The 55,460-nt window shown below is 68.3% G+C and carries 53 protein-coding genes and 2 tRNA genes (1 of these 55 cut by a window edge); 29 read left to right on the top strand and 26 right to left on the bottom strand.

Going from position 1 to position 55,460, the window contains the following annotated elements; genetic code table 11:
• The 13 genes from CG50_RS02545 to CG50_RS02605 form a co-directional block, all read left to right on the top strand.
• Window positions 1-10, top strand: partial view of an RsmB/NOP family class I SAM-dependent RNA methyltransferase gene (locus CG50_RS02545; protein WP_036634874.1) — the end only. The gene continues 1,256 nt to the left of window position 1, outside the view; only the last 10 of its 1,266 coding nucleotides appear in the window; the start codon falls outside the window, past its left edge; the stop codon is at window positions 8-10.
• A gap of 96 nt (window positions 11-106) precedes the next feature.
• Window positions 107-1,834: a heparinase II/III family protein gene (locus tag CG50_RS02550; RefSeq protein ID WP_036634877.1), complete on the top strand. Its 1,728-nt coding sequence runs from the start codon at window positions 107-109 to the stop codon at window positions 1,832-1,834.
• 45 nt (window positions 1,835-1,879) lie between these two features.
• Window positions 1,880-3,466: a bifunctional phosphoribosylaminoimidazolecarboxamide formyltransferase/IMP cyclohydrolase gene (gene purH / locus CG50_RS02555; protein WP_036634879.1), complete on the top strand. Its 1,587-nt coding sequence runs from the start codon at window positions 1,880-1,882 to the stop codon at window positions 3,464-3,466.
• A gap of 26 nt (window positions 3,467-3,492) precedes the next feature.
• Window positions 3,493-4,002, top strand: coding sequence for a signal peptidase II (gene lspA / locus CG50_RS02560; RefSeq protein WP_036634881.1), 510 nt, complete (start codon window positions 3,493-3,495; stop codon window positions 4,000-4,002).
• 71 nt (window positions 4,003-4,073) lie between these two features.
• Window positions 4,074-4,628, top strand: coding sequence for a DUF3035 domain-containing protein (locus CG50_RS02565; protein ID WP_036634883.1), 555 nt, complete (start codon window positions 4,074-4,076; stop codon window positions 4,626-4,628).
• 121 nt (window positions 4,629-4,749) lie between these two features.
• Window positions 4,750-6,162 carry a M16 family metallopeptidase gene (locus CG50_RS02570; protein WP_081880245.1) on the top strand — a complete coding sequence of 471 codons (1,413 nt, stop codon included), beginning with the start codon at window positions 4,750-4,752 and terminating at the stop codon, window positions 6,160-6,162.
• Window positions 6,159-7,478 carry a M16 family metallopeptidase gene (locus CG50_RS02575; RefSeq protein WP_036634884.1) on the top strand — a complete coding sequence of 440 codons (1,320 nt, stop codon included), beginning with the start codon at window positions 6,159-6,161 and terminating at the stop codon, window positions 7,476-7,478. Before CG50_RS02570 ends, CG50_RS02575 begins: the two co-directional genes overlap by 4 nt.
• A 65-nt stretch (window positions 7,479-7,543) precedes the next feature.
• On the top strand, window positions 7,544-9,460 hold the full coding sequence (gene mutL / locus CG50_RS02580; RefSeq protein ID WP_036634886.1) for a DNA mismatch repair endonuclease MutL: 1,917 nt from the start codon (window positions 7,544-7,546) through the stop codon (window positions 9,458-9,460).
• 2 nt (window positions 9,461-9,462) lie between these two features.
• The gene (locus tag CG50_RS02585) at window positions 9,463-10,608 is read left to right on the top strand and encodes a DNA recombination protein RmuC (protein ID WP_036634890.1); all 1,146 of its coding nucleotides are present in this window, start codon (window positions 9,463-9,465) and stop codon (window positions 10,606-10,608) included.
• A 61-nt stretch (window positions 10,609-10,669) separates the two neighbouring features.
• Window positions 10,670-11,017, top strand: coding sequence for a DUF3775 domain-containing protein (locus CG50_RS02590; protein WP_036634898.1), 348 nt, complete (start codon window positions 10,670-10,672; stop codon window positions 11,015-11,017).
• 133 nt (window positions 11,018-11,150) lie between these two features.
• Window positions 11,151-11,513 (top strand): helix-turn-helix domain-containing protein, encoded by a 363-nt coding sequence (locus CG50_RS02595; protein ID WP_036634900.1) that lies wholly within the window; start codon window positions 11,151-11,153, stop codon window positions 11,511-11,513.
• A gap of 101 nt (window positions 11,514-11,614) precedes the next feature.
• Window positions 11,615-12,436 carry an inositol monophosphatase family protein gene (locus CG50_RS02600; RefSeq protein WP_036634907.1) on the top strand — a complete coding sequence of 274 codons (822 nt, stop codon included), beginning with the start codon at window positions 11,615-11,617 and terminating at the stop codon, window positions 12,434-12,436.
• A gap of 26 nt (window positions 12,437-12,462) precedes the next feature.
• Complete coding sequence (locus CG50_RS02605) at window positions 12,463-13,806, top strand: 8-oxoguanine deaminase (RefSeq protein WP_036634909.1); 1,344 nt, start codon at window positions 12,463-12,465, stop codon at window positions 13,804-13,806.
• A 34-nt stretch (window positions 13,807-13,840) separates the two neighbouring features.
• On the opposite strand, the gene betA is transcribed toward CG50_RS02605, so the two are convergent.
• The 3 genes from betA to betI form a co-directional block, all read right to left on the bottom strand.
• Window positions 13,841-15,496: a choline dehydrogenase gene (betA, locus tag CG50_RS02610; RefSeq protein WP_036634911.1), complete on the bottom strand. Its 1,656-nt coding sequence runs from the start codon at window positions 15,494-15,496 to the stop codon at window positions 13,841-13,843.
• Between the two features lie 77 nt (window positions 15,497-15,573).
• On the bottom strand, window positions 15,574-17,025 hold the full coding sequence (gene betB, locus CG50_RS02615; RefSeq protein WP_036634913.1) for a betaine-aldehyde dehydrogenase: 1,452 nt from the start codon (window positions 17,023-17,025) through the stop codon (window positions 15,574-15,576).
• The gene (gene betI, locus CG50_RS02620) at window positions 17,022-17,603 is read right to left on the bottom strand and encodes a choline-binding transcriptional repressor BetI (RefSeq protein ID WP_036634916.1); all 582 of its coding nucleotides are present in this window, start codon (window positions 17,601-17,603) and stop codon (window positions 17,022-17,024) included. The genes betB and betI overlap by 4 nt, the downstream gene beginning before the upstream one ends.
• 119 nt (window positions 17,604-17,722) lie before the next feature.
• Here betI and CG50_RS02625 point away from each other — a divergent pair, with 119 nt between their 5' ends.
• The 3 genes from CG50_RS02625 (at window position 17,723) to choV (ending at window position 20,587) form a co-directional block, all read left to right on the top strand.
• Window positions 17,723-18,652 (top strand): choline ABC transporter substrate-binding protein, encoded by a 930-nt coding sequence (locus CG50_RS02625; RefSeq protein WP_051909394.1) that lies wholly within the window; start codon window positions 17,723-17,725, stop codon window positions 18,650-18,652.
• Window positions 18,653-18,728: 76 nt separating this feature from the next.
• The gene (gene choW / locus CG50_RS02630) at window positions 18,729-19,565 is read left to right on the top strand and encodes a choline ABC transporter permease subunit (protein ID WP_036634917.1); all 837 of its coding nucleotides are present in this window, start codon (window positions 18,729-18,731) and stop codon (window positions 19,563-19,565) included.
• On the top strand, window positions 19,562-20,587 hold the full coding sequence (gene choV, locus CG50_RS02635) for a choline ABC transporter ATP-binding protein (protein WP_036634919.1): 1,026 nt from the start codon (window positions 19,562-19,564) through the stop codon (window positions 20,585-20,587). The genes choW and choV overlap by 4 nt, the downstream gene beginning before the upstream one ends.
• 45 nt (window positions 20,588-20,632) lie before the next feature.
• Here the strand turns inward: choV and CG50_RS02640 are convergent, their stop codons facing one another.
• From CG50_RS02640 to CG50_RS02655, 4 genes are all read right to left on the bottom strand, one after another.
• Window positions 20,633-21,544 carry a DMT family transporter gene (locus CG50_RS02640; protein ID WP_036634921.1) on the bottom strand — a complete coding sequence of 304 codons (912 nt, stop codon included), beginning with the start codon at window positions 21,542-21,544 and terminating at the stop codon, window positions 20,633-20,635.
• 1 nt (window position 21,545) lies between these two features.
• Window positions 21,546-21,722 carry a hypothetical protein gene (locus tag CG50_RS17190; protein ID WP_036634922.1) on the bottom strand — a complete coding sequence of 59 codons (177 nt, stop codon included), beginning with the start codon at window positions 21,720-21,722 and terminating at the stop codon, window positions 21,546-21,548.
• A 69-nt stretch (window positions 21,723-21,791) separates the two neighbouring features.
• The gene (locus CG50_RS02650; RefSeq protein WP_036634925.1) at window positions 21,792-22,532 is read right to left on the bottom strand and encodes a YebC/PmpR family DNA-binding transcriptional regulator; all 741 of its coding nucleotides are present in this window, start codon (window positions 22,530-22,532) and stop codon (window positions 21,792-21,794) included.
• Between the two features lie 112 nt (window positions 22,533-22,644).
• A complete protein-coding gene (locus CG50_RS02655) occupies window positions 22,645-23,088 on the bottom strand; it encodes a hypothetical protein (protein ID WP_036634927.1) in 444 nt (147 codons plus the stop codon).
• A 202-nt stretch (window positions 23,089-23,290) separates the two neighbouring features.
• Here CG50_RS02655 and CG50_RS02660 point away from each other — a divergent pair, with 202 nt between their 5' ends.
• Both CG50_RS02660 and CG50_RS02665 read left to right on the top strand, forming a co-directional pair.
• The gene (locus tag CG50_RS02660) at window positions 23,291-23,953 is read left to right on the top strand and encodes a response regulator (protein ID WP_036634929.1); all 663 of its coding nucleotides are present in this window, start codon (window positions 23,291-23,293) and stop codon (window positions 23,951-23,953) included.
• Window positions 23,950-25,347 (top strand): ATP-binding protein, encoded by a 1,398-nt coding sequence (locus CG50_RS02665; protein ID WP_036634931.1) that lies wholly within the window; start codon window positions 23,950-23,952, stop codon window positions 25,345-25,347. Before CG50_RS02660 ends, CG50_RS02665 begins: the two co-directional genes overlap by 4 nt.
• Before the next feature lie 6 nt (window positions 25,348-25,353).
• On the opposite strand, the gene CG50_RS02670 is transcribed toward CG50_RS02665, so the two are convergent.
• The gene (locus CG50_RS02670) at window positions 25,354-25,968 is read right to left on the bottom strand and encodes a L,D-transpeptidase (RefSeq protein ID WP_036634932.1); all 615 of its coding nucleotides are present in this window, start codon (window positions 25,966-25,968) and stop codon (window positions 25,354-25,356) included.
• A 96-nt stretch (window positions 25,969-26,064) separates the two neighbouring features.
• A complete protein-coding gene (locus CG50_RS02675) occupies window positions 26,065-27,084 on the bottom strand; it encodes a YeiH family protein (RefSeq protein ID WP_081880246.1) in 1,020 nt (339 codons plus the stop codon).
• 114 nt (window positions 27,085-27,198) lie between these two features.
• Here CG50_RS02675 and CG50_RS02680 point away from each other — a divergent pair, with 114 nt between their 5' ends.
• Complete coding sequence (locus CG50_RS02680; protein WP_036635049.1) at window positions 27,199-28,113, top strand: LysR family transcriptional regulator; 915 nt, start codon at window positions 27,199-27,201, stop codon at window positions 28,111-28,113.
• On the opposite strand, the gene CG50_RS02685 is transcribed toward CG50_RS02680, so the two are convergent.
• From CG50_RS02685 to CG50_RS02705, 5 genes are all read right to left on the bottom strand, one after another.
• Window positions 28,092-28,793 (bottom strand): ABC transporter ATP-binding protein, encoded by a 702-nt coding sequence (locus tag CG50_RS02685; protein ID WP_211248565.1) that lies wholly within the window; start codon window positions 28,791-28,793, stop codon window positions 28,092-28,094. The genes CG50_RS02680 and CG50_RS02685 overlap by 22 nt on opposite strands.
• A 26-nt stretch (window positions 28,794-28,819) precedes the next feature.
• The gene (locus CG50_RS02690; RefSeq protein ID WP_211248566.1) at window positions 28,820-29,539 is read right to left on the bottom strand and encodes an ABC transporter ATP-binding protein; all 720 of its coding nucleotides are present in this window, start codon (window positions 29,537-29,539) and stop codon (window positions 28,820-28,822) included.
• Window positions 29,536-30,489, bottom strand: coding sequence for a branched-chain amino acid ABC transporter permease (locus CG50_RS02695; protein WP_036634937.1), 954 nt, complete (start codon window positions 30,487-30,489; stop codon window positions 29,536-29,538). The genes CG50_RS02690 and CG50_RS02695 overlap by 4 nt, the downstream gene beginning before the upstream one ends.
• Window positions 30,486-31,373 (bottom strand): branched-chain amino acid ABC transporter permease, encoded by an 888-nt coding sequence (locus tag CG50_RS02700; protein ID WP_036634939.1) that lies wholly within the window; start codon window positions 31,371-31,373, stop codon window positions 30,486-30,488. Before CG50_RS02700 ends, CG50_RS02695 begins: the two co-directional genes overlap by 4 nt.
• 180 nt (window positions 31,374-31,553) lie before the next feature.
• Window positions 31,554-32,678 carry an AbrB family transcriptional regulator gene (locus tag CG50_RS02705; protein ID WP_081880247.1) on the bottom strand — a complete coding sequence of 375 codons (1,125 nt, stop codon included), beginning with the start codon at window positions 32,676-32,678 and terminating at the stop codon, window positions 31,554-31,556.
• 248 nt (window positions 32,679-32,926) lie between these two features.
• Between CG50_RS02705 and CG50_RS02710 the strand changes: the two genes are divergently transcribed.
• The gene (locus CG50_RS02710; protein WP_036634940.1) at window positions 32,927-33,736 is read left to right on the top strand and encodes a division plane positioning ATPase MipZ; all 810 of its coding nucleotides are present in this window, start codon (window positions 32,927-32,929) and stop codon (window positions 33,734-33,736) included.
• A gap of 43 nt (window positions 33,737-33,779) precedes the next feature.
• On the opposite strand, the gene CG50_RS02715 is transcribed toward CG50_RS02710, so the two are convergent.
• The 3 genes from CG50_RS02715 to CG50_RS02725 all read right to left on the bottom strand — a co-directional run bounded on the left by CG50_RS02715 (window position 33,780) and on the right by CG50_RS02725 (window position 36,884).
• Window positions 33,780-33,983 (bottom strand): hypothetical protein, encoded by a 204-nt coding sequence (locus CG50_RS02715; RefSeq protein WP_036634941.1) that lies wholly within the window; start codon window positions 33,981-33,983, stop codon window positions 33,780-33,782.
• A 95-nt stretch (window positions 33,984-34,078) separates the two neighbouring features.
• Window positions 34,079-34,516, bottom strand: a complete 438-nt coding sequence (aroQ, locus tag CG50_RS02720) for a type II 3-dehydroquinate dehydratase (protein WP_036634942.1) — start codon at window positions 34,514-34,516, stop codon at window positions 34,079-34,081.
• Window positions 34,517-34,544: 28 nt separating this feature from the next.
• On the bottom strand, window positions 34,545-36,884 hold the full coding sequence (locus CG50_RS02725; RefSeq protein ID WP_036634944.1) for a Tex family protein: 2,340 nt from the start codon (window positions 36,882-36,884) through the stop codon (window positions 34,545-34,547).
• Between the two features lie 123 nt (window positions 36,885-37,007).
• Here CG50_RS02725 and pepT point away from each other — a divergent pair, with 123 nt between their 5' ends.
• The 3 genes from pepT (at window position 37,008) to CG50_RS02740 (ending at window position 39,266) form a co-directional block, all read left to right on the top strand.
• Window positions 37,008-38,237: a peptidase T gene (gene pepT, locus CG50_RS02730; RefSeq protein ID WP_036634946.1), complete on the top strand. Its 1,230-nt coding sequence runs from the start codon at window positions 37,008-37,010 to the stop codon at window positions 38,235-38,237.
• Between the two features lie 102 nt (window positions 38,238-38,339).
• Window positions 38,340-38,414, top strand: a tRNA-Gln gene (locus tag CG50_RS02735).
• 432 nt (window positions 38,415-38,846) lie between these two features.
• A complete protein-coding gene (locus CG50_RS02740; protein WP_036634948.1) occupies window positions 38,847-39,266 on the top strand; it encodes a hypothetical protein in 420 nt (139 codons plus the stop codon).
• Between the two features lie 106 nt (window positions 39,267-39,372).
• Here CG50_RS02740 and CG50_RS02745 read toward each other — a convergent pair.
• The 6 genes from CG50_RS02745 to CG50_RS02770 form a co-directional block, all read right to left on the bottom strand.
• Window positions 39,373-39,449: transfer RNA gene (locus CG50_RS02745), tRNA-Pro, on the bottom strand.
• 116 nt (window positions 39,450-39,565) lie between these two features.
• A complete protein-coding gene (gene leuB, locus CG50_RS02750; RefSeq protein ID WP_036634952.1) occupies window positions 39,566-40,672 on the bottom strand; it encodes a 3-isopropylmalate dehydrogenase in 1,107 nt (368 codons plus the stop codon).
• Window positions 40,673-40,986: 314 nt separating this feature from the next.
• Entirely contained in the window at window positions 40,987-41,607 is a 621-nt protein-coding gene (locus CG50_RS02755) for a queuosine precursor transporter (protein ID WP_036634954.1), read from the bottom strand.
• A 111-nt stretch (window positions 41,608-41,718) separates the two neighbouring features.
• Window positions 41,719-42,657 (bottom strand): esterase-like activity of phytase family protein, encoded by a 939-nt coding sequence (locus CG50_RS02760; protein WP_036634956.1) that lies wholly within the window; start codon window positions 42,655-42,657, stop codon window positions 41,719-41,721.
• Window positions 42,630-43,532, bottom strand: coding sequence for a penicillin-insensitive murein endopeptidase (gene mepA, locus CG50_RS02765; RefSeq protein ID WP_152559405.1), 903 nt, complete (start codon window positions 43,530-43,532; stop codon window positions 42,630-42,632). The genes CG50_RS02760 and mepA overlap by 28 nt, the downstream gene beginning before the upstream one ends.
• Entirely contained in the window at window positions 43,529-44,890 is a 1,362-nt protein-coding gene (locus CG50_RS02770; RefSeq protein WP_051909396.1) for an MFS transporter, read from the bottom strand. Before CG50_RS02770 ends, mepA begins: the two co-directional genes overlap by 4 nt.
• A 236-nt stretch (window positions 44,891-45,126) precedes the next feature.
• On the opposite strand from CG50_RS02770, the gene CG50_RS02775 reads away from it, so the two are divergent.
• Together CG50_RS02775 and recQ are read left to right on the top strand one after the other, a co-directional pair.
• Complete coding sequence (locus CG50_RS02775; protein WP_036634957.1) at window positions 45,127-45,420, top strand: YggT family protein; 294 nt, start codon at window positions 45,127-45,129, stop codon at window positions 45,418-45,420.
• A complete protein-coding gene (gene recQ, locus CG50_RS02780; protein WP_036634959.1) occupies window positions 45,420-47,483 on the top strand; it encodes a DNA helicase RecQ in 2,064 nt (687 codons plus the stop codon). The genes CG50_RS02775 and recQ overlap by 1 nt, the downstream gene beginning before the upstream one ends.
• A 412-nt stretch (window positions 47,484-47,895) precedes the next feature.
• Here the strand turns inward: recQ and CG50_RS02785 are convergent, their stop codons facing one another.
• Both CG50_RS02785 and CG50_RS02790 read right to left on the bottom strand, forming a co-directional pair.
• The gene (locus CG50_RS02785) at window positions 47,896-49,677 is read right to left on the bottom strand and encodes an ATP-binding protein (RefSeq protein WP_152559406.1); all 1,782 of its coding nucleotides are present in this window, start codon (window positions 49,675-49,677) and stop codon (window positions 47,896-47,898) included.
• A 70-nt stretch (window positions 49,678-49,747) separates the two neighbouring features.
• On the bottom strand, window positions 49,748-50,392 hold the full coding sequence (locus tag CG50_RS02790; RefSeq protein WP_036634961.1) for an HAD family hydrolase: 645 nt from the start codon (window positions 50,390-50,392) through the stop codon (window positions 49,748-49,750).
• 465 nt (window positions 50,393-50,857) lie between these two features.
• Here CG50_RS02790 and exbB point away from each other — a divergent pair, with 465 nt between their 5' ends.
• From exbB to CG50_RS02805, 3 genes are read left to right on the top strand one after another with little or no spacing between them, the layout of a single operon-like run.
• Window positions 50,858-51,586 carry a tonB-system energizer ExbB gene (gene exbB, locus CG50_RS02795; protein WP_245615565.1) on the top strand — a complete coding sequence of 243 codons (729 nt, stop codon included), beginning with the start codon at window positions 50,858-50,860 and terminating at the stop codon, window positions 51,584-51,586.
• A 6-nt stretch (window positions 51,587-51,592) separates the two neighbouring features.
• On the top strand, window positions 51,593-52,039 hold the full coding sequence (gene exbD / locus CG50_RS02800; protein WP_036634963.1) for a TonB system transport protein ExbD: 447 nt from the start codon (window positions 51,593-51,595) through the stop codon (window positions 52,037-52,039).
• Complete coding sequence (locus CG50_RS02805; protein WP_051909400.1) at window positions 52,036-52,875, top strand: energy transducer TonB; 840 nt, start codon at window positions 52,036-52,038, stop codon at window positions 52,873-52,875. The genes exbD and CG50_RS02805 overlap by 4 nt, the downstream gene beginning before the upstream one ends.
• A 7-nt stretch (window positions 52,876-52,882) precedes the next feature.
• Here CG50_RS02805 and CG50_RS02810 read toward each other — a convergent pair whose 3' ends face one another.
• Entirely contained in the window at window positions 52,883-54,181 is a 1,299-nt protein-coding gene (locus CG50_RS02810; RefSeq protein ID WP_036635065.1) for a DUF2793 domain-containing protein, read from the bottom strand.
• A gap of 172 nt (window positions 54,182-54,353) precedes the next feature.
• On the opposite strand from CG50_RS02810, the gene CG50_RS02815 reads away from it, so the two are divergent.
• Window positions 54,354-55,409: a 2,3-butanediol dehydrogenase gene (locus tag CG50_RS02815; protein ID WP_036634965.1), complete on the top strand. Its 1,056-nt coding sequence runs from the start codon at window positions 54,354-54,356 to the stop codon at window positions 55,407-55,409.
• The last annotated feature ends 51 nt before the right edge of the window (window positions 55,410-55,460 follow it).

Genomic DNA, 55,460 nt, shown 5'->3' on the forward strand with positions numbered 1-55,460 from the left:
GCGCCCCTGAGCCGCCCCCCTCTGCCGATCCCAATGGCAGTCCGCGCCGCGCCGGTTTATCCTGCGCGGGCATTTCCCGACGCGATACAGAACGGACCAGGACATCATGTCTGGCAAGATCAGCCCCCTGTCGTCTTCCCCGAGCCGCGGCCGCCTCGACGCCTGGCGCGACCGGCGCGCATTGCGTGCCGCCGCCCCCGTGCCGAGCGGCTTCGTCACCGAACCGGCACCGCGCTCGATCGGGCTGTTCGCGCGCGGCCGGCAGCTGATGGCGGGGCGCTTCCCCTATGAGGGCTGCACCATCGAGGCCCCCGACACCGCCCCCTGGGATCTGAGCGAGACCGATCCGGCCTTCGTCACCGCGATGCAGAGCTTCGTCTGGCTCGACGATCTGGCCGCGGTGGCCGAGCGCCCGGCGCGCGCCCGCGCGCAGGACTGGGCCTTCGACTGGATCGCGCGGCAAGGCACGGGCGAGGGTCCGGGCTGGACGCCCGAGATCACCGGCCGGCGGCTGCTGCGCCAGATCAACCACGGCGCCTTCCTGCTCGCCGGGCGCACCCGCGCCGAGGCGGAGGCGCTCTTCACCACCCTCGGCCGTCAGGTGCAGTTCCTGTCGCGGCGCTGGTCCTCGGTTCCCGCGGGGACCGGACGTCTCGGCGCGCTGTGCGGGATGGTCTGTGCCACCGCGATGCTGCGCGGGCTGGAGGGGCAGACGGACAGCGCCCTCGCCGCGCTCGCCGCGGAGTGCGACACCCTCATCGGCGCCGATGGCGGCATCGCCAGCCGGAACCCCGAGGAGCTGCTGGAAACCCTCGGGCTGCTCGTCGACACCGTGGGCACGCTGAAATCCGTCACCCGCACCCCGGCCGAAGGGATCTCGAACGCCATCGCGCGCATCGTGCCCACGCTGCGGCTGCTCCGGATGCCCGATGGCGGGCTCGCGCGGTTCCATGGCGGCGGTTGCGGCGCGCCCGGGCGGCTCGATGCGGTTCTGACGGCCTCCGAGGTGCGCACCCCCGCGCCCGACGAACCCGCCATGGGCTTCGTGCGGTTGCAGGCCGCGGGCACGGCGCTGGTCGTCGATGCTGCCGCGCCGCCCGCGGGGGCGGCATCGGCCCATGCCCATGCCTCGACGCTCGCCTTCGAGATGACCTCGGGGCGCCGGCCGCTGGTGGTGAACTGCGGCGCGGGCGAAAGTTTCGGACCGGACTGGGCGCTTGCCGGGCGCGCCAGCGCCTGTCAGTCCACGCTGTCGCTCGAAGGGTATTCCTCGTCGCGCTTCGGACGGGCCCACAAGACCGGCGCGGGCCCCGAAAGTCTGCTCACCGAGACCCCGGACGAGGTCTGGACCCGCCCCGAGGACCCACCGCGCCGCCATGCGCTGTTCGGTCATGACGGCTACCGCGCCACCCACGGGCTGACACATCTGCGCGAGCTGTCCCTCACCCCTGATGGCGACGGGCTGCATGGCACCGACTCCATCGGCGCGATGTCGCCCGTGGACACGAAGCTGACCGAGGCGGTGCTCGACCGCGCCGGCATCCGCGGCATCCCCTATCAGCTGCGCTTCCATCTGCACCCCGATGTCGATGCCACGCTCGACATGGGCGGATGGGCGGTGTCGATGGCGCTGAAATCGGGCGAGATCTGGATCTTCCGCTTCGACGGGCAGGTCGATCTGACGCTTGCCCCCTCGGTCTGGCTTGAAAAGGGGCAGCCCGGCCCGCGCGCCACGCGCCAGATCGTGCTTTCGGGGCGCTTGCTCGAACCCAGCCAGCAAATAAGCTGGACGTTCGAGAAAGCACAGGTTACCCCCGCGCCCATACGCGACTAGCGGCGCCAAGCGCGCCCCGACATCTGAGCATAAGGACTGCCAGCCATGACCAGACCCGTCCACATCACCCGCGCCCTGATCTCCGTTTCCGACAAGACCGGGCTGATCGACTTCGCCCGCGCCCTTGCCGCGCGCGGCGTCGAGCTGCTGTCGACCGGCGGCACCGCCAAGGCGCTGCGGGTCGCGGGTCTGACGGTGCGCGACGTGTCCGAGGTGACCGGCTTCCCGGAGATGATGGACGGCCGGGTCAAGACGCTGCATCCGGTGGTGCATGGCGGCCTTCTGGCGCTGCGCGACAACCCCGAGCATGTCGCCGCGATGAAGGATCACGACATCGCGCCGATCGACCTTCTGGTCGTCAACCTCTACCCGTTCGAAGCGACCGTCGCCAAGGGCGCGCCCTATGACGAGTGCATCGAGAACATCGACATCGGCGGCCCGGCGATGATCCGCGCGGCGTCGAAGAACCACGCCTTCGTCACCACCGTGGTCGATGTCGAGGATTACAACGCGGTTCTGGCCGAGCTCGACGCCAACGACGGCGCCACCACCTACAGCTTCCGCCAGAAGATGGCCCAGATCGCCTATGCCCGCACCGCCGCCTATGACGCCGCGGTCAGCACCTGGATGGCCAAGGCGATCGAGGAAGACACGCCGCGCCGCCGCGCCTTCGCCGGCACCCTCGCCCAGACCCTGCGCTATGGCGAGAACCCGCATCAGAAGGCGGCGTTCTACCTCGACGGCTCGAACCGTCCGGGCGTCGCCACCGCGAAGCAGTGGCAGGGCAAGGAACTGTCCTACAACAACATCAACGACACCGATGCCGCCTTCGAGCTGGTCGCCGAATTCCCGACGGAACAGCCCGCCTGCGCCATCATCAAGCACGCCAACCCCTGCGGCGTCGCCACCGGCAAGACCCTGGCCGAGGCCTATGCCCGCGCCTTCGACTGTGACCGGACCTCGGCCTTCGGCGGCATCATCGCGCTGAACGGCACGCTGGACGAAGCGACCGCGAAGGAAATCGTCGGCATCTTCACCGAGGTCGTCATCGCCCCCGACGCGACCGAGGGCGCGAAGGCCGTCTTCGCCGCGAAGAAGAACCTGCGCCTGCTGACCACCGGCACGCTGCCCGACGTCAAGGCACCGATCACCACCTTCCGCCAGGTCTCGGGCGGGTTCCTGGTGCAGGACAAGGACAACGGCATCATCACCGAGCACGATCTGAAGGTCGTCACCGAGCGCGCGCCGACCGATCAGGAGGTCAGGGACCTGCTGTTCGCCTGGACCGTCGCCAAGCACGTGAAGTCGAACGCCATCATCTACGTCAAGGACGGGGCCACCGTGGGCGTCGGTGCCGGTCAGATGAGCCGCGTCGATTCGACCCGCATCGCGGCGCGCAAGTCGCAGGACATGGCCGATGTGCTCGGTCTGGCCGAGGCGCCGGTCAAGGGGTCGGTCGTGGCCTCTGACGCGTTCTTCCCCTTCGCCGACGGTCTCATCACCGCCGCCGAGGCCGGTGCGACCGCGGTGATCCAGCCGGGCGGCTCGATCCGCGATCAGGACGTCATCGACGCCGCGAACGAGCGCGGTCTGGCGATGGTGTTCACCGGTATGCGCCACTTCCGTCACTGATCGTCCATCGCACAGAGAGGCTCCGTATGCGTCTGACCGTCTGGATTGCGGCTGCGGTTTTCCTGATCGACCAGATCAGCAAGTATCTCGTGGTCGAGGTTCTCGATCTGGCGCATTACGGGGCCATTGACGTGTTGCCGCCCTGGCTGAATTTCCGCATGGCGTGGAATCAGGGCGTCAACTTCGGCCTGATGGCCGGCGAGGATCAGCTGACCCGCTGGGGTCTGGTGGTTCTGTCGCTGGTGATCTCGGGCTGGGTCTGGGTCTGGGTGTCGCGCAGCGGACGGCAGTCGCCGCGGATGCTGGCGGCGGCCGGGTTGCTGATCGGCGGCGCACTCGGAAACGTGATCGACCGGGTGATCTATGGCGCGGTCGCCGATTTCCTGAACATGTCGCTGCCGTTCTGGGAAAATCCGTTCTCGTTCAACGTCGCCGATATCGCGATCTTCTTCGGCGCCATCGGGCTGGTGATGTTCAGCGGCGAGGACAAGGCGAAATCCACCCCGAAACCGGACAAGGCAAAAGCCCGCCGCTGAGCCCGCAAGGGGACGTGACGGGCCGGTTGCGATAGGCTAAGACGGATCGCGAAAGAAACAGGGAGTTCTCCATGCGTGCGACGATCGGACGGCTCGGCATCGCGGTTGCGATCGCGGCTCTCGTCGCCGGATGCGGCTCGGACAAGACGCCCGAGCTGATGAACCTGCGCAAGACCGGGCAGGGCCCGGACGAGTTCAGCATCCTGCCGACAAAGTCCTTGCAGATGCCGGAAAATCTGGCCGCGCTGCCGGTGCCCACGCCGGGCGGGACCAATATCACCGACCCGACGCCCGCCGCCGATGCCATCGCGGCGCTCGGTGGCAAGCCGCAGCAGATCACCGGAAAACTGCCGGCGGCAGATTCGGCACTGCTCGCGCGCGCCGACCGCTTTGGCGCCGATCCCGCGATCCGCCAGACCCTCGCGGCCGAGGATCTGACCTGGCGGCAGCATCACAACGGGCGTCTGCTCGAACGGCTGATGCGCAACAGCGTCTACGCCAGTGCCTATGAGCCGATGGCGCTCGACCAGCGGGCCGAGCTGGAACGCTGGCGCAGTGCCGGCGTGCCGACGCCCGGCGCTCCGCCCTCATCGGTGGCGCAAAAGGCCCTTCCGCGGACCAACTGATCCGTCGCGGACGGATCACATCCGCGTCAGCCGGTCACGAGCCGGGGTTGTGGCCGGAGGGATGCCCTGTAGTCTCTGCCCCGGCCCGCGACCGGGCCCGGAACACTGCGGAGGGAACCCGATGTCGCGCGTATTTCTGAAGACGGGCCTGAAAGCGGCCGCGCTGGCAATCGTGCTCGTCCCCCTGGCCGAAGCCCCTGCCGAGGCTGCAGAAATCAGCAATTTCACCCTGAACAACGGCCTTCAGGCCGTGGTGATCGAGGATCACCGCGCCCCGGTCGTGGTGCAGATGGTGTGGTACAAGGCGGGCTCGGCCGATGAGGTCCGCGGCAAGTCGGGGATCGCGCATTTCCTCGAACATCTGATGTTCAAGGGCACGGACACGATGGCCGCGGGCGAGCTGTCGAAGACCGTCTCGGCGAACGGCGGTTCGGACAACGCGTTCACCTCGTATGATTACACGGCCTATTTCCAGCGCATCGCGGCCGACCGGCTGCCTCTGGTGATGCGGATGGAGGCCGACCGGATGGAGCATCTGAAGCTCTCGCCAGACGACTGGCAGACCGAACGTCAGGTGATCCTCGACGAGCGCCGCCAGCGCACCGACAGCAACCCGAATGCGCTTTTCGCCGAGCAGGCCCGCGCGGCGCAGTTCCTCAACAGCCCCTATGGCACGCCGGTGATCGGCTGGAAGCAGGAGATGGAGGGGCTGACCCGCGACGACGCGCTCGCCTGGTATCGTCGCTATTACGCGCCGAACAACGCGGTGCTGGTGGTCGCAGGCGACGTGACGCCCGATCAGGTGAAACAGCTCGCCCAGCAATATTACGGCCCGCTCGTTCCCTCGGAGACGATCCCGCCGCGCATCCGCCCGCAGGAGCCGCCGCAGCTTGCCGCGCGCCACCTCGATTACAAGGACGCCCGCGTCGCCCAGCCCTATCTGACGCGCAGCTATCTGGCCCCGGCCCGCACCCCGGGCGATCAGAAGACCGCCGCGGCGCTGACCATCCTGTCCGAGATCCTCGGTGGCAATCCCCAGACCTCGGTTCTGTCGCGCGATCTGGTCTATGACAGCGGCGATGCGATCTGGGCCACGACGGATTACGACGGCATGTCCATCGACAAGACCACGTTTTCCATCTCGATGATGCCGGCGCCAGACATCGGGCTGCCGGAGGCGGAAAAGGCCCTCGATGCCGCGCTGGCGAAGTTTCTGAAAGACGGCATCGACCCGGCGCAGTTCGAGCGCATCCGCACCCGCATCCGCGCCGGCCAGATCTACGAGCAGGACAGCGCGCAGTCTCTGGCGATGCGTTACGGCGAGGCACTGGCCTCGGGGTTCTCGGTCAGGGATGTGCAGGACTGGCCCGACGTGCTGATGTCGGTGAGCGAAGACGACGTGATGGCGGCGGCACGCGCCGTGCTGGTGCCGGCGGCCTCGGTCACCGGCTATGTGGAACCGGCGCCGAACGACGGCTCGGCGCCTCAGGTGGCGGCCGATCCCGGCGCCATGAACGGAGGCACCACGCGATGATCCGTCTGTCTTTCCGGCGTCTTGTGGCGCCCGTGCTGCTGCTTGGCGCACTGTTCGCCGCCCTGCCCGCGGCGGCGATCGAGGTGAAGGAAGTCACCTCTCCGGGCGGGATCACCGCCTGGCTGGTCGAGGAGCACGACATCCCCTTCACCGCGCTGGAAATCCGGTTCCGCGGCGGCACCTCGCTCGATGCGCCGGGCAAGCGCGGCGCGATCAACCTGATGACCGCGACGCTCGAGGAAGGTTCGGGCGATTACGACAGCCAGGGCTTCGCCGCGGCGCAACAGGCGCTGGCGGCGGGTTTCAGTTTCGACGTGGATGACGATGCGCTGTCGGTCTCGGCGAGGATGCTCAGCGACAACCGCGACAAGGCGGTCGAGCTGCTGCGCGGTGCGCTGACCGATCCGCATTTCGATCAGGCTTCGCTCGACCGGGTGCGCGGCCAGGTGCTGTCGATCCTCGCCGCGAATGCCCGCGACCCGCAGGCCATCGCCGCCGAGGCGTTCCGCAAGGCGGCCTTCGGCACCCATCCCTATGGCAGCGATCCGAACGGCACCGTCGAAAGCGTGAAGGCCCTGACCCGCGAGGACATGTTCGACGCCAGGGCCCGCGTGATGACGCGCGACCGGATGGTGGTCTCGGCGGTGGGCGACATCACCCCCGAGGAGCTGGGCCCGATGCTCGACCGGCTGCTTGGGGCGCTGCCGGCGACCGGCGCGCCGATGCCGCCGAAGGCCGGGGTCGCGCTGAAACCCGGCACCACGGTCATTCCCTTCGAGGGGCCGCAAAGCATCGTGCTGTTCGGTCAGCGCGGGCTGGCGCTCGACGATCCGGATTACTTCCCGGCGATGGTGTTCAACCAGATCCTCGGCGCGGGCGGGTTCTCGTCGCGGCTGATGGACGAGCTGCGCGAGAAGCGCGGGCTGACCTACGGGATATCGACCGCGCTGGTGCCGATGGACCTCGCGGCGACATGGCAGGGCGGCTTCGCCACCTCGAACGAGAATGCGGCCGAGGCCATCGGGCTGGTGAAGCAGGAATGGGCCAGGGCCGCGACCGGCACCGTGACCGATGACGAGCTGAAGAACGCCAAGACCTATCTGACCGGCGCCTATCCGCTGCGCTTCGACGGCAACGGGCGGATCGCGGCGATCCTCGCGGGGATGCAGCTCAATCACCTGCCCATTGACTACATCCGCACCCGAAACGCCCGCATCGAGGCCGTCACCCGCGACGATATCGCGCGCATGGCGAAGCGGGTGATCCAGGCGGACGGGCTCGATTTCATCGTCGTGGGGCAGCCGAAGGGGCTGTAACGGGCCGCGTCCCTCACGGCGGGAAACGGTTTCGGCCGTTCCCGTTCCGTGCTATCTGTAGCGGTATGAACATCCAGCCCCCCAAGATCGGCGCAACCCGCCCGGTGATCCGTCAGCTCGACGATTCCGCCGCCAACCGCATCGCCGCCGGCGAGGTGGTGGAACGCCCCGCCTCGGCGGTGAAAGAGATCGTGGAGAACGCCCTCGACGCCGGCGCGACGCGGATCGAGATCGCCTATGCCGACGGCGGCAAGACCCTGATCCGGGTCAGCGACGACGGCTGCGGCATGACGGCCGAGGATCTGCCGCTCGCGCTGTCGCGCCATGCCACCTCGAAGATCGACGGATCGGATCTGCTGAACATTCACACCTTCGGCTTTCGCGGCGAGGCGCTGCCGTCGCTCGGCGCCGTCGGGCGGCTGAGCATCGCCTCGCGCGCCGAGGGGTTCGAGGCCGCGCAGATGAACGTCGAGGGCGGCCGCCCCGGCCCGGTGAAGCCCGCCGCGCTGAACCGCGGCACCGTGGTCGAACTGCGCGATCTGTTCTACGCCACCCCGGCGCGGCTGAAATTCATGCGCACCGACCGGGCCGAGGCACAGGCGATCCTCGACGCGGTGAAGCGGCTGGCGATGGCCGAACCCTATGTCAGCTTCCGGCTGAACGACATCTCGAACGGCGGCGCGCGCGAGCTGTTCCGCGCCGATGCCGAACAGGGAGAGCTGTTCGGCGCGCTGGCCGGGCGTCTGGCGCGTATCCTCGGCCGCGATTTCACCGATAACGCCATGGTCATCGACGCCGAGCGCGAAGGCATCCGGCTGACCGGATATGCCGCGCTTCCGACCTATTCGCGCGGCGCCGCGGTCGAACAGTTCCTGTTCGTCAACGGCCGCCCGGTGCGCGACAAGATGCTGCTCGGCGCGCTGCGCGCGGGCTACATGGACGTGCTGCCGCGCGACCGCCACCCGGCGGCGGCGCTGTTTCTCAGCTGCGATCCCGAGCGTGTCGACGTCAACGTCCACCCGGCGAAGGCCGAGGTGCGCTTTCGCGAGGCGGGGATCCCGCGCGGGCTGATCGTCACCGCGATCCGCCATGCGCTGGCCGAGGCGGGGCAGCGCGCCTCCTCGACCGTCGGGACCGAGACGCTTGCGGCCTTCCGTCCGGAACCCGTCGAACGGCAGATGACGCTTGGCGAGCCCGCGCCGCAAACCGCCTTCCCGCCGCGCGTCTATCAGATGGATCGCCCCTCGGCGGGGGCGGTGCGCGCAAGCTATGCCGCCCAGGCCCCCTTGCACGATTTCGAGGAAGCCCCGCCGCCCCCCTGGGCGATGCCGGCGGCGCAACCGCTGATCCAGCCCTCGGCCCGCGCCGAGGCGCCCGCCCCCGACGACCGGCAGATGCAGCACGCCCCCCTTGGCGCCGCCCGCGCGCAGGTGCACGAGAATTACATCATCGCCCAGACCGAGACCGGCATGGTGATCGTCGATCAGCACGCCGCGCATGAGCGGCTGAATTACGAGCGGCTGAAACGCCAGATGGCCGAGAAGGGCGTCGCGGCGCAGGCGCTGCTGATCCCCGAGATCGTCGAGCTGTCTGCGGGCGACGCGGCGCTGCTGCTCGATCATGCGGACGACCTCGCCCGCCTCGGCCTCGGGATCGAACCGTTCGGCGGCTCTGCCGTGGCCGTGCGCGAGACCCCGGCGATCCTGGGCGAAATCAACGCCGCCAACCTGCTGCGCGATGTGCTCGACGAACTCTCCGACCTCGGCGGCAGCGATCTGGTGCTGGCGAAGATCGACGCGGTGCTGAGCCGGATGGCCTGCCATGGCTCGATCCGCTCGGGCCGCAGGATGCAGGTCGAGGAGATGAACGCCCTGCTGCGCGAGATGGAAGCGACGCCGTTCTCGGGCCAGTGCAACCACGGCCGGCCGACCTATGTCGAGCTGAAGCTGAGCGATATCGAACGCCTGTTCGGACGGACCTGAGAATGACGATTGCGACGAATGACCCGATGATCTGGCTGGTAGCGGGGGCGGTGGTCCTTGTGGTGGTGCTGCTCGCGCTGGTGCTGAGCGCGGCGGGGCGGTCTGCGCGCGCGGTGGCGCCGCTGACGCAGCAGATGCTGACCTTCGCGCAGACGGTGCAGTCGCTCTCGGACGGGCAGCAACAGCTTGCGGGCGGGCTGCGCCACGTGTCCGAGGCCGCCGCCGCCAGTCAGGCGAAGATGCTGCAGCTGATGGAAACCCGACTGCAACAGGTCAACGCCCAGATGACCGAATCGCTGCAAGGCTCGGCCACGAAGACCGCGCGCAGTCTGGGCGATCTGCAACAGCGGCTGGAGGCCATCGACAAGGCCCAGGCCAATATCGAGAAGCTGTCGGGCAACGTTCTGGGGTTGCAGGACATCTTGTCGAACAAGCAGACCCGCGGCGCGTTCGGGGAAATTCAGCTCAACGACATCGTGGCGAAGGCGCTGCCGGCCGACAGCTACACGATGCAGGCGACGCTTTCGAACGGGAAGCGGGCGGATTGCCTGATCCATCTGCCGAACCCGCCGGGCCCGATCGTGATCGATTCGAAATTCCCGCTGGAAGCCTACGAGGCGCTGCGCCGCGCCGAAAACCAGTCGCAGCTGATCGAGGCGCAACGGATGATGCGCATCGCGGTGCGCGCCCATATCAAGGCGATTTCCGAGAAATACCTGATCGAGGGCGAGACGGCCGACGGCGCGCTGATGTTCCTGCCCTCCGAAGCTGTCTATGCTGAGTTGCACTCGAATTTCCCCGAGCTGGTGCGAGAGGGCTTCGCGGCGAAGGTGTGGATCGTCTCGCCCACCACCTGCATGGCGACGCTGACCACGATGCGCGCGGTGCTGAAGGATGCCCGGATGCGCGAGCAGGCCGGCGCGATCCGCAAGGAGCTGGCCGCGCTTTATGCCGATGTCGACCGGCTCTCGACCCGCGTGGGCAGCCTTGACCGGCATTTCGGGCAGGCGGCGAAGGATATCGAGGACATCAAGATCTCTGCCGAGAAGGCGGGAAAGCGCGCGCACCGGCTGGACAATTTCGACTTCGAGGAACTGGCGCAGGACACCGGCGCCCCAACGTCGCGGGTGGTGCGCCTCGATCTGTGAGGCTTTCCTGTTGCCCCCGCCGCACGCTGTGGCAGGATGGCGCGGAAAAGGGAGACCCGACATGCAACTGCCGATCAGCACCGACAAGGTTGCCACCGTCATCATCCGCGCCCGCAAGTTCGACGCCGACATGCCCGACGCCGGTCAGGGCCGCGAGCTGCGCGCCTTCATCGCCGCGCTGAACGAGGACGAGCAGGCCGCGCTGACCGCAATCCTGTGGATCGGCCGCGAGACCTTCGACGCGAGCGAGTTCGACGAAGCCTTCGCCACCGCGCGCGACGAGGCGACGACGCCGACCGAGGATTACCTTCTGGGAATTCCGCTTCTGGCGGATTACCTCGAAGATGGAATGAATGCACTTGGCATCGACGTCGAGGACGAGGGCGAAGAGGCATTTCCGACCGTCTGAGAGTGCGGGAAGAAGGGGGCTCTGCCCCCGCTGCGGCGTCGCCGCAGCTCCCCCGGGATATTTGGGGCGAACCGAAGACGAGGGCCGGTTCCGGACAGTGTGAGTGGTAGTGATTGCGAATGAGGACGAGTGAATGACACATCCGGTGGACAGCCATGTCGGCAAGCGCATCCGGCAACGTCGCTGGAGCACGGGGGTTACCCAGCAACAGCTGGCCGAAAAGGTCGGCATCAAGTTCCAGCAGATCCAGAAATACGAAACCGGGGCGAACCGGGTCTCGGCGTCGCGGCTGTGGGAAATCGGTCGGGCGCTCGGGGTGCCGGTGGCGTTCTTCTTCGAGGGGTTCGGCGACGTAGCGACGCCCGAGGCGGTCTCTGCCGCCGATCTGATGGGGGATCGCGAGGCTCTGGCACTGGTGCGCTCCTATTACGCGATCCCGGAGACGCAGCGCCGGCGCCTGTTCGAACTGGCGAAAGTGCTGTCGGACGTGGCCTGACGACGCAAGCCCGGGGGCGGGATCCGGAGGCAGCGGTATGCACAGCTGGCTTGCCTCCGTCCCCGCGGCGGGCTACCGCTGGGACAACTCCGGAGGCACCTATGACCGTTCCGACTTCTGCTGCAGAGATCGACGTCCTGTTCGCAACCGCAACCGCGCTCGCCGATGCCGCGCGCGAGGAAACGCTGAAGCTGTTTCGCAGCCCCGGCGGTCTTGCGGCCGACAACAAGCTGGCGGGCGGGTTCGACCCGGTGACCGCGGCCGACAAGGCGACCGAACGGCGGCTGCGCGAGATCCTCGCCGAGCGCCGGCCCGAGGACGGTATCTTCGGCGAGGAATACGACAACCGCACCGGCACCAGCGGGCTGACCTGGGTTCTCGACCCGATCGACGGCACCCGCGGCTACATGTCGGGCACCCCCACCTGGGGCGTGCTGATCGGCCTGTGCGAGGAACTGCCCGACGGCCCCGGCCGGCCGCTGATGGGCATCGTCGATCAGCCCTATGTGGGCGAGCGGTTCATCGGCGGCTTCGGCCGGGCCGAGATGACCGGCCCGATGGGGCGCACGGCACTTGCCACGCGCAAGACCCGCGCCCTCGATCAGGCGACGCTGTTTTCGACCTTCCCCGAGGTCGGCACGCCCGAGGAGGGCGCGGCCTTCGCGCGCCTGTCGCAGCAGGTGCGGCTGACCCGCTACGGGATGGATTGCTATGCCTATGCGCTGATCGCGCTCGGCCAGATCGACCTGGTGGTCGAGGCGGGGCTGCATCCCTATGACGTCGACGGCCCGATCGCGGTGATCGAGGCGGCGGGCGGCATCGTCACCGACTGGCAGGGCGGTCCGGCCTGGCGCGGCGGACGGGTTCTCGCCGCCGCCAACCCCGAGATCCACGCCGCCGCGATGGCGGTGCTGAACGGCTGATCCCGCTCCACGGAAGGGCGACGCCCATGCCTGCAACCCTGATCCGCGGCGCATCGGTTGTCGTCACCATGGACGACACCCGGCGCGAGCTGTCGGGCGCCGACATTCTGATCCGCGACGGCGCGATCGAAGCGGTGGGGCACGGGCTGAGCGTCCCGCCCCCCGTCGAGATCTTCGAGGCCACGGGCTGCGTGGTGACGCCGGGCCTCGTGAACACGCATCATCATCTTTACCAGACGCTGACCCGCGCGGTGCCGGGCGGACAGGACGCGCTGCTGTTCGGCTGGCTGAAGACGCTCTATCCGATCTGGGCGCAGATGGGCCCCGAGGAGATGCGGGTCTCGGCCCTCGTCGGACTGGCGGAACTGGCGCTGTCGGGCTGCACCACCAGCTCGGACCACCTGTATCTGTATCCGAACGGGGCGCGGCTCGACGATACCATCGCCGCAGCGGCCGAAATCGGGCTGCGCTTTCATCCGACGCGCGGTGCCATGTCGATTGGCGAGAGCGCGGGTGGGCTGCCCCCCGACAGTCTGGTCGAGGCCGAGGACGCCATCCTGTCCGACTGCATCCGCGTCATCGACCGCTTCCACGACCCGAAGCCCGGCGCGATGGTGCGGGTGGGGGTGGCGCCGTGCTCGCCCTTCTCGGTCAGCCGCGGGCTGATGCGCGACGCGGCCCTTCTCGCCCGCGACAAGGGCGTGATGCTGCACACCCATCTGGCCGAGAATGATGAGGATGTCGCCTATTCGCTGGCGCAGTTCGGCTGCCGCCCCGGACAATATGCCGAGGATCTGGGCTGGACCGGCGCCGATGTCTGGCACGCGCATTGCGTGAAGCTCGACAGTGCCGAGATCGCGCTCTTCGCGCGCACGGGCACAGGGGTGGCGCATTGCCCCTGCTCGAACTGCCGGCTGGGTTCGGGGATCGCGCCGGTCCGGACGATGCGCGACGCGGGCGTGAAGGTCGCGCTCGGGGTGGATGGATCGGCCTCGAACGACGCGGGCCACCTGATCGGCGAGGCGCGTCAGGCGATGCTGTTGCAGCGGGTGCAAAACGGCGCCGATGCGATGAGCGCGCGCGAGGCGCTGGAGATCGCCACCCGCGGCGGGGCCGAGGTTCTGGGCCGGCCCGATTGCGGCACCATCGCGCCGGGCAAGCGCGCGGATCTGGCGATCTGGGACATGCGCGGGATCGAGGCGGCAGGCGCCTGGGATCCGGTCGCGGCGCTGGTGCTGTGCGGCCCGCGGCAGGTGCGGCACCTGTTCGTCGAGGGGCGCCAGGTGGTGCGCGACGGGCATCTGACCAGCATCGACCTGCCGCGCGTGATCGAGGCGCAAAACCGCCTCGCCCGCGCATTGGCGGGCTGAACGGGGACAGGCCGCCCCCCGCCCCTGACGACGCTCAGCGCTGCGAGCTCTGCCAGTCCGGATTGATCCAGGGCTCGGCATTCGACGACGGCAACCGCCGGCCGAGGATGTGATCCGCGATCTTCTCGCCGGTCATCAGCGACGGCCCGTTCAGGTTGCCGTTGGTGACGCGTGGAAAGATCGAACTGTCGGCGACGCGCAGCGCATCGACGCCGATCACCCGGCCCTCGGGATCGACCACGGCGGTCGGATCGTCGGCGCGCCCCATCCGCGCGGTGCCGCAGGGGTGGAAGGCGCTCTCGGCGTGTTCGCGGATGAAGGCGTCGATCTGCGCGTCGGTTTGCACATCGGCGCCGGGCTGGATCTCGCGCTTCACATGTTCGGCCATCGCGGGTTGGGCGAAGATCTCGCGCGTCAGGCGGATGCAGCGGCGGAACTCTTCCCAGTCGTCGGGATGGCTCATGTAATTGAAGCGGATCACCGGCGATTCGCGCGGATCGGCCGAGCGCAGCGTGACCGTGCCGCGCGATTTCGAGCGCATCGGCCCGACATGCACCTGAAAGCCATGCCCCTCGGCCACGGCCTGACCGTCATAGCGCACCGCGATGGGCAGGAAGTGATACTGGATGTCGGGGTATTTCACCCCGGCGGCCGAGCGGATGAAGCCGCAGCTCTCGAACTGGTTCGAGGCGCCGATGCCGGTCTTGGTGAACAGCCATTGCGCGCCCACCATCGCCTTGCCGAACAGGTTCCAGTATTTGTAGAGCGTGTTCTTGTGGCGCGCGGCGAACTGGAAATAGATCTCCAGATGGTCCTGCAGATTGGCGCCGACGCCGGGACGGTCGGCGATCACCTCGATGCCATGGGCGCGCAGCTCGGCCGCCGGGCCGATGCCCGAGAGCATCAGGATCTTCGGCGTGTTGAGCGAACTTGCCGAGACCACCACCTCGTGACGGGCGCGAATCACCTCGGTCTGGCCGCCGCGCTCGATCTCGACACCGGTGGCGCGGCCGTTCTCGATCACCACGCGGCGCGCGAGGCCGCGCACGATGGACAGGTTGCCGCCCTTCAGCGCCGGGCGCAGATAGGCGTTCGCCGCCGACCAGCGCCGGCCTTTCCAGATCGTCGCCTCCATCGCGCCGAAGCCTTCCTGCTGGCGGCCGTTGTAATCGGCGGTCAGCGGATAGCCCGCCTGATGGCCGGCCTCGACGAAGGCCCGGAACAGCGGGTTGCTGCGCGGCCCGCGGGTGATGTGCATCGGCCCCGAGGTGCCGCGCCACGCCGGATCGCCCCCGTCCGCACCGCCGTGCCAGGTTTCCATGCGCTGATAATAGGGCAGCACATCGGCATAGCCCCAGCCGGTCGCGCCCTGCTCGGCCCAGTGGTCGAAATCGCAGGCGTGGCCGCGGACGTAAACCATGCCGTTGATCGAGGACGAGCCGCCGATCACCTTGCCGCGCGGCGTCACCAGCCGGCGCCCGCCGAGGCCGGGCTCGGGCTCCGACATCAGGCCCCAGTCATAGCGCGGCATGTTCATCGGATAGGAGAGGGCCCCCGGCATCTGGATGAACGGGCCGACGTCGGTGCCGCCGAATTCGACGATGATGACCTTGCGACCGGCCTCGCACAGGCGGTAGGCCAGTGCCGAACCGCCCGAACCGCCGCCGATCACCACATAATCCGCTTCCATCCCGCCCGCTCCTGCTGCCGGTTTCATTGAGTGTCGTCTGGGGGTTGCGGGGGGCCGGACGCCCCGCCGCGAGGCCGTCAATACGGGCAGTCGAGCGGCCCGGTGCCGACGTAGACCGCCTTGATCTGGGTGTAATGCTCAACTGCGGCGCGCGAATTCTCGCGCCCGAGGCCCGAGGCCTTGACCGCGCCGAAGGGCATCTCGACCGGGGTCAGGTTATAGGCGTTGATCCAGCAGGTGCCGGCCTGAAGCTGGCCGATCACCCGGTGCCCGCGGGCGAGATCGCCGGTGAACACCCCCGCCGCCAGCCCGTATTCGGTGCCGTTCGCGCGGGCGATGGCCTCGGCCTCGGTCTCGAAATCGAGGACCGCCATCACCGGGCCGAACACCTCCTCGCGGGCGAGCGTCATGTCGTCGGTGACATCGGCGAAGACGGTGGGCTGGACGAACAGCGGCCCCTGATTGCCGGCGGCCCCGCCGGTGACCAGACGCGCGCCCTCGGCCTTCGCGGTCGCGATGTAGCCCATGACCTTCTCGTGCTGCGCCGCGCTGACCAGCGGGCCGAACTGCGTCGCCTCGTCGAGCGGATCGCCGGCGACGATCGCCTCGGTCCGCGCCTTGAGCTTGGCGAGGAAAGCCTCCTTCACCGGCTTTTCCACGAACACCCGCGTGCCGTTCGAGCAGATCTGCCCCGAGGAGTAGAAATTCCCCAGCATCGCCGCGCCCACCGCCGAATCGAGATCGGCATCGGCGAAGACGATCAGCGGCGACTTGCCGCCAAGCTCCATCGTCACATGTTTCATCCCGGCCGCCGCCGCCTGATAGACGCGCCGCCCCGTCGGAACCGAGCCGGTCAGCGACACCTTGGCCACGCGCGAATCGGTCGCGAGCGCCGCGCCCACCGCGCCATGACCCTGCACGACGTTGAACAGACCGGCGGGCATCCCCGCCTCGATGAAGATCGAGGCCAGCCTCAGCGCGCCGAGCGGCGTGGTCTCGGACGGTTTGAACACCATGGCGTTGCCGGTCGACAGCGCCGGCGCCGCCTTCCAGCAGGCGATCTGGCTGGGATAGTTCCACGCGCCGATCCCGACGCAGACGCCCAGAGGCTCGCGGATCGTATAGGCGAAATCGCCGCCGAGCGGGATCGTCTCGCCGGTCAGCGTGGGCGCGAGGCCGGCGAAATATTCCAGCGCATCCGCCCCCGAGGGCCAGTCCGCCACCCGGGTTTCCTGGATCGGCTTGCCGGTATCGAGGGTTTCGAGAAGCGCGAGTTCCTCCGCCCGGTCGCGAATCAGCGCGACCGCCCGCATCAGGATGCGCGAGCGCTCGATGGGCTTCAGCGCGGCCCAGTCCCGCTGCGCCGTCTGCGCGCCCGAGATTGCCGCCTCGATCACCGCCGGGGTAGCGTCGTGAAGCCGTGCGATCACCTCGCCGGTGCCCGGAAAGATCACGTCAAAGGCATCGCCGGCGCTGTCCTCGCACCAGGTTCCGTTGACGAAATGGCTGCCCTTCGGTTGTGCTCTCATGCCGCCCCCGCGATCTCTTTTTCCAGATATTCCAAAACTATTTCAGCGGCATAGGCCGCATTCGGCTGTCCGTCCGCCAGCGCCGCACGGATATACACGCCGTCGATCAGCGCGCCGAGGCCGCGCGCCACCGCGGGCGCGCGCGCCCCCACCAGCGGGCGCAGCTCGTGCAGCAGATTCGAGTTCAGCCGGCGCTGATAGATCCGCAGCAGACGCCGCGCTTCGGGCTGGGTCTGCGCCAGAACGTAGAAGTTCAGCCAGGCCGAGATCGCCTCGCGCCGGAAGCTGCCGGGCGCGAAAGAGCCGCGCACGATGGCGCGCAGACGCTGTTCCGCCCCCGTCGACATCGCCAGCGCGCCGCGCACCTCGGCCTGATAGAGCGACAGGATCGAGCGCATCGCGGCGAGGAAGATCTGTTCCTTCGAGCCGAAGTAATGATGCGCCAGCGCGGCACTCATCCCCGCCCGGCGCGCGATCTGCGCGACGGTCACTTCGAGCGAGCCGGCCTGACCGACCGTCTCAATCGTGGCTTTAACCAAAGCTGCCCGTCGAATAGGCTCCGCTCCGATTTTGGGCATGGGGCGTGGACCTTTTCTGCGAAAAACTCTTGCCAAATGCAGATAAGGCAAAGTTCATTGACTCGTCAATCAACAAAAACCGGCCACACCAAGATCGGCACGACCAACGGGAGACCCGAATGACACTGCGCACTCTGATCCTCGCCAGCGCCACTGCGCTTGGCCTTGCGCCGGCAGCTCATGCCGCCGGTTGCGATTCCGTGACCTTCTCGGACGTCGGCTGGACCGACATCACCGCCACCACCGCCGTCGCCTCGACGGTGCTGAACGCGCTCGGTTACAAGACCGAGACGAAACTTCTGTCGGTGCCGGTGACCTATCAGGCACTGTCGAAGGGCGACGTCGACGTTTTCCTCGGCAACTGGATGCCGTCGATGGCAGCCGACATCGCGCCCTATGAAAAGGACGGCTCGGTCGAGACGGTCCGCACCAACCTGACCGGCGCGAAATACACGCTGGCGACCAATGCCGCGGGCGCCAAGCTCGGCATCAAGGATTTCGCCGACATCGCCAGGCACAAGGCCGATCTCGACGGCAAGATCTACGGCATCGAGCCGGGCAATGACGGCAACCGGCTGATCCTCGACATGATCTCGAAGGACATGGACGGGATGAAGGGCTTCGAGCTGGTCGAAAGCTCGGAGCAGGGGATGCTCGCGCAGGTCGCGCGCGCTGACAAGGAAGGCAAGCCGGTGATCTTTCTCGGCTGGGAACCCCATCCGATGAACACCAATTTCAAGATGAGCTACCTGACCGGCGGCGATGAGGTGTTCGGGCCGAACTTCGGCGGTGCCGAGGTGAAGACCAACGTCCGCAAGGGCTATGTGGCCGAATGCAAGAACGTCGGCAAGTTCCTCGAAAACCTCGAATTCAGCCTGACCATGGAAAACCAGATCATGGGCAAGATCCTCGACGACGGCGAGGACGGCATGGACGCGGCGAAGGAATGGCTGAAGGCCAACCCGCTGACGCTGAAGCCCTGGCTTGAGGGTGTGACGACGAAGGACGGCGGCGATGCGCTGGCCGCGGTGGAAAAGGCGCTGAAGTAAGCGCCAGCCCCTTCGTGCCCCCCTCTCTCGCGGAGGGGGGCGGACCCTAACCTTCGCGTTCCGGGGAGATCACGCGATGGATTGGCTGACTGCCAACAAGATCCCGGTCGGAAAGACGGCGAAACACGTCTTCGACTGGTTCAAGGACAATGCAAGCGGCTTCTTCGACGCGCTGTCGAACCTGCTGCAACAGATGATCGACGGCATCCTGTGGCTGCTGTCGGCGCCGCATCCGCTGGCGATGGTGGTGCTGGCGGGCGGGCTTGCCTGGTTCCTGCAGCGCAGCGTGAAGACCGTGGCGCTGGTGGTGCTGGGGCTGCTGTTCATCCTCAACCAGGGCTACTGGAAGCCGACCATGGAGAGCCTGACGCTGGTGCTGTCGGCCTGCGTGGTCTGTCTCGCGATCGGCGTGCCGCTCGGCGTCTTCGCGGCGCATCGGCCGCGGTTCTATGCCGCGCTCCAGCCGGTTCTGGACCTGATGCAGACACTGCCGACCTTCGTCTATCTGATCCCGGCGATCGTGTTCTTCGGCATCGGCATGGTGCCCGGGCTGATCGCGACGGTGATCTTCGTGCTGCCGGCGCCGATCCGGCTGACCCATCTGGGCGTCAGCTCCACCCCCGAGGCGCTGCGCGAAGCCGCGACCTCGTTCGGCGCAACGCCGAGGCAACTGCTGTGGAAGGTGGAACTGCCCTGGGCGATGCCGCAGATCATGGCCGGCCTGAACCAGACGATCATGCTGTCGCTGTCGATGGTGGTGATCGCCGCGCTGGTCGGTGCGAACGGCCTCGGCGTGCCGGTGGTGCGGGCGCTGAACTCGGTCAACACCGCGCTCGGTTTCGAATCGGGCTTCGTGATCGTGGTCGTGGCCATCGTGCTCGACCGGATGCTGCGCCGGGGAGGCACGAAATGAGCCGGACCGCTGTCGAATTCGACGCCGTGAACATCGTGTTCGGAGGCCATCCCGAACGCGCCCTGCCGCTGATGGACGCGGGCGTCAGCCGCAGCGACATCAAGGCCCGGACCGGCCAGACGCTCGGCGTGCACGATTGCAGCTTCACCGTGGCCGAGGGCGAGATCCTCGTGCTGATGGGGCTGTCGGGCTCGGGCAAATCGACGCTGCTGCGCGCGGTGAACGGGCTGAACCCGGTGGTGCGCGGCAATGTGCGCATCCTCGACGGGGGCAATCTGACCTCGGTCACCAAGGCGGATCCGGCGACGCTGCGCCGGCTGCGGCTGAACCGCGTCGCCATGGTGTTCCAGCAGTTCGGCCTGCTGCCCTGGCGCACGGTGCGCGACAACGTCGGCCTCGGGCTGGAGCTTGCCGGCCTGCCGCTTACCGAGCGGCGCGAGAAGGTCGACCGTCAGCTCGAACTCGTCGGCCTCGCCGACTGGGCGGAGCGCAAGGTGGGCGAGCTTTCGGGCGGGATGCAGCAGCGCGTCGGCCTCGCCCGCGCCTTCGCCACCGAGGCGCCGATCCTGCTGATGGACGAGCCGTTCTCGGCCCTCGATCCGCTGATCCGCGCGAAGCTGCAAGACGAGCTGCTGGACCTGCAGGCGAAGCTGAAACGCACCATCGTCTTCGTCAGCCATGACCTCGACGAGGCGTTCAAGATCGGCAACCGGATCGCGCTGATGGAAGGCGGGCGGCTGGTGCAGCTCGGCACCGCGCATGAGATCATCGCCAATCCGGTGAACGGCTACGTGTCGGATTTCGTGGCGCATATGAACCCGCTCGGGGTGCTGCGCGCCTCCGAGCTGGCAGAAGACGGACCGGCGTCGGGCCCCGTGGTCGATGCAGGGACGCCGATGCGCGAGGTTCTGGCCGCGCTGTGCACCCACGAGGCGCTGGTGCTGTCGGACGGGCGCCGGATCACCCGGCAAAGCGCGCTGGCGCGGCTGCTCGATCCGCGCGGGTCGGCGCCAAAGGCGTGAAATGAAAGCCGACCGGGGTCACACCCCGGCCGTTTTCGTTCGGGCTCAGCCCCTCGCCGCCGCGCGGCGCTTCAGCGCGGCCTCGCGCAGCGTGACATAGACGACCGAGCCGAGGATCATCGCGCCGCCCAGAATCACCAGCGGGTCAATGGGTTCGCCGAACAGGAACAGACCCGCCAGCGCCACCCAGATCAGTTGGGTGAACACCACCGGCTGTGTCACCGACACCGGCGCCGAGGCCAGCGCCTTGGTCATCGTCAGCTGCCCGCCCGTCGCCAGAACCGCCGTCAGACCGAGCCACAGCACCTGCGACAGGCTGACCGGCTGCCACACCGCCAGCGCCCAGGGCGCAAGAATCACCGCCGCCATCAGCGTCATCATCGCCACGATGGCATTGGCGCTGGCGTGCCGGGTCAACCGTTTGACCCCCAGATAAGACAGGCCGAAGGCGAGTGCCGCACCCAGTTCCGCGACGTGGCCGGGCAGAATCTCGCGCAGGCCCGGGCGCAGGATCACCAGCGCGCCGACAAGCGCTACGCCGATCGCCGCACCGCGCCGCCACGAGAACCCTTCTCCCAGCAAAAGCGCGCCGCCCACGGTCACGACAATCGGGGTCAGATAGCCGATCGCCGTCACATCGGCCATCGGCGTGCGCGCCATCGCGAAGAACCACAGCACCATCCCTGCTGTCTGTGCGATGCCGCGCAGCCCGAACATCGTCCAGGCATCGCGGGGATAACGGTTGCGGGCGATCTCGATCAGTCCGGGCAAAACCAGGATCAGCCCGCACACCATGCGAATGAACACCGCCTGCACCACGGGGACCGAATCGCCCTGCGCATGGACGACGATATTGGTGGCGGCAAACAACAGTGTCGTCGCCACCATCCAAAGGATCGCGACAAGCGGACGGGCGTCAGGCAAGGAAACGGGCCGGATGTCGTCCGCACTGCGCATCTCAGGCCTTCGTGGCCTTGCGCGCCTCGGCCGCGGCCTTCATCCGCGCCAGCAGCTCAGCCTTGCTGCCCGGGCCGGCATCGCCGAACGGATTTTCCGTGCTGCCCTTGGCATTATGCTCGGAATGTCTGGGAGCATCCTTGTGGATCTTCGGCGTTCCCGCCTTGCTGTAGTCCATTGCCCGGTCCTCCTTCAGAAATGAAGAAGGCGCCTCGCGGGCGCCTTCCGGTTGGGTTTGTCGCGCAGCTTACAGCTGGGCCGCGACATCCTCGGGGACGTCGAAGTTGTGCGTCACCGACTGCACGTCGTCGTCCTCTTCGAGCGCGTCGATCAGCCTCATCAGCTTCTGCGCGGTCTCGAGGTCGACCTCGGTCGTCACCTGCGGCTTCCACACCAGCTTGGTGTCGCTGGCTTCGCCGAGGCTCTTGTCCAGGGCGTCACCCACTTCGCTCAGCGTCTCGACGGTGGTGTAGATGTAATGGCCGTCCTCGTCGGTCTCGACATCCTCGGCCCCGGCTTCCAGCGCGGCTTCGAGGACCTTGTCCGCATCGCCCACGCTCAGCGGATAGTCGATCTGACCCAGACGGTCGAAGCCGTGGCTGACAGAGCCGGTCTGCCCGAGGTTGCCGCCCGCCTTGGTGAAATAGCTGCGCACGTTCGAGGCGGTGCGGTTGGTGTTGTCGGTCAGCGTCTCGACGATGATCGCGATACCGTTCGGGCCATAGCCCTCATAGCGGATCTCGGCGTAATCGGCCATGTCGCCCATCAGAGACTTCTTGATGGCGCGGTCGATCACGTCCTTGGGCATCGACTGGGCCTTCGCGGCCTTTACCGCGAGGCGCAGACGCGGGTTCTTTTCCGGGTCCGGATCGCCCATCTTCGCGGCGACGGTGATTTCCTTCGCCAGCTTCGAGAACATCTTCGAGCGGATCGCATCCTGCTTGCCCTTGCGGTGCTGGATGTTCGCCCACTTGGAATGGCCTGACATGACCTTCTCCGTCGAAATTCAATGAAATTTGGGCCTCTATAGGACAAGGAGGCCCGTTTCCGCAAGTCACCCGGCCCATGTTCCCCACAGGGAATGCCGGGAATCGACCAGATCAGTCCCGTCCGCGGCTGACACCACGGCCCGAATCATGCTTCGGGTCGGGCTCCCAGTCGTGGTGCGGATCGGCCGGGGTGCGGAACGTCCAGACCTGGCCGGCGTCTGCCCCGGCCACCGGCACCGCGCCACCGGCGCCCGCCCGACTGAGGCGAACCGTCGCGTAATCCTGAAACAGCGGCGCAAGCGGCGTGCCCGCCGCGAGCGAGGGATGGTAATAGGTCACGTCATAGCTCATCGGCCAGGCACAGCCCGTCAATACGCCCGAGCGCGCGGCAAGCGTGTCGGCGCTGCAACGAGTGCCGTCGCTGAAAGCCACCGTCAGCGTGCCGGATTTCATCGTCGCCTCGCGCGGCGTGGCCTGCGGCGCCCAGCCTGCGCACCCCGACACCACGATCCCAGAAATCCCGATCAGCGAAAGGCCAAGCACCAGCGCGCGCATCTTACACTCCGTCACGACCGGGCACCGCCCGTCCGGCACGACCATAGGCTATCGGCCGGGCGATTGCCACCTCGGCCCGAAACCCTCGCGCCTCTCCTTTCTCGCCGACCTCTCCGCGACAAAGCCATTGTCTCGGACCACCCCTTAAGCAAGGCTTAAGCCCACCGCCCCAAACGCGCGGAAATGGCACAGGCAAAGACAGATGCGGGTTCTGATCGTCGAGGACGATGAAATGCTCAGCGACGGGCTGCAGGCCGGGCTGCGACTGGCCGGGTTCTCGCCCGAGGCGGTGGCAAGCTGCGCCGATGCGCGGCAGGCGCTGGCGGCGGGAGGGTTCCGCGTCGCGGTGGTCGATCTGATGTTGCCAGACGGATCTGGCCTCGATCTGCTGGCCGGGATCCGCGCCCGGGGCGAGACGCTGCCGGTGCTGATCCTGACCGCGCGCGACGGCACCGGCGAGCGGATCGCCGGACTCGATGCCGGGGCGGACGATTATCTGGGCAAGCCCTTCGACCTCGGAGAACTGGCCGCGCGGCTGCGCGCGCTGGTGCGTCGCGGCGAGGGACGGGCCGCCCCCGAGGCCGAATGGAACGGGCTGAGCCTCGACCCGGCGCGGATGACCGGGCGCCGGGACGGCCATGAGATCGCGTTTTCGCCGCGCGAATTCACCGTTTTACTCGCCTTGATGGAGCGGCCGGGCGCCATCCTCGGCAAGGCGCAGCTGGAGGAACGCATCTACGGCTGGCAGGAAGAGGTCGAAAGCAACACCGTCGAGGTCCACATTCACCATCTGCGCGGCAAGCTCGGCCCCGGGTTCATCGAGACGGTGCGCGGCGCGGGCTACCGGCTGGCGGCGGCAAAATGAGCTCGATCCGCACGCGGCTGTTCGCGATCCTGATGGCGGCGACCGGAGCGGTGTGGCTGTCCGCGCTGGTCTGGCTGCAATACGCGACGCAGCGCGATGTCGAGCGCGTTCTCGACCGGCGGCTTGAAGAGGCGGCGCATATGGTCGCCTCGCTGATCGCCGATGGCGGGATCGGGGCCGATGCCGCAGCGCGGGCGGTAGCGGGCGCACCCTCCGCCCCGACCCCACCGCGCAGCGCGACCGAGGCCCCGGCACTCCCTCATGGGGCGCATCGCTATGCGCGGCAGCTGTCTTGCCAGGTCTGGGGCCTCGACGGGCAGCTGATCGGCGAATCGGGCGGGGCTCCGGGTGGGCGGCTGGCCGAGGACGGCGAAGGCTTTGCCGACACCACCGTCTCGGGCGAGGTGTGGCGCGTCTTCACCCTCGTCGACCGCGTGCACGGCATCCGCGTCATGGTGGGCGATGCGCAATCGGTGCGGGCCGATCTGGTGCGCGGGGTGCTGCTGGGGCTGGCCGTGCCGGGGCTGCTGGCGCTGCCGGCGCTGGCGGGGCTGATCTGGCTGGCGCTCGCACGCGGGCTGGCCCCTCTCGAGCGGATGGCACGGGCGCTCAGCGCGCGCGGCGCGCAGGATCTGTCGCCGCTCGACACCGCCGGCAGCACCCCGCGCGAACTGGCGCCGATGGGCCGCGCGCTGAACGATCTGCTGGCGCGGCTGGCCGATGCCCGCCGGCGCGAGCGCGACTTCACCGCCTTCGCCGCGCATGAGCTGAAGACCCCTCTGGCGGGGCTGCGCACTCAGGCGCAGGTGGCAAGCATTGCCCCTGACGCCGAGACCCGCAACCATGCGCTGAGCCGGCTGGTGGCGGGCGTCGACCGCAGCGACCGGCTGGTGCGCCAGCTGCTTGCGATGGCCGCAACCGAGGCCGAGGCTGAATCCGGGGCCGGCGCCGCGCCGCGCCCGGGTGCGGCGGTGCTGTCCGATTGCGTTCAGGACCTGACGATGCTGGCCGCGGGCCGGGGAGTGAAACTGGCCGTCCATGACGACGGCGGATCCTGGATCAGCCGGCAACCGGCATTCCTGGCGCTGGCGCTGCGCAATCTGATCGAGAATGCGATCCATGCCTCGCCGGCCGGGGCCACGGTCGACATCACGGCCCGGCGGCAGGACGACAGGATCCGGCTGCGCATCGAGGATCGCGGTCCCGGGATCGCGGCCGGTGACCGGGACCGGGTGACGGAGCGGTTCTATCGCGGATCGGGGCGGCCGGTCTCCGGCAGCGGGCTCGGTCTGGCAATCGTGGTCGCCGCAGCCGGGCGGATGCAGGGCACGCTGACACTGGCGCCGCGCCCCGCGGGGGGCGAGCGGGCAGAGCTGAGCCTGCCCGCCGCCTGATTCGGATCAGATGATCTTCACACGGGTGCCGATCGGGCACAGCTCGTAGAGCTCGGCGATCTTGGCGTTGAACGTGCCGATGCACCCCGAGGACGACGGGCGCCCGATCTTGCGGGTGTCATGCGTGCCGTGGATCAGATAGGCCGGCCAAGCCAGATACATCGCGTGGGTGCCGAGCGGATTGTCCGGACCGGCGGGCATCGGATGCCAGTCGGGATGATCGCGCAGCTCCTGCGCGGTCGGCGTCCAGGTCGGGCCGATCTTCTTGCGCACGATGTTGGTATAACCGCGCTTGGTCAGCTCGTCGGTCAGCGGAACCGAGGTCGGGTAGACCCGGTGATCCGTCGCACCCACCGACCAGTAATGCAGCGCGCGCGACTCGGTGTCGGCGATCAGCGTCACCTGGCTCATGTCGTCGTAATGGTCCTGCCATTCGATCGCGCGGAACGAACCGATGTTATGCGCCGAGGGCGCACCCACGATGGCCGGGCGTTCCGCCATCGGAATATCGGTCTGCGTGTCGGGGTCGTCCATCGACTGCGCCCGGACGATGACCGGGGCAAAAAGAGCAAACGCTCCGGTCGCCAGAGCGGTTCTCCGTGTCAGCTTGTCGTGGCTCATGCGAGTGTCCTTTCGCTTCCTGCCTTGCCGCAGAGTCGCCTGCGGCCCACCGGATTTCGGAGCTGTGCCTTAAACCTACCTTAAACCGCGGTCCAGTCAGGCCGTGAAGCGCAACAGCAGAAAAACGCCGGTTGCGCCCGCCGTGGCGATGAACAGCCAGCCGAATGCCCCCAAAAGCAGCGGACGCAGCCCTTCGCGGCGCAATTGGGCAAGGCTCGTCTCCAGCCCCATCGCGCCGAGCGCCATCGCCAGCATGAAGCCCGAAGCGTCGAGCAGCCCCGTCACCACCGCCTTCGGCAAGGGAAGCACCGTGTTCACGATCACCGCCGCCAGAAAGCCCAGCACGAACAGCGGCACCGGCTGGCCGCGGCCCGGTCCGCGCGCCTCGTGGCGGATCAGCCCGAGGCCGAGGATCAACGGCGCGAGCAACACGACCCGGCTGAGCTTGGCGATGGTCGCGGTCTCGCCCGCGGTATCGCTGACCGACAGCCCGGCGCCCACCGCCTGCGCCACCTCGTGCAGCGACGCGCCGACCCACAGCCCATAGGCGTGATCGTCGAAGCCCAGAACCGATTGCAACAGCGGATAGCCCAGCATCGAGAGCGAGCCGAAGATCGTCACGCAGGCGATGGCATAGGCCACATCCTCGTCACGCGCCCGGGTGACGGTGTTGACGCCCAGCACCGCCGAGGCGCCGCAGATCGAGGTGCCGGCGGCGATCAGCTCGCTCAGCTGCGGCGACACGCCCAGCACCCGCCCCATCCGCCGGGTCAGCACGAAGGTCAGCGTGACCACGGTGACGATCATCGCGAGCCCCCAGCCGCCGAGCGCGCCGATATCGCCGAGCGTGAGGCGGAACCCCAGCAGAACGATCCCCGTGCGCAGCACCGGGCGCAGCGCGATCGCATTGCCGGGCGCAAGCCCCGCCCCGGTCAGCCCGGCATTGCGCAGCACCATCCCCACGACCATCGCGATGACCATCGGGCTGGCCAGAACCGGCTCGCCGCTCAGCTTCCAGACCAGCGTGGCCGCCACCGCCAGCGCGAAACTGACCGCGAGCCCCGGCCCGAACCGGCGCAACGCCCCCGGCTCTCCGTCCATGAATGCCGTCGCCATGATCCGATGTCCCTTCCGCTGGCTTTTCGCTGTCGCGCACCATGCGCCCGGCGGGATCGTTCGGTCCAACCGAACGTCTTGCTGAAATCGTTCGGTTTTGCTTATGGTTTTGCCATGACCCTCGAACAGATCCGCATCTTCCTGTGCGTGGCGGAACTCAGCCACGTCACCCGCGCCGCGGAGCGGCTGAACCTGACGCAATCCGCCGTCTCGGCCGCCATCGCGGCGCTGGAACGGCAATATGACGTGAGGCTGTTCGACCGGATCGGGCGGCGCATCGCACTGACCGAGGCGGGCCATCTGCTGATGGGCGCCGCCACCCGGCTGATGCGCGAGGCCGAGGGCGCGCGGGCGCTGCTGAGCAATCTGTCGCGCGAGCCGGTGGGCAGCCTGCGCATCTGGGCAAGCCAGACCGTCACCAGCTACTGGCTGGCGCCCCGGATGATCGAGATGCACCGCCGCTGGCCGGGCGTCGGGATGTCGCTCCACCCCGCCAATACCGCCGAGGTCGCCGAGGCGGTGGCAAGCGGGCTCGCCGATCTCGGCCTCGTCGAGGGCGATCTGCCGCCGAGCGACCTTCTCCGCCGCAAGGTCGGGCAGGACGAGCTGTTGCTGATCTTGCCGCGCCATCATCCGCTTGCGCGCAAGCCGCGCCTCGATGCGGCCGATTACCGGGCGATGGACTGGATCTTGCGAGAAGAGGGATCAGGCACCCGCACCGCGACCGAACGGCATCTGCGCGACATGGGGCTCGGCCCCGCCGATCTGCGCATCGTGCTGCAACTGCCGACGAACGAGGCGATCCTCGGCGCGATCCGGGCGGGCAATTGCGTCTCGATGCTGTCGTGGCGCTCGCTCCACTTCCCGTGCAGCCGCGATTTCGCGCTGCGCCGGATCGGCTGGGCGCCGCGCCCGCGCCGCGCCTTCACCGCGCTCAGCGATCCGCGCCGGTTCCGCACCCGCGCAATGACCGAATTCCTCGACCTGCTGGCGCCGCAGCCGCCGAATCAGCCACCGAGGCCGACATAGCGGTTCAGCACGGAAGGGTCCGCCCGCACCTCGGCGATGTCGAGCCGGGCGCGGATCGTGCCGTTCTCCATGAAGGCCACGCGGTCGGCGACGGGCAGGACGGCATCGACGCGCTGCTCGACCAGCAGCACCGCCACGCCCGCCGCGCGCAGCTGCGCCACCGCCTCGCGGATCCGGGCGATGGCGGCGGGCATCAACCCCTCGGTCGGCTCGTCGAGCAAGATCACCTTCGGATCGAGGCACATCGCCCGCGCGATCGACAGCATGGTCTGCTCGCCCCCCGACAGGGTGCCGGCGCGCTGGCTCATCCGTTCGGCCAGCACCGGAAACAGCGCGAGCGCCGTGCTCAGCCCGCGCCGGCCGACCGGGCGCACGTTCAGCCCGATCTGCAGGTTCTCGGCGACGGTGAGGTCAGAAAACAGCCGCCGGCCCTGCGGCACATGGGCGATGCCCTCGCGCGGCACCGCCTCGGGCGCGAGGCCCGAGATGTCGCGCCCGTCGAGGACCAGCCGCCCGTGCGGGCGATGCACCGTGCCCATGATCGCTTTCAGCGCCGTGGTCTTGCCCGCGCCGTTGCGGCCCAGAAGGCACAGCACCTCGCCGCCGCGCAGCTCGACCGAGAAGTCGCGCAGCGCCTGCGCCGCGCCGTAGAAGGCATCGAGGCCGCGGATGCTCAGCACCGTGGCGCAACCGCCGTCTTGCACCGTCATGACGCCCCTCCCAGATAAGCCGCCTGCACCGCCGGGTCGCGGGTGATCTGATCGGGCGTGCCCTCGGCGAGGATCCGGCCGTTCTCCATCACCGTGATCCGGCCGGCAAGCGCCATCACCACATCCATGTTGTGCTCGATCAGCAGAACCGTGGCAGAGGCCGCGACGCGGCGGATCACCGCGATGAAATTGGCGATCTCGGCATCCGACAGGCCCTGTGTCGGCTCGTCGAGGATCAGAAGCTTCGGCGCGAGTGCCAGCCCCATCGCCACCTCGACCAGCCGCTGATGACCATAGGCGAGATCCCCCGCCCGGCGGGTTTCCAGATCGCTCAGCCCGACGGCGGCGAGGGCGGCCCGCGCGGCGGCCTCGATCGCCGCTTCGGAGCCGGTGCCAAGCCGGCTTTGCGCCGCGATGGCGGCGTTTTCCAGCACCGTCATCGCCGGGTAGATATTGGTGATCTGGAAGGTGTAGGCGATGCCCGCCCGCACCCGGCGATGCGCCGGCATCCGGGTGATGTCCTGCCCGTCGAAGGCGATGCTGCCCGCCCCCGGCGCGATCAGCCCCGAGAGCAGCCCGACGAAGGTCGACTTGCCCGCGCCGTTCGGGCCGATGATCGCGCGCACCTCGCCGCGGCTCAGGCGGAAATCGACGGCATCGACCGCGGTCAGCCCGCCGAAGCGGCGCGTCAGGCCGCGGGTTTCCAGCAGCGTCACTTCAGCCATGGCAGCCACCTGTCGCGGATCGTGCCCAGAAGGCCCTTCGGAAACCACAGCGTCAGCGCGATCAGCAACGCACCGACGACGATGGGATAGGCCGCGGTCAGCCCGCCCAGCCGGTCGATCAGCACCGTCATCAGCGCCGTGCCCAGCACCGGACCGAGCAGCGTCCCCGGCCCGCCGACGAGGGTATAGAGCAGCGCCTCGATCGAGGTGCGGAACTCGGCGAAGGACGAGCCGATGAAGCCGAAGGTCAGCCCGTAAAGCGCCCCCGAAGTGCCCGCCACCGTCCCCGACAGCACGAAGGCCGCAAGCCTGATCCGCGCCACGTCATAGCCGAGCATCCGGGTCCGCTCGGGGTTCTCGCGCACCGCGGCGAACAGCCGCCCGACCGGCCCCTGCGTCAGCGCGTAAAGCCCGAGCAGCACGACCGAGAACACCACCGCCGCCACGTTGTAGCGCGCCGCCCCCGAGGTCATGTCGACCGCCACGGGGCCGAGGGCGAAGCCCCGCTCGCTCAGCGTCAGGCCCTGATCGCCGCCGGTCACATCGGCGAATTGCAGCGTCAGCAGATAGCCCACCTGCGCGAACATCAGCGTGACGATCATGAACGACACCGTGCGCGTGCGCAGCGCCAGAAGCCCGATGCCGAGCGACACCGCCGCAGCCCCCAGAATGCCGATCCCGAAGGCCACGGGCAGCCCGACGGCGCCATAGCGGCTCGCCATCCCGGCCGCATACATCCCCGCCGCGAAGAACAGCGCGTGGCCGAGGCTGAGCATCCCCGCATAGCCCATCGCCATGTTGTAGCCCATCGCGAAGACCGCGAGGATCAGGATCCGGGTCAGTGCGAGCACCGGATAGCCCGCAAGCACGAACTGCGCCCCGAACACCGCCGCGATCACCGCGAGGCACAGCGCGAACAGCCGCGGATTGTGACGGATCATGCGCGCGTCTCCGCCTTGCCGAACAGGCCCTGCGGGCGGAACACCAGCACCAGCGCGACCAGAAGCGTCGAGACGATCTTCGCCAGCGTCGGCGAGAAGAACACCGACATCAGCCCGTCCGACAGCCCGATCAGCACCGCCGCCGCGATGGTTCCGGGGATCGAGCCGAGCCCGCCCACGATCACCACCACGAAGGACATCAGCAGCGGGTCGTGCCCCATCAGGTAATGCGCCTGGTTCGCCGGCACGATCAGAACGCCCGCCACCGCGGCGAGCATCGCACCCATGGCGAAGACGCCGGAATAGACCCGCCCGACCGGAATGCCGAAATTCTGCGCCGTCTCGCGGTCGAATTGCGTCGCGCGCATCATCAGCCCGAGGCGCGAGCGCCGCAGCCCGACCCACAGCGCCCCGACCAGCACCGCCGCCACCGCGACGATGAACAGCTTGTAGCCGGAATAGCCGAACCACGGGAACCGGATGTTGAGGTAGAACGGCGGCTCGACCGCGCGGGCATCGGGACCGAAGGTCATCAGAACGACCTGCTGGATGATGTAGGACAGACCGATGGTGGCGACGATGGTGGCCTCGGGGTCATAGCCGATGCGGCGAAGGATGCCCCGGTCGGCCGCGATGGCGAGAGCGCCGACCAGTGCCGGCGCGATAAGTAGCGCGAGCGCGAAGCCGAGCGCGGGATGATCCGGCACCAGTGACGCGATGGCCCAGCCCCCGACCGCGCCGAGCATGTAGAACTCGCCATGCGCGACATTCACCACCCGCATCACGCCGAACACCAGCGACAGACCGAGCGCCGAGAGCATCAGCACCGAGGCTTCGACCAGCCCTTCGAGACCGGCGAGCAGAAGATAGGGCGCGAGATCCATCTCAGGCCGCCCGGCGAAGGGGGGGGAGCGTGCCGCTCGGTTTCATGGGTGTCTGTCCTGCGCCGTTCGTCGGTGGGGCGCGTCGGACCCGCCCCGGTCGGGCGGAGTATGCGCGGGAGAACCGGCCGGGGTCAAACCCCCGTGAACGCCGCGCGGATTTTCCCCGACGACACGACGCCCTCAGGGAAGCGGCGGCGCGCTCTTGCGCCCGCCCGAGAGCAGCCGGGCGAGCTGCGGCCCCGCCCCGACAACCACGATGAAGCGCGCCACCTGCATCGACATCACGAAGGACACATCGACCGGCGCCGAGGTCGAGATGATCGCCACCGAATCCGCCCCTCCCGGACTGGTCGCGAGGAAAGCCGTCAACGGGTCGATGCCAGCGAAAACCACCAGCGCCACGGCGAAACCGCTGCAGATCAGGATCAGCAGCAGGATCGACAGCAACACGCGCGGGAAGACCTTGGCCGCATAGGCGATCACCTCGGGGGTGAAGCGCATCCCGATGCCCCAGCCGATCACCGCATAACACAGCGCCAGCACCGGCAAGGGCAGCACCACCGGCAGACCGAACGCCAGCTTCACGGTGATCGCCAGCGCCATCGGGATCAGCATCGGCCCGCCGGGGAGCTTCAGCCACACGCCAAGCGCCGCCCCGCCGAAGGCGATCGCCAGCGCCAGCACCGACTGTCGCCAGATCGCGGCATCGGGCCACCAGATCTGCGGATGGCTGCCGGTCGCGCCAGCCGGGCTCATCATCCCGGCGACAATTGTGGCGAAGGCCACGCACAGCGCGACGCGCAGATATTGCATGAAGGCGACCAGCCGCATGTCGGCGCCATAGGAGTCCGACATGATGGTCATCACGCTCGCCGCGCCGGGCGAGGTGCCCCAGATCGCCGTGGTGCCGGGCAGCGCACGCGAGCGCACCATCAGCCAGCCGAGCAGGCTCGACGCCATCAGGGTCGAGACGACGCCCGCGATGAACACCGGCCATTGCAGCGCGATCTCGTGCAGGATGGTCTGCGGCAGCGTCGTGGCGATCATCGTGCCGACGACCCCCTGGGCCGCCAGAAACACCGATCGCGACGGCCGCACCGCCCCCCCCGAGACCGCCAGAACGATCGCCACCACCATCGGCCCGATCAGCAGCGCCGCGGGCAGATGCAGCGCTTCGAGGCCCGCGGTCGTGACAACCGTCGCCACTGCCAGGACCGCCCAGCGCCCGGTCCTGCCCAGACGGCGGAGCGGGCGGGCGGCGGCGATGGGCGGGCGCGGGCGGGAAGGCTGGTCGTCTGTGGTCATGAGGCTCCGGTCCAGGTCCGGACACGCGACACCATGCCGCCCGCCACGGGCCTGCCTGTCGTTATAGGTGGCTTTTACACGATTGCGAGGGGGCAAGACCGCCCCCGCGCTCACCTGTCGCCGATGGGCCACCGATTCCCCCCGGTTGACGGCCGAAGCCGCGTGGCCCTTGCGCGGCGCCGCAACCTTGATTAGCCCGGAACCAGCTGCAAGGCGCCCTGCCAGGCGCCGCGAAATCCGGGGGACAAATGACGCATATCATCGTCGTGGGGAACGAGAAGGGCGGGTCGGGCAAATCGACCACCTGCATGCATGTGGCGACCGCGCTGGCGCGGATGGGGCACCGGGTGGGGGCGCTCGACCTCGATATCCGTCAGGCGAGCTTCGGCCGCTACGTCGAGAACCGCCGCGCCACCAATACCCGCGAGGGGCTGGACCTGCCCTGCCCCGATTACCGGCTGCTGCCCGAGGTCGACGAGGCCGCCCTCGCGCCCGGCGAAAACCCGTTCGACCATCGCCTGCATCAGGCCGTGGACGAGCTGTCCCAGACCAGCGATTTCATCCTGATCGACTGCCCCGGATCGCACACCCGGCTGAGCCAGGTGGCGCATTCGATGGCCGACACGCTGATCACGCCGCTCAACGACAGCTTCATCGACTTCGACCTGCTGGCCCGGATCGACCCGGCGACGCAGCGTATCCTCGGGCCGTCGATTTATTCGGAAATGGTCTGGTCGGCGCGTCAGCTGCGCGCCAAGGCGGGGATGAAACCGATCGACTGGATCGTGCTGCGCAACCGCGTCGGCACCCAGCAGATGCACAACAAGCGCAAGGTGGGCTCGGCGCTCGAACAGCTGTCGAAGCGCATCGGCTTTCGCGTGGCGCCGGGCTTCTCGGAGCGGGTGATCTTCCGCGAGCTGTTTCCGCGCGGGCTGACGCTGCTCGATCTCAAGGACATCGGCACCGAAAGCCTGAGCCTTTCCAACATCGCCGCCCGCCAGGAACTGCGCGAACTGATGAAGGAACTGCGGCTTCCGGGTGTCGAGGTGACGTTCTGAGCCTTTAGCCCCGGCACATCGCGGCCGGGGCGCAGCCGAAGAGTCAGCGATGGGTCTTCTGCCCGAACGAGGCCGGGGCGTGCGAGCCCCCCTCGCGACCCTGTTCCGGATGCGCATCGCGGTGGAACATCGGAACGGCCGTCGCCTCGTGGCCGCCGTCATGACGGGCCAGAGCGGCATAGCGCGCATCGAGGACGGCATCGGGTTCCGGTCGGCGCAACACCAGGCTCAGAATCTTTTGCAACATGTCGCCCTCCGCAGCGCATTCCGTGCAATCCGTTCACGTAAAGCTCACCCCGGAGTGGGGCCTAAACATGGCAAGACGGGGAAGTTGTCGGGGCTTCACCCAAGAAGCGAGCAGACCCGCCGCACCGCAAGTGCGTAACCCTCGATCCCGAGGCCGGCGATCACCCCGTCGGCGCGCAGGCTGACGTAGGAATGATGGCGGAATTCCTCGCGCTTGTGCACGTTCGAGATATGGACCTCGATCACCGGCCCCTCGAAGGTGTGGAGCGCATCGAGCAGCGCGACCGAGGTATGCGTCCAGGCGGCCGGATTGATCACGATCGCCGCCGCCTCATGGCGCGCGGCATGGATCCAGTCGATCATCTGGCCTTCGTGATTGGTCTGCATCAGCCGCACGGTGAACCCCGCCGGGGTCGCCACATCGGCGCACAGCCGCTCGACATCGGCGAGCGTCTCGCGGCCGTAGATCTCGGGCTGGCGCTGACCGAGAAGGTTCAGGTTCGGCCCGTTCAGGATGTAGATCGTCTTGCTCATGCTGTCTTTCTCCGGCTGTCGGGCCCAGTTAGCGCCGCTTCATCGCGTCGAGCAAGGCCGCACCGAAGGATCCGGTGTCGGCCCCGCCCTTGCCCTTGGGTGCCGCACTCATCGGGGCGCGGCCGGGCTTGCCCTTCGGGCCACCGTTCGACGGAGAGGCCTCGCGCGCGGCCCGGTCCTCGCGTGCCGAGGTGCCGCCGTCCTTGCGCATGGTCAGCCCGATGCGCTTGCGCGGAATGTCGACCTCGGTCACCCGGACCTTGACCACATCGCCCGCCTTGACCACCTCATGCGGATCCTTGACGAAGCGGTCGGCAAGCTGGCTGACATGGACCAACCCGTCCTGATGCACGCCGATGTCGACGAAGGCGCCGAAGGCCGCGACATTGGTCACGGTCCCTTCGAGAACCATTCCCGGTTTCAGATCCTTGATGTCCTCGACCCCCTCGGCGAAGGTCGCGGTGACGAAGCTCGGGCGCGGGTCGCGGCCGGGTTTCTCCAGCTCGGTCAGGATGTCGCGCACGGTGGGCAGGCCGAACCGCTCATCGACGAAATCGGCCGCGTTCAGCCGTTTCAGCGCCGTGCCGTCGCCCATCAGGGACCGGATGTCGCGCCCGCAGGCCTTCACGATGCGGCGCGCCACGTCATAGGCCTCGGGATGGACCGAAGAGGCGTCGAGCGGCTCGTCCCCCTCGCGGATGCGCAGGAAGCCCGCGCATTGCTCGAACGCGCGCGGGCCGAGGCGGCTGACCTTCAGCAGCTCCTTACGCGAGCGGAAGGCGCCGTTCTCGTCGCGATGGGCGACGATGGCCTCGGCGAGGCTGGCACCGAGGCCCGAGACATGCGCGAGCAGCGGCGCCGAGGCGGTGTTCAGATCGACCCCGACCGCGTTCACCGCATCCTCGACCACGCCTTCGAGCGCATGGCCGAGCTTCGACTGATCGACGTCATGCTGATACTGACCGACGCCGATCGACTTCGGTTCGATCTTCACCAGCTCGGCCAGCGGATCTTGCAACCGCCGCGCGATGGAAACCGCGCCGCGCAGGCTGACGTCGAGGCCGGGGAATTCCTTCGCGGCGAGTTCAGAGGCCGAATAGACCGAGGCCCCGGCCTCTGACACCACCACCTTCACCGGCGCCTTCACCCCGGCGGGCAGCAGCTTCAGCGTATCGGCGACGAGCTTTTCCGTCTCGCGCGAGGCGGTGCCGTTGCCGATGGCGATCAGCTCCACCCCATGCGCCGCGATCAGCCGCAGGATCGCGGCCTGAGAGCCGCGCAGATCGGATTTCGGCGGATAGGGATAGATCGTCTCGGTCGCGAGGAGCTTGCCCGTGGCATCGACCACCGCCGCCTTGACCCCGGTGCGGATCCCCGGATCGAGGCCGAGCGTCGCCCGCGCCCCGGCCGGCGCCGCCAGCAGCAGATCCCGCAGGTTGCGCGAAAACACCGAGATCGCCTCGTCCTGCGCGCGGGCGCGCATCTCGGCCATCAGATCGAGCATCATCGACAGGCTGAGCTTCACCCGCCAGGTCCAGCCCGCCACGCTGCGCAACCACACGTCGCCGGGCGCCGACGTGCGCGCCTCGAACGTCGCGGCGACCATCGCCACCGCCTGTTCCGCCCCCGCCTCGTCGGGCGCAATGTCGAGCGTCACCACCCCCTCGTTCGAGGCCCGCAACAGCGCGAGCGCGCGGTGCCCCGGAATGGATTTCCAGTCCTCGGCATGATCGAAGTAATCCGAGAACTTGGCGCCCTTCTCCTCCTGCCCGGCGATGACCTTCGCCGTGACCCGGGCCGAGCGCTGCATGAACCCGCGCAGATCGCCCAGAAGCTGGGCGTTCTCGGTCAGCCCCTCGGCCAGAATGTCGCGCGCGCCGTTCAGCGCGTCCTTGGCGCTCGGCACGGCTTCGGAAAGGAAGCCGGCGGCCAGCGCCTCGGGATCGGCCTTGCGGTCGGCGAGGATCGCCGCGCTCAGCGGCACCAACCCGTTCTCGCGCGCGATCATCGCCTTGGTGCGGCGCTTCGGCTTGTAGGGCAGGTAGATGTCTTCGAGCTCCGCCTTGGTCGCGGCGCGGGCGATCTGCGTCGCCAGATCGTCGGTCATCTTGCCCTGATCGGTGATGCTGGTGGCGATGGCGGCGCGGCGGGCCTCCATCTCGCGCAGATAGACCAGACGGTCGGCCAGCGTGCGCAGCTGCGTATCGTCGAGCCCGCCGGTCACTTCCTTGCGGTAACGCGCGACGAAGGGCACCGTCGCCCCGCCGTCGAGCAGTTCGACCGCGGCCGAGACCTGCTCGGAACGGGCGCCGATCTCGGTGGCGATGGTGCGGCTGATGCGGGCTTCGGTCGGGGTGGGCGTGGTCATGATCTCTCCTCGCGCGGTCGGAGGTCCGTGATAGCCGCGCCGGCGCCAAAGGCCAAGGTCTTGACACCGGCCCTTGACACCGATCGGCCGAAGCGTCCTGATCGCGCCGGACAGGAGGCCCCGATGACCGATTTCGACCGCGATCTTGAACAGCGACTGGTGCGCTATTGCTCGGTGGACACGCAAAGCGACGAGGCGTCGGAGAGCAAGCCTTCGACGGCGATCCAGCTGAACCTCGCCAATATTCTGGCCGATGAGCTGCGCGCCGCCGGCGCGGCGGACGTGCGGATCACCGAATACGGTGCCGTTCTGGCGACGGTGCCGGCGACGGCCGAAGGACCCACGATCGGGCTGTGCTCGCATATGGACACCGCGCCCGCCTACAACGCGACCGGGGTGAAGCCGCGGGTGATCCGCGGCTACAACGGCGGCGAGATCACCTATCCCGACAGCGCGCTGGTGCTGTCGCCCGAGGCATCGCCCTATCTCGCGGGCAAGATCGGCCATGACATCGTGACCGCCTCGGGGCTGACGCTTCTGGGCGCCGACGACAAGGCCGGTGTCGCAATCATCATGACGGCGGTGCATGAGCTTCTGGCCTCGCCCCGGCCGCATCCGAAGCTGCGCATCGCCTTCACCCCGGACGAGGAAATCGGCCGCGGCGTCGATCCGCGCCTGCCCGCCGATCTGGGCGTCGATTTCGCCTATACCTTCGATGGCGGCGCGGTCGGCGAGATCGAGCACGAGACGTTTTCCGCCGATGGCGCGAAGATCACGGTGAAGGGCGTCTCGACCCACACCGGCACGGCGAAGGGCAAGATGGTCAACGCGCTGCATCTGGTCGCGAAGATCGTCGAGATGCTGCCGCAGGCCACCCAGACCCCCGAGGTGACGGCGGGCCGGGATGGCTTCTGGCACATCTACGCGCTGTCCGGCACCGCCGCCGAGGCCGAGATGTCGATCATCCTGCGCGATTTCGAACTGGACGGTCTGGCGGCGCGCGGTGCGCTGCTGAAGCAGGTCTGCGAGGCCGTCGCCGCGACCGAACCGCGCGCCGAGATCGCCTGCGAGATCCGCCCGCAATACCGCAACATGCGCTACTGGCTGGAGAAGGACATGACGCCGGTGACGCTGGCGCATGAGGCCTGCCGCGCCGAGGGGATCGCGCCCGTCGCCAACCCGATCCGCGGCGGAACCGACGGCTCTCGCCTGACCGAGATGGGCGTGCCCTGCCCCAATGTGTTCACCGGGATGCAGGACATCCACGGCCCGCTCGAATGGGTGTCGGTGCAGGACATGGCCGTGGCGACGCGGGTGTGCCTGCGCCTCGTCGAACTGGCCGCGAAGGGCTGAGGCGCGAAATCTCTCGCCGCGGGGGACCGCCCCGGCGGCGGGAAGCGGGAACGGTGAAAGTGCTTGCGAGGCTGCGGCCCGTTGGCTAAACAGCCGGGGAATTGGGGCGTGGCCAAGTGGTAAGGCAACGGTTTTTGGTACCGTGTACCGCAGGTTCGAATCCTGCCGCCCCAGCCATCTCACCGAAGTTGTCTGAGACAGATCCACAATCCGGCCCGGGTTGGGATGCGCGAGACAGGCGTCATATGTTTGCACCGCGCCTGTGCCCGCGATTGTCCTGACTGGCACCCGCAGCCTGTGCCCGGTGACCCCTCGATGAGACGGCAACCGAACGTCCAGGCGACATGAGGCACGGAGACGTTTTACTGCGCACCGTGACACTCGTTGAAACGGCATGTCGCTCATGGCATCGATGGCCTGCGGTGCAGCCAATTCTGCCCGTGGGGCGTGGAATCCCCTCATTGCGTAGCTCGGTCGAATTATTCGGCCGGGTGGCCGCTGTGTATGTCCAAGCACTCGCTAAAGGCAGCGGTGTTCGGGCTACGCACGGGGATTCCAACACCCGGCTTTGATCCGGGACAGCCTCTCACCGACACGGGGGCTGCGCCTATGGACGAAACTGGTAGTGCTCAACACCGAAGCCAGATCACCGGCAACGCCGGGCTGAACTTTGCGGCGTGGCAGCTTTCGCGCCGGGGATGGCACGTCATGCCGACCATTCGTAATGCGCGAGGCTCCGACCTAATCGTCACCAATGCCGATGAGACGCGGTTCTTCGGGGTGCAGTCCAAGGCACTCAGCAAGCGATATGCTGTGCCCCTTGGGGCGAACCTCGCCGACCTGCGGTCAGATTGGTGGATCATCACCTTGCACGCCAATTCGGACGCGCCCGTTTGCTTCGTCCTTCGGCTCGATGACGTTCGTGACCTCGCCTCGCAAGACAAGAACGGCGGGAAATGGTGGCTGGAACCCAAAGCCTACGACCAGGACGAGTTTCGGGAAGCATGGCACCGGCTAGAAGGCGTGTGAGCTGCCGGATGCGCCTCGTCTGCTTACTATTGGCTTACTGAATAGGTCCAAACGCCGACAGCCACCCAGAGAGGGGCGGCTAAGCGATTCAAACTAGCGGGATAATTGGTCGGAGCGAGAGGATTCGAACCTCCGACCCCCTGCTCCCGAAGCAGGTGCGCTACCAGGCTGCGCTACGCTCCGACCGTGAGGCGGGAGTTACCGGCTCGGCTCGGCATTTGCAAGGGGAAACGGAAAGAATTCTGTCGTGAAAATCGAATAGGGCGGCCGGTTGCCCGACCGCCCCGTCGCGTCGCGAATTACAGGCTCGCGTCGAGCGCGGCGAGGATCGCGTCACCCATCCCCGAGGTGGTCACCGGGGTGCCGCCCTCCGGGCCCATCAGGTCCGCGGTGCGCACGCCGTCGGCCAGAACCTTCTCGATCGCGGTCTCGATACGCGTGGCCTCGTCGCCGAGGTCATAGGAATAGCGCAGCGCCATCGCGAAGCTGAGGATCGTCGCGATCGGGTTCGCCTTGCCCTGCCCCGCGATGTCGGGGGCCGAGCCGTGGACGGGCTCGTACATCGCCTTCGGGCGCCCGTTCGCCATCGGCGCGCCGAGCGAGGCCGAGGGCAGCATCCCGAGCGAGCCGGTCAGCATCGCCGCGCAGTCGGACAGGATGTCGCCGAACAGGTTGTCGGTCAGAATCACGTCGAACTGCTTCGGCGCGCGCACCAGCTGCATCGCGCAGTTGTCGGCATACATGTGGCCGAGCTCGATGTCCGGATACTCCGCATCGCGGATCCGGGTCACCACTTCGCGCCACAGGATACCCGATTCCATCACATTGGCCTTCTCGACCGAGGTGACCTTCTTCGCCCGCTTGCGCGCCAGCTCGAACGCCGAACGCGCCACGCGCTCGATCTGGCTTTCGGTATAGCGCTGCGTATTGATGCCGACGCGCTCGCCGCCTTCGGTGAAGATGCCGCGCGGCTCGCCGAAATACACGCCCGAGGTCAGCTCGCGCACGATCAGGATGTCGAGGCCCGCGACCACATCGCGCTTCAGCGAGGAGAAATCCGCCAGCGCGTCGAAGCACTGCGCCGGGCGCAGGTTGGCGTAAAGGTCCATCTCCTTGCGCAGACGCAGCAGGCCGCGTTCGGGCTTCAGGGCGAAATCGAGCGTGTCATACTTCGGCCCGCCGACGGCACCGAGCAGCACCGCATCGACCGCCTGCGCCTTGGCCATGGTCGAATCGTCGAGCGGCACGCCGTATTTCTCGTAAGCGGCGCCGCCCACGGCGTCTTCGCTGACGTCGAAGGCAAGGCCGCGCTTCTCGCCGAGCCAGCCGATGACCCGCTTGACCTCGGCCATAACCTCGGGGCCGATGCCGTCACCCGGAAGGATGAGCAGAGATGGATTGGCCATGTTTTCCTCCAATGCGAAAAGCCTGCGTTGGGGGTAACGTCTGTTCGCAAAAGGGTCAAGCTGCGCAACAAATAGAAAGGGCCGCCGGCTATTGCCTGCGGCCCCCGAGATCTACGGAGATGGTCCGGTTAGGGTCTGGTCAAGATCCTTCCGTCCCAGCCAGGGTTCTCGACCCTTGGGGTTGCCCTCAGGCCTCGGCCCCCCTGGCTGTCCCGACACCTCTCTCCAATATCACTCTAGACACTGGACCACCTCCTTTCAATGCGTTGCCGATAAGGACAAGGTGGCACAGATTTGGTGTAGAACAAGTAAAATCACGCAACCTTTGGCACATTGCGCCAGACGATTGCCCGATAAGGCGTCAAAGCGATTACGGCTATAGCAACTTTGACACACCAGTCGGCGATGGCGAGGGAAACCCACAGCGGCGCCACCGGACCGTGGCCCAGAACGGGCAGTGCCTCGTTCGCCCAGGACACGTCATTCGCCGGATCGAGGAAGGCCATCTGCGCCGAGAAGGCGACCGAGAAGAAGATCAGCGTGTCGAGGCACGAACCGCAGAACGAGCCGATCAGCGGCGCCTTCCACCAGCTCAGCCGGCGCAGCACGTTGAACACCGACACATCGGTGAGCTGCGCACACAGGAAGGCCGCACCCGAGGCCAGCGCCACGCGGAAGCTGACCAGCGCGCCGAATTCGCCCTGGATCTGCGAACCGACGACGGAGCAGATCACCCCCACGAAGAAGCCCGCATAGATCACCCGGCGCGCTGCGTGCGGGCCATAAAGGCGGTTCATCACATCGGTGACGAGGAAGGCGAAAGGATAGGTGAAGGCACCCCAGGTCAGCCACTGGCCGACCAGATGCTGCACCAGGATGTTGGAGGCCACGACCACGACGGTCATGGCAAGAATGCCAGGAATGTAGCGTTTCATAGATGCACCGTTTTTACATGGTCGCGGAGACATGGCCCGGCGACGTGCCGGACAAGCGGGGCGGATACGCCCGGGCGGCGTTCAGGTCAAGCCTGACTGGTGTTTCGGGCCTCAGGGGCGCAGGCGGTATTCGACGACCTCGGTGCGCTGGAAGAAGCGGAAGTTGTCGTCCGAGATCATCGTCAGCCGGATCGCACCCTGCCGGTCGCGCCACACGGCCAGACCTTCGAGATTGTCATGGGTGCCGACCGCGGTCTCGAACAGGATCTGCCCGCCGGAGATCGAATCGCCCCGGATGTCGAACACCCGCACCCGCGAGCGGAACCCCAGAAGCCCCCAGAAATCGCGTTCGAGCAGGTAGAACCGCCCGTCCGGGCCGAAATCGGCATCGACCGCAAGGAAGGTGCCGATCCGCGGAATGGCGAAGGGCTGATCCCAGACGCCGTTCCTCCACCGCCAGACCGGGAACGGCACGTCGAGCGCGCCCGAGCGTTCGGGCAGGGTATAAAGCGTGCCATCGCGGTCGCGCGCCAGCGTTTCGAGCGAGGAGTTGCGCTGAAACCGCGAGAACGCCTCGGGCCGGGGCAGCAGCTCGGCCGGGCCGCCGTCGGTCGGGTAATGCGCGACGCGGGCGTTGCCCTCGAACGAGATGAAGGCCGATCCGTCGGGGGCGAGGGCCAGCCCCTCCGAATCGGCGTTGATGCCGGTGAGCGGCGCGCCCGCGCTGTCATGCAGCCGCACCGGGCCGGAGGTCGCCCTGACCGCGACGATGCGGTCGACGGCATCACGCTCGATCCGGCCGCGCCAGATCGTCGCCCGGTCGGATTGCGTAACGAAATCGCGCCCGGCGGTGTCGGCGAACTTGAACCCCGAGAAGCCGCCGAACAGCGGATCGTCGATCCGCCAGCGCCAGCTTTGCAGATGCTGCGCCGGGTAGCCGCCGGGGGGCGGCGCGGGGTCCTCGGCGCGCAGCGCCGTCGGCAGCGAGCCGCAGCCGACCAGCAGCCCGAAGGCCACCCCGATCAGCGCGAGGCGAGAACGTTGCGGCATTGCTGAGGCAGATCCGTCATCACATAGGTGCGCGCGGTCTTCGGCGCGGGGGCATCGTCGTCGGGGGGCGGGCTCGGGTGCTTCAGCTCGTCGAGATAGGTGGTCACCCACCAGTTCAGCGTGTCGTCGCAGCCGTCGCCGCCCTTCGACAGCTCGGCCACCGTCGGGGTCTGGGTGCGGCATGCACTGGCGCCGGCGGGGCATTTCAGCCGGACGTGGAAATGCTCGTTATGGCCATAGATCGGGCGGATCTTCTGCAACCAGCTGCGGTCAGCGGTCTTCGGCGTGGCGTTGCACATCGCGATCTTGGCGGCTGCGGCGACGAAGACCCGCTCGACCCGCGGGTCGGACGCCGCCGCCTTCAGCAAAGCCATGTGCTGCGGCGTCCAGTTGCCGTTGATCCGGGTCTGATCCTCGGTCCGGATCGAGATCGAGGAGATCGACTCGCGCGCCGAGGGGCTGAGGTCGAGCCGCGTCGCCGGCAGCATCCAGATATCGGCGTCGAGCCCGATCTGATGGCTGGCATGTCCTCCGGTCATCGGTCCGCCGCGCGGCTGGCTGATGTCGCCGATATACAGCCCCTTCCAGCCGGGCAGGGTGGCGGCGAAGCGCGACAGATCCTCGAGATAGGACAGCATCTGCGGCATTCCGTAGTAACGGTTGCGGCTCAGGCGCATCACCTGCCAGGTCGGGCCGGTCTCGGGCATCGGCTCCAGTCCGGCGGCGCAGCCCTGCGAGTAAAAGCCGATCGGCGTGGGGGCATCTTGCGACGGCGCCCGCACCGCGCCGAACAGCTGCCGCGCCAGCGGCTCCGCCCCGGCCGGCAGCGCAGGCAACGCAAGCGCCATGGCCAATGCCGCGATCAGGGATTTCATGCCTCTGCCCTCTCTTCCGTTTCAGCGCCCCGCACCGGGTTCGTCTTCACCCAGAGCATCAGCACCAGACCCAGCCCGAACAGCACCAGCACCGGGGCGATGCCGGCGGACTGGCTGGCGCTCAGATGCGTCACGATAGCGATGGAAAGGGGCGCGAGGAAGGCCGTCGCCTTGCCGGTCAGCGCATAAAGGCCGAAGGATTCGGTCGTCCGGCCGGGCTCGGACTGATGCGCCATCAGCGTGCGGCTGGCCGCCTGCAGCGCGCCGCCCGCCGCGCCGATCAGCCCGCCCATCAGGTAGAACGCGATGTCGGGCAGCACGCTGTCCGCCGCGACCGCATGGCCCCAGACCGCCGTGCGCGAGATCCCCATGATCCCGGCGACGACGCCGCACAGCACCAGAAGGCAGATCGCGATCACCGTCTTCGGGCCGAACCTGTCATCGGCCTTGCCCCCGGCCCAGGCGAAGATCGCGCCGGTGATCGTGCCCAGAATGCCGAACACCGCGATTTGCATGATCGACCAGCCGAGAACCCCGCGCGCGAAGATCCCGCCGAAGGTGTAAACCCCGTTCAGCGCATCGCGATACAGCATCGAGGCGATCAGAAACATCATCAGGCTGCGCCGCTTCGGCAGCGAGCGCAGCGTCTCGCGCAGCCGCGGCCAGGCCTCGCGCCCGGCCTGACGGATCGAGACAGAGCCCTCGGGGCGCGGATCGCGCACCCACAGGAAGAACGGCACCATGAACAGCACATACCACACCGCAGTCAGCGGGCCGACGATGCGGGTATCCTCGCGCGTGGCGGGGTCGAGGCCGAAGAGAGGCGGCAGCCCGATCAGCGTGTGCCCGGTCTTCGGGTTGACCTGCAACAGCGCGATCATGAGGACCAGCGACACCAGCCCGCCGACATAGCCGAAGGCCCAGCCCGCGCCCGAGACCCGGCCCATCTTGTCGCGCCCGGTCAGCCCGGGCAGCAACGCGTTGGTGAAGGAGGTGGCGAATTCCATACCGATCAGCCCGACGGCGAAGGACAGCATCACCAGCAGCAGACTGAAATCTCCGGGTTTCGCCCACCAAAGCCCCCAGGCGCCCGCGACATACATCGCCGAGAACAGCACCACGAACCCCATCCGCCGCCCCGAACGATCGGCGATGGCGCCAAGGAACGGCGAGGCGAGCGCGATCACGATCCCGGCGATCCCCACGCCATAGCCCCAGACCGTCTGCGCCGCCGTGCCAGAGCCGAGCAGGTCGCTCATGTAAGGCGCGAAGATGAAGGTCAGCAGCAAGGTGCTGTAGGGCTGGCTGGCCCAGTCGAAGAACATCCAGCCCCGGATGCGTTTCTGTTCGGGTGTCATGTGCGGCCTCCGCCCCTGTTCCGGCACCGCGAGGGGGGCGGGCCGGCCCGGCGCGATCAAGCCCCAAACCCGGACGGGACGCAAGACCGGCCGGGGCCCACCGGGAGCGAATGCGGCAAAACCCCGCTTCGCGTCGCCGGTTTCGCCCCCGCGGCAGCTTCCGCGCGGCCCAAAGGTTGCATCGCGGGCAAGGGTATCTTACCTGTCACCCTAACCGCAGCCCGGAGGCCCTTTTCATGGTCACGCTCTATCAGGCGCTCAACCTGATCCTGAACGTCGTCTGGTTCGTCATGATCGTCCATATCATCATGAGCTGGCTGATCAATTTCCAGGTGCTGAACCTGCGTCAGCCGCTGGTCGCCCAGCTTTGGTATGGGCTGAACCGGCTGCTCGAACCGCTGTATAACCCGATCCGGCGCATCTTGCCGAACACCGGCGCGCTCGATCTGGCGCCGCTGGTCGTGTTCATCGTCATCATCATCCTGCAGTCGGCGCTTCGGAACAACGCGGGCTTCTTCTTCCAGTATTGATGGCCGCCGTCCTCACGCCCGAAGAGGCGCTGGCCTCGGTCTTCGGCTTCCGCGACTTCCGTCCCGGACAGGAGGAGATCGTGCGCGCGGTGATGGCCGGGCGCGACACGCTGGCGATCATGCCTACGGGCGGGGGCAAGTCGCTGTGCTTCCAGCTGCCGGCGCTGTGCCAGCCCGGGCTGACGGTGGTGATCTCGCCCTTGATCGCGCTGATGCGCGATCAGGTGCGCGCGCTGCGCGAAGCGGGGGTGGAGGCGGGCGCGCTGACCTCCGGCAATACCGAGGCCGAGACCGAAGAGGTCTTTCAGGCGATCGACGATCACCGGCTGAAACTGCTGTATATCGCGCCGGAGCGGCTGGCGCTCGGCGCGACGGTGGCGATGCTGAAACGCGCCGACACCCGGCTGATCGCCGTCGACGAGGCGCATTGCGTCAGCCAGTGGGGCCATGATTTCCGTCCCGATTATCTGCGCGTGGGCGAGTTGAAGCGCGCGCTGAACGTGCCGCTCGCCGCTTTCACCGCCACCGCCGACGAGGAAACCCGCGCCGAGATCGTCACCCGCCTGTTCGACGGCCATCCGCCCGAGACCTTCCTGCGCGGCTTCGACCGGCCGAACATCCACCTCGCCTTCGCGCCGAAGGACAGTCCGCGGCGGCAGATCCTCGACTATGCCGAGGCGCATCGCGGCCAGTCGGGCATCGTCTATTGCGCCTCTCGCGCGCGCACCGAAACGCTGGCTCAGGCGCTGTGCGAGGCCGGCCACCCCGCCTGCCACTATCACGGCGGCATGGAGGCCGAGGACCGCCGCGAGGTCGAGACCCGGTTCCAGCGCGAGGACGGGCTGATCGTCGTCGCCACCGTCGCCTTCGGGATGGGCATCGACAAGCCGGACATCCGCTGGGTGGCCCATGCCGATCTGCCGAAGTCGATCGAGGGCTATTATCAGGAGATCGGCCGCGCCGGCCGGGACGGGGCGCCGGCAGAGACGCTCACCCTCTACGGCGCCGACGACATCCGCCTGCGCCGCACCCAGATCGACGAGGGGCTTGCGCCGCCCGACCGCAAGGCCGCCGATCACGCCCGTCTGAACGCACTTCTGGGACTGGCCGAGGCGACGGGCTGCCGCCGCCAGCGCCTGCTCGCCTATTTCGGCGAGGCGTCGGAGCCCTGCGGCAACTGCGATCTGTGCGAGCATCCGCCCGAACTGTTCGACGCGACCGAGGCGGTGCGCAAGGCGCTCTCCGCCGTGCTGCGCACCGAGGAAAGCTATGGTGCCGGCCATCTGATCGAGATCCTTCTGGGCCAGAGCAACGACCGCATCCGCGCCCGCGGTCACGACCGGCTGCCCACCTTCGGCGTCGGCCGCGAGCTGAGCCGCCAGCAATGGCAGGCGGTGTTTCGCCAGATGCAGGGCCACGACCTGATCCGCCCCGATGCCGCGCGCCACGGGGCGCTGGTGATGACCGAGGCCGCCCGCCCGATCCTGCGCGGCGAGGAAAGCATCACCCTGCGCCGCGACCTGATCCGCCAGGCAAAGGCGAAACCGCCGGTGCGCACGCTGGTCTCGGAGGAAGACGAGCCGCTGCTGTCGGCGCTGAAGGCCAAACGGCGCGCGCTGTCCGAGGCGGCGGGCCTGCCCGCCTACATGATCTTCCCCGACCGCACCCTGATCGAGATGGCCGAGACCCGCCCGACCACGCTCGACGCGATGGCGCGGGTGAACGGCGTGGGCGCGAAGAAGCTCGACAGCTACGGCGCCGCCTTCATCGAGGTGATCGCCGGCGCGCCCCCCGCCGCGCAGCATCCCGCCCGGCGCAGCCTCGCCGGCCGGTCGGAGGCGCAGCTGTTCGACCGCCTGGCCGAGGTGCAGCGCGATCTGGTGCATGGCGCGGACGGTTGCGGCCGGTTCCTCGATTGTCCGAGCACCACATTGCGCCGCATCGCCGAGACCAAACCCCACGACCGTGCCGCACTTGCCCGGCTGGGCGGACTGAACGAAGCACGGCTCGACCGTTTCGCCGAGGCATTCCTGACCGCCATCCGGGACTTCGCCCAGAGCTGAGGCCCCCGAGAGTAAAGCCGACCGCCCCCGGCGCTGCCCCGATCCGACGGGCGCTGACGCTTCCGGGACCCCGCTCATGAATGTCAGATTGTCATTCCGGCAACACCTTCGTCGCACCCGTCGATTTGGCCCGGGCCGGGACAGGACGAGGTGGACACAAGCGCGCTTCCCATGGCCTTCGTCGGCAGTCCGCCACAGAGCCGGCTTCGCCCCGTTCTGGCCCCTCGTCATCCACCCCTCCGCTCTTGAACCCGGGCCGGCGCCGGAAGCCCGGTCCAGCCTGTCCGGCACCGAAGCGGTCTGCTCCGGGGCTCCGATCCGGAGCGACACGGGCCCCGAACGCTCCACCTCTGGCTCCGCTCCGGAGGCGAAGGGCCCGGAGCAGCCCTGGCCTGCCCGCGCCGGTTCACGCTCATTCCTCCGCCCGGCCCGGTCTTCCGGTGTCTGTCGCCGCCTTCGGCGGCGGCCGGGGCGGAGCGCAAGACAGCGGCCCTGAGCCAGAAGGCAGCGCCGCATTCTCATCGGACGGCCCGGTCCCCGCGCGGGCGGTGATGCCGGTATACGGCGGGCGTGCCGGCCGGTATGCGGCAATCTCGGCGGCGATTTCGGCGCGCTTCACCGGTTTGGTCAGGCAGCGGTCGGCCCCCGCCGCCAAAATCTCGTGCCGATCGCTGTCCAGAACATGCGCCGTCAGCGCACAGATCGGCACATGGGTTCCGCTTACCCCCTCGGCCCGGCGAATTTCGCGAATCGCACTCAGCCCGTCCATCCCCGGCATCGAAATATCCATGAAAATCAGATCCGGGGCAAAGTCGTGCCACAGCGCCAGGGCCTCGTGACCGTCGCGCGCCAGACGCAGCTCGATATCGAGCGGCTTCAGCATCTTTTCCAGAATCAGACGGTTGGTCGCGTTGTCCTCGGCGGCCAGAATGCGCATCCGCCCGCCGGGATCGGAGAGGGGGATGGTGGGCTCTGCCTCCTCATCGGCGCGCGGCAGATCCACGATGACAGTGAAGCACGCCCCTTCGCCCAGGGCGCTGGTCAGCTCGATCCGGCCGCCCATCAGCTCGATCAGGCGTCGGCTGATCGCGAGGCCGAGCCCGGTCCCGTCATAGCGCCGGTTCTGCGCATTCTCGACCTGATCGAACTCGTCGAAGACGCGCGCGTGATCCTCCGGCGCGATGCCGATCCCGGTGTCGCACACCGCCAGCCGCAGCGTCCATACCCCGCCCGAGGCCTGTCCGGCGGCCGAAAGCGTCACATGCCCGGTCTCGGTGAACTTGACCGCATTCCCCGCCAGATTGGTCAGCACCTGGCGCACCCGCCCGCCATCCGCGACGAACCGGCGCGGCAATCCGGGCGGATAGCTCACCTCAAGCTCCAGCCCCTTTGCGCGCGCCAGCGGTTTCAGCAGCGCCGCCACCTCCTCCATGCAGCGCGCCAGATCGAACGGGGCCGGGGTCAGGCGGACCCGGTCGGCCTCGATCTTCGAATAGTCCAGCACCTCGTTGATGATGCTCAGCAGCGCCTCGGCCGAGTTGCGGATCGTGTCGACGCACAGTCGCTGTTCCTCGCTCAGCGGGGTTTCGCTCAGCAGATCCGCCATGCCGATGATACCGTTCATCGGCGTGCGCAGCTCGTGGCTCATGTTGGCGAGAAAGCTGGACTTCGCCCCATCGGCCGGCCCCGCACCCTCGTCCAGAACGCATACCGTGCCGCCCCCGGAAATCCGGTGCCAGTTCAGCCACATCCGTTGGCCGAACGGCAGGGAAATCTCCTCCCGGCCGTGGTCCGCGCTTTGCGCTGCGGCCCCGCCGTCGCGGGCGGAAAGCGTGCCGGGCGCAGCTGCCGCGATGGCGGCGAATGACAGTCCGTGGACACATTCGAATGCGGCGCGAAAGCGCGGGTTGGTCCAGACGATTGCCCCCTTGCGATCCAGCAGAGCCAGTCCCTGCGGCAGCGCCCCGATCACCGCGCGCACCTGGCGCAACTCGGCGATGGCGCACTCCACGAGACCCGTGGCCTCCGCCCGGATCCGCGCCAGCCCGGCCCGGCGGCGCGTCACCTCCTGCGCCAGCTCGCTGCGGGCCGCACGCAGCATCCTGCGCGCATCGTCGAGCTGACGCTCCGCCGCCAGTCGGGCGCGCCGCTCCTGCATCAGCTTTTCGGTCAGAGCGATCTGTCTTCCCTGCACCCCGGTCTCCGGCTTCGGCCGGCGAACGGCGCCGGTCAGCACAGTGTGCCACCGGATCGTGAATGCTGCCTTAATTCCTGCAGGCTTCCAGAATCCCGATCAGATCGGCAAGCCTCGACAGCCGCCGGACCCCGTCGAGGTCTCCGGCCGCCCCCAGCCCCGCCACCGCAAGACCCGCCGCCAGCGCCGAGCGCGCGCCGGGCTCCGAATCCTCGACTGCCAGCACCTGCCCCGGCTCCAGCCCCAGCAGCGCCGCTCCCCTGAGATAGGGCTCCGGATCGGGCTTGCCCCGGCTTACATCGTCGAAACTGACCGACCCCTCCAGAACCGCCCCGACCCCAAGCGCCGCCAGATTCGCATCGACCACCGCCCGCGCCGAGTTCGACACCGCGATCTGACGCAGCCCCATCCCGGCAATCTGCCCGATCACCATCCGCGCCCCGGCGATCTCGTGCAGCCCCGGAGCCGCGGCCAGATACCGTCCGCGGATCGCCTCGCGCCAGCGCGCTTCGCTCAGCCCGGCCGGCAGCTCGGGGCGCAGCACCGTCCAGATATCGCTCAGATGCAGACCGACGAATGTCGTGTCCGGTCGCCCCGACAGATCCAGACCGAAACTTCGGCACGCCTCGACCAGGCTGCGATGATGCAGCGGCTCGCTGTCGACGAGAGTGCCGTCGATATCCCAGGCAATGGCGTTCAGTCTGAGCTCGGTCATGGCGCTCCCCGTGGCGGATGACGGTCGTTCTGGGCGCGATCCGTCCCGGGTGCAAGAGGCCGGTCGTCTTTCGGCTTTCCATAAATATCCCGGGGGTGAGGGCCAGAGGCCCGAGGGGGCAGAGCCCCCTTCCTTCACACCCGCAGCGCTGCAAGAGGCTGCGCACCGCATATCGCCGTCCCGAATTCCCGATAAAAATCATCGGTATTGATTTTCTCCCCCGAACCGCGCTAACCCGACGCAGCGGCGCCACCGGGCGCCAGGACGAGACCGGAGAGCCAGACCATGCCTTGCGCCCCTGTGATACCCGCCGTTCGCTGTCGTGACGCTGCCCTTCGTTTTCTGGGGGCGGTTGGCCTCGCACTGGCCGTGTTGGCCGGCCCGGCGCAGGCGCAGCAGGACCCGGCCGTGCATACGGATCAGGCCCCGGCGGGAGAGGTCTCCGCAGACACCGGAGGCGCGGGGATGGCGGCAGCGGCTCCCGCTCCGCTCCACACCGATCTGCCGCAGGATCTGACGCCCGTCGGCATGTATCGGGCGGCGCATCCGGTGGTGAAGGCGGTGATGATCGGGCTTGTGCTCGCCTCGCTCGCCACCTGGACGATCTGGCTTGCGAAGTCGGTAGAGCTCGCTGCCGCCCGGCGCCGGCTGCGCGGAACGCTCCGTGCGGTGCGCGCAGCGCACAGCCTCGATGAGGCGATCGGACTGAACGGCAAGCGGCGCGGCCCCGGCGCGGCGATGCTGCACGTGGCCCGCCACGAGGCCGGGGTGTCAGAGCCGGCGCTCGATGCCGCGGGGGGCGAGGGCCTGAAAGAGCGCGTCGCAGCCGCCCTCGGCCGGATCGAGGCGGGCGCCGGACGGCGCATGTCCGTGGGCACCGGCGTTCTCGCGACGGTCGGGTCCGTCGCGCCTTTCGTCGGGCTGTTCGGCACGGTCTGGGGCATCATGAACGCCTTCATCGGCATTTCCCACAGCAAGACGACCAACCTCGCCGTGGTCGCCCCCGGCATCGCCGAGGCGCTGCTGGCCACCGCCATCGGCCTTGTCGCCGCGATTCCGGCGGTGGTGATCTACAACCATTTTGCCCGCGCCACGGCGCGCTATCGGGCGCTGCTGGCCGATACCTCGACCGGGGTGTCGATCCTCGTCAGCCGCGACCTCGATTTCCGCGCCGCCCGGCGCCGGGAGGAGTAGGCCCCGATGGCAGGCGGTATCCGGCACGAAGACGACCTCGGCCTCGACGAGGCGCATGAGATCAACGTGACCCCGTTCATCGACGTCATGCTGGTGCTGCTGATCATCTTCATGGTGGCGGCGCCGCTGGCCACGGTCGACACGCAGATCGACCTGCCTGGCTCGACCGCCGAGCCGCAGCAGCGTCCCGACAAGCCGCTGTGGCTGAGCGTGGGCGCCGACCGGGCGCTTGTCGTCAACGACACCGCCGTCGCGGCCGACGGGCTGAAGGCCGCGCTCGATCAGGCGACGGGGGGCAACCACGATACCCGGCTGTTCCTGCGTGCGGACAAGGCGCTGTCCTATGGCGACCTGACCGGGGTTCTCAACCAGCTGCGTGCGGCGGGGTATCTGAAGATCGCGCTCGTCGGGCTCGAGACACCCGCCGGGACCTTCACCGGGACCGCGCCATGAGGTTCCCCATCGAAACCGACCGGAACCGGTCGTCGCGCCTCCGGGTGGCGGCGCTGTGGTCGCTGGCGGCGCTGACGGTGGTTTCGGCCCATGCCGGGGCGCTGGCGGTGATGCTGCGCCAAGATGTCGCCGCACCGGTCGAGGACGCCGGCGCGCCCGCGATGGAGATCGACCTTGCCGCGCTTCCGGAAACGCTGAACGCCGATCGGAACAGCCTGTCCGATCAGCTTCAGGACGCCCCCGAGGCACCGGCCGAAACCCTGCCCGAACCCCGTCCCGAAGAGACGCCGGCCGCCGCGCCCGAAGCTCAGGCAGAGCCGGAACCCGATCCCCTCCCCGATCCGGTCCCGGCCGAAGTCGCCCTGCCGAAGCCCGAAACGAAACCGGAGACCCCGCCGGCTTTGCCGCGCAAGCCCGAAGTCCGCAAGACCGAGGCGAAGACTGCCGCTCCGCCGCCCTCGAAGGCCGCGAACCGCGCCGCGGCCGAGGTCGCGCCCTCGGCTCGCAGCGTCAGCAACCGGCTGGCCCCGGCGCCGGCCCCGCAGGCTTCGCCCGCCGCCGTCGCCTCATGGCAAAGCCGGCTGTTCGCCCATCTCGAACGCAACAAGCGCTATCCGGCCGCGGCGCGCGCCCGCGGCATTCAGGGCACGCTGAAGTTCCGTTTCACCATCGACCCGGCGGGGAATGTGCTGAACGTGCAGATCCTGCAATCCTCGGGACAACCGATGCTCGACGAAGCGCTGCTCGATCTGATGAGCCGCGCCTCGCCGGTGCCGGCCCCGCCGCCCGGGACGCCGCTGAGCATCGTCACCTCGATCCGCTACGCGCTGCGCTGAGCCGGGCTCAGAACCAGCGCCCCACGGTCACGATGTCGACGCTGACCGCGACCCGCGCGTTGGAGGTGTTGAAGGCCGACAGGTTCAGCCCCGTCGCGGTGCGTCCGGTGAAGCGCGCGCTGATCGCCCCCACCGTCGCCGTCGACACCCCGAGCGTGGTCGCAAGATCCGTGGTCGAGGCGAAAGCCGCCGGAAAGGTCACCGCCAGCTCGCCGCCGGTCAGCGTGGTTACGCTTTGCCAGCAGGTCTGCGTGCCGTCCTGATGGCGCCGGTAACGGCCCTGCGCGGTCTGCGCCCCGGCGCTGATCCCGCCCGAGCACCACGCCCCCCAGCTGCCGGTGCTGCGCGCCCGGCTGTAGAGCGCGCCCGCGCCACCAGTGCCGGCCTCGGTGTAAAACAGCTGCACCTCGCCCGCGGTCGAGCCGCTGCGCTGGTGCAGCAGCAGGCCCCGCGTCACGCCAGCCGGACCGCCGGTGCTGCCCTGCGCGCTGTCATAGGCGTAAAATCCCGGCGCGATGCTGCCCGCAGTGGTGGCGGCATTGCCGATCAGCGGCGCCTCGGCCCCAAGGCCGAAGGCCCCCACGCTCAGAAGCCGCCCCGGCGTCGCGTCGATCACCGAGCCCTGCACTGCCGTGCCCGACATCAGCCCGTTCACCACCGCGCCTTGCGGCAGGGTCACGATGCCGCTGGCCCGCGCCGCACGCAGCGCAGTGAAGAAGGCCGCGCCGTCCGCGCTGACCTTGACTTCGAAATCGTCGTTGCCGGCCAGCCCCATCTCGGCCCGGCCCGACCAGTTGTCCTGAAACAGCAAGCTGGCGGTGTCGGCCGCCGTGGCCTTGTTCACCTTGATCTGGTGACCGGCGCCCGCATGGGTGAACAGGCTCGCCGCCGCGGCCACCGCCAGACGGTTCGTCGTATCGGCACTGGTCGCGACGCCAAGCTGCGTCACCGTCTGCGGCAGTGCGCCGGGGGTCGTCCAGCCGGTCCCGTCAAACAGCATCAGCGCCGCCTGATCCTCGACATAGACGCGCCAGCCGGTCTGTGGGGCGAAGAACCGCCAGCCCTGACCGGCCTCGCCGTAAAGCGCGATGGCGCCATCCTGACCGGCCCAGTCCCCCGTGGCATCCGTCGCCACGAGGTAGCGCTCCCCGGTCCCGGCCGTGGCGGGCGGGCTGGCCAGAAGCGCCTTTGCCGCCGCCTGCACCAGAACGTCGAGGATCTCGACCGCATCGTTGTGCGTGACATGTTTCTGCGCCTGCGACGGCTGGATAAACGGCAGCGACAGGACCAAGGAAGTATCGGACATCGGCATCCCTCATGAGCGATTTGGCCCGAGCCTAGGACGTCGCGGTTAACGCCGTCTGCCGGCAGCGTGCGCCCGCCCTGTCACCCTTGCGCGAGCTCTGACATGGATCAAGACGAACGGAAATGACCGTGCTAGGCTCCGCGCAGACGTAACCAGACGAGGAGACTCTGCCATGAAGGCTGCACGCTGGCATCAGGCCAAGGACATTCGTGTCGAGGACGTGCCCGAGCCCGAGGCCGGGCCGGGACAGGTCAAGATCAAGGTCGCATGGACCGGGATCTGTGGCAGCGACCTGCACGAATACATCGCCGGGCCGATCTTCGTTCCGGTCAAGGCGCCGCATCCGCTCAGCCATGACATCGCGCCGATCACCATGGGGCACGAGTTCTCGGGCGTGGTCGATTCGGTCGGCGAAGGCGTCACCAAGGTCCAGCCCGGCGATCGCGTCGTGGTCGAGCCGATCTATGCCTGCGGCGAGTGCTATGCCTGCCGGCACGGCATCTACAACGCCTGCGAGAAGCTCGGCTTCCACGGCCTGTCGGGTGGCGGCGGCGGTTTCGCGCCCTTCACCGTGGTCGGCGAACGCTGGGTCCACAAGATGCCCGAGGGCCTGTCCTTCGAGCAGGGCGCGCTGGTCGAACCTTCGGCCGTCGCGGTGCACGCGGTGCGCGTGTCGATGATGAAGGTCGGCGGCAAGGCCGCGGTCTTCGGGGCCGGCCCGATCGGTCTGCTTCTGGTCGAGGCGCTGCGCGCCGCCGGCGCTTCCGAGATCTATGTCGTCGAACTGTCGCCGCAGCGGGCGCAGAAGGCGCGCGACCTCGGTGCGACGCTGGTCATCGACCCGACCAAGGACGATGCCGTCGCGAAGATCCGCGAACTGACTACCGATGGTGTCGACGTCTCCTTCGAGGTCACCGGCGTGTCCTCGGTGCTGCAGCAGTGCATCGACGTCACCCGCATCGAGGGCCAGACCGTGATCGTCTCGATCTGGGAAAAGGCCGCCTCGTTCCAGCCCAACACCGTCGTGCTGACCGAGCGCAACCTGAAGGGCACCATCGCCTATCGCGACATCTTCCCCGCCGTGATGGAACTGATGGTGAAGGGCTATTTCCCGGCCGACAAGCTGGTCACCAAGCGCATCGCGCTCGACGACATCGTGGCCGAAGGGTTCGAGACGCTGGTCAAGGAAAAGAGCCACATCAAGATCCTGGTGAAACCCGGCGAGTGACGCGCCGGACGGTGGCGGGTGCAAATAACCCCACCTCCGCCGGTTGACACT

Source organism: Paenirhodobacter enshiensis, from assembly GCF_000740785.1.
In the GTDB taxonomy this organism is placed as follows: domain Bacteria; phylum Pseudomonadota; class Alphaproteobacteria; order Rhodobacterales; family Rhodobacteraceae; genus Rhodobacter; species Rhodobacter enshiensis.

What these genes read in the sequence shown, in the direction of transcription:
- CG50_RS02700 (WP_036634939.1), bottom strand. Translation starts at nt 31,373, where the DNA reads ATGGATCTCGCGCCCTATCTTCTGCTCGCCGGTCTCGAAGGGCTGGTC.
- CG50_RS02595 (WP_036634900.1), top strand. Translation starts at nt 11,151, where the DNA reads ATGACACATCCGGTGGACAGCCATGTCGGCAAGCGCATCCGGCAACGT.
- CG50_RS02675 (WP_081880246.1), bottom strand. Translation starts at nt 27,084, where the DNA reads ATGGCGACGGCATTCATGGACGGAGAGCCGGGGGCGTTGCGCCGGTTC.
- CG50_RS02640 (WP_036634921.1), bottom strand. Translation starts at nt 21,544, where the DNA reads ATGCGCAGTGCGGACGACATCCGGCCCGTTTCCTTGCCTGACGCCCGT.
- CG50_RS02565 (WP_036634883.1), top strand. Translation starts at nt 4,074, where the DNA reads ATGCGTGCGACGATCGGACGGCTCGGCATCGCGGTTGCGATCGCGGCT.
- CG50_RS02775 (WP_036634957.1), top strand. Translation starts at nt 45,127, where the DNA reads ATGGTCACGCTCTATCAGGCGCTCAACCTGATCCTGAACGTCGTCTGG.
- CG50_RS02815 (WP_036634965.1), top strand. Translation starts at nt 54,354, where the DNA reads ATGAAGGCTGCACGCTGGCATCAGGCCAAGGACATTCGTGTCGAGGAC.
- CG50_RS02715 (WP_036634941.1), bottom strand. Translation starts at nt 33,983, where the DNA reads ATGTTGCAAAAGATTCTGAGCCTGGTGTTGCGCCGACCGGAACCCGAT.
- CG50_RS02725 (WP_036634944.1), bottom strand. Translation starts at nt 36,884, where the DNA reads ATGACCACGCCCACCCCGACCGAAGCCCGCATCAGCCGCACCATCGCC.
- aroQ (WP_036634942.1), bottom strand. Translation starts at nt 34,516, where the DNA reads ATGAGCAAGACGATCTACATCCTGAACGGGCCGAACCTGAACCTTCTC.
- betB (WP_036634913.1), bottom strand. Translation starts at nt 17,025, where the DNA reads ATGAGAGCACAACCGAAGGGCAGCCATTTCGTCAACGGAACCTGGTGC.
- CG50_RS02805 (WP_051909400.1), top strand. Translation starts at nt 52,036, where the DNA reads ATGAGGTTCCCCATCGAAACCGACCGGAACCGGTCGTCGCGCCTCCGG.
- CG50_RS02600 (WP_036634907.1), top strand. Translation starts at nt 11,615, where the DNA reads ATGACCGTTCCGACTTCTGCTGCAGAGATCGACGTCCTGTTCGCAACC.
- CG50_RS02710 (WP_036634940.1), top strand. Translation starts at nt 32,927, where the DNA reads ATGACGCATATCATCGTCGTGGGGAACGAGAAGGGCGGGTCGGGCAAA.
- betA (WP_036634911.1), bottom strand. Translation starts at nt 15,496, where the DNA reads ATGGAAGCGGATTATGTGGTGATCGGCGGCGGTTCGGGCGGTTCGGCA.
- choW (WP_036634917.1), top strand. Translation starts at nt 18,729, where the DNA reads ATGGATTGGCTGACTGCCAACAAGATCCCGGTCGGAAAGACGGCGAAA.
- CG50_RS17190 (WP_036634922.1), bottom strand. Translation starts at nt 21,722, where the DNA reads ATGGACTACAGCAAGGCGGGAACGCCGAAGATCCACAAGGATGCTCCC.
- CG50_RS02790 (WP_036634961.1), bottom strand. Translation starts at nt 50,392, where the DNA reads ATGACCGAGCTCAGACTGAACGCCATTGCCTGGGATATCGACGGCACT.
- CG50_RS02570 (WP_081880245.1), top strand. Translation starts at nt 4,750, where the DNA reads ATGTCGCGCGTATTTCTGAAGACGGGCCTGAAAGCGGCCGCGCTGGCA.
- leuB (WP_036634952.1), bottom strand. Translation starts at nt 40,672, where the DNA reads ATGGCCAATCCATCTCTGCTCATCCTTCCGGGTGACGGCATCGGCCCC.
- CG50_RS02705 (WP_081880247.1), bottom strand. Translation starts at nt 32,678, where the DNA reads ATGACCACAGACGACCAGCCTTCCCGCCCGCGCCCGCCCATCGCCGCC.
- CG50_RS02760 (WP_036634956.1), bottom strand. Translation starts at nt 42,657, where the DNA reads ATGCCGCAACGTTCTCGCCTCGCGCTGATCGGGGTGGCCTTCGGGCTG.
- CG50_RS02550 (WP_036634877.1), top strand. Translation starts at nt 107, where the DNA reads ATGTCTGGCAAGATCAGCCCCCTGTCGTCTTCCCCGAGCCGCGGCCGC.
- CG50_RS02740 (WP_036634948.1), top strand. Translation starts at nt 38,847, where the DNA reads ATGGACGAAACTGGTAGTGCTCAACACCGAAGCCAGATCACCGGCAAC.
- CG50_RS02625 (WP_051909394.1), top strand. Translation starts at nt 17,723, where the DNA reads ATGACACTGCGCACTCTGATCCTCGCCAGCGCCACTGCGCTTGGCCTT.
- CG50_RS02575 (WP_036634884.1), top strand. Translation starts at nt 6,159, where the DNA reads ATGATCCGTCTGTCTTTCCGGCGTCTTGTGGCGCCCGTGCTGCTGCTT.
- purH (WP_036634879.1), top strand. Translation starts at nt 1,880, where the DNA reads ATGACCAGACCCGTCCACATCACCCGCGCCCTGATCTCCGTTTCCGAC.
- CG50_RS02605 (WP_036634909.1), top strand. Translation starts at nt 12,463, where the DNA reads ATGCCTGCAACCCTGATCCGCGGCGCATCGGTTGTCGTCACCATGGAC.
- exbD (WP_036634963.1), top strand. Translation starts at nt 51,593, where the DNA reads ATGGCAGGCGGTATCCGGCACGAAGACGACCTCGGCCTCGACGAGGCG.
- CG50_RS02680 (WP_036635049.1), top strand. Translation starts at nt 27,199, where the DNA reads ATGACCCTCGAACAGATCCGCATCTTCCTGTGCGTGGCGGAACTCAGC.
- CG50_RS02650 (WP_036634925.1), bottom strand. Translation starts at nt 22,532, where the DNA reads ATGTCAGGCCATTCCAAGTGGGCGAACATCCAGCACCGCAAGGGCAAG.
- exbB (WP_245615565.1), top strand. Translation starts at nt 50,858, where the DNA reads ATGGCGGCAGCGGCTCCCGCTCCGCTCCACACCGATCTGCCGCAGGAT.
- CG50_RS02695 (WP_036634937.1), bottom strand. Translation starts at nt 30,489, where the DNA reads ATGATCCGTCACAATCCGCGGCTGTTCGCGCTGTGCCTCGCGGTGATC.
- CG50_RS02655 (WP_036634927.1), bottom strand. Translation starts at nt 23,088, where the DNA reads ATGCGCGCGCTGGTGCTTGGCCTTTCGCTGATCGGGATTTCTGGGATC.
- CG50_RS02665 (WP_036634931.1), top strand. Translation starts at nt 23,950, where the DNA reads ATGAGCTCGATCCGCACGCGGCTGTTCGCGATCCTGATGGCGGCGACC.
- CG50_RS02670 (WP_036634932.1), bottom strand. Translation starts at nt 25,968, where the DNA reads ATGAGCCACGACAAGCTGACACGGAGAACCGCTCTGGCGACCGGAGCG.
- CG50_RS02660 (WP_036634929.1), top strand. Translation starts at nt 23,291, where the DNA reads ATGCGGGTTCTGATCGTCGAGGACGATGAAATGCTCAGCGACGGGCTG.
- CG50_RS02585 (WP_036634890.1), top strand. Translation starts at nt 9,463, where the DNA reads ATGACGATTGCGACGAATGACCCGATGATCTGGCTGGTAGCGGGGGCG.
- CG50_RS02770 (WP_051909396.1), bottom strand. Translation starts at nt 44,890, where the DNA reads ATGACACCCGAACAGAAACGCATCCGGGGCTGGATGTTCTTCGACTGG.
- lspA (WP_036634881.1), top strand. Translation starts at nt 3,493, where the DNA reads ATGCGTCTGACCGTCTGGATTGCGGCTGCGGTTTTCCTGATCGACCAG.
- mutL (WP_036634886.1), top strand. Translation starts at nt 7,544, where the DNA reads ATGAACATCCAGCCCCCCAAGATCGGCGCAACCCGCCCGGTGATCCGT.
- pepT (WP_036634946.1), top strand. Translation starts at nt 37,008, where the DNA reads ATGACCGATTTCGACCGCGATCTTGAACAGCGACTGGTGCGCTATTGC.
- CG50_RS02810 (WP_036635065.1), bottom strand. Translation starts at nt 54,181, where the DNA reads ATGTCCGATACTTCCTTGGTCCTGTCGCTGCCGTTTATCCAGCCGTCG.
- CG50_RS02755 (WP_036634954.1), bottom strand. Translation starts at nt 41,607, where the DNA reads ATGAAACGCTACATTCCTGGCATTCTTGCCATGACCGTCGTGGTCGTG.
- CG50_RS02590 (WP_036634898.1), top strand. Translation starts at nt 10,670, where the DNA reads ATGCAACTGCCGATCAGCACCGACAAGGTTGCCACCGTCATCATCCGC.
- mepA (WP_152559405.1), bottom strand. Translation starts at nt 43,532, where the DNA reads ATGAAATCCCTGATCGCGGCATTGGCCATGGCGCTTGCGTTGCCTGCG.
- betI (WP_036634916.1), bottom strand. Translation starts at nt 17,603, where the DNA reads ATGCCCAAAATCGGAGCGGAGCCTATTCGACGGGCAGCTTTGGTTAAA.
- recQ (WP_036634959.1), top strand. Translation starts at nt 45,420, where the DNA reads ATGGCCGCCGTCCTCACGCCCGAAGAGGCGCTGGCCTCGGTCTTCGGC.
- choV (WP_036634919.1), top strand. Translation starts at nt 19,562, where the DNA reads ATGAGCCGGACCGCTGTCGAATTCGACGCCGTGAACATCGTGTTCGGA.